The 46,478-nt window shown below is 38.0% G+C and carries 42 protein-coding genes, 1 pseudogene and 3 riboswitches; of the genes and pseudogenes, 20 read left to right on the forward strand and 23 right to left on the reverse strand.

Annotated elements, in window-relative coordinates; translation table 11 throughout:
* The 4 genes from WYK_RS00005 to WYK_RS00020 all read left to right on the forward strand — a co-directional run.
* Positions 1–803: YheC/YheD family protein (locus WYK_RS00005; RefSeq protein WP_040372231.1), on the forward strand; the 803-nt coding region annotated here is incomplete at its 5' end.
* Complete coding sequence (locus WYK_RS00010; protein WP_051387220.1) at positions 800–1,993, forward strand: YheC/YheD family endospore coat-associated protein; 1,194 nt, start codon at positions 800–802, stop codon at positions 1,991–1,993. The genes WYK_RS00005 and WYK_RS00010, both read left to right, overlap by 4 nt.
* 49 nt (positions 1,994–2,042) lie before the next feature.
* On the forward strand, positions 2,043–2,255 hold the full coding sequence (locus tag WYK_RS00015) for a YheE family protein (protein ID WP_040372232.1): 213 nt from the start codon (positions 2,043–2,045) through the stop codon (positions 2,253–2,255).
* Positions 2,256–2,313: 58 nt separating this feature from the next.
* Positions 2,314–2,499 carry a hypothetical protein gene (locus WYK_RS00020; RefSeq protein ID WP_040372233.1) on the forward strand — a complete coding sequence of 62 codons (186 nt, stop codon included), beginning with the start codon at positions 2,314–2,316 and terminating at the stop codon, positions 2,497–2,499.
* 89 nt (positions 2,500–2,588) lie between these two features.
* Here the strand turns inward: WYK_RS00020 and WYK_RS00025 are convergent, their stop codons facing one another.
* Entirely contained in the window at positions 2,589–3,779 is a 1,191-nt protein-coding gene (locus WYK_RS00025; RefSeq protein WP_235782400.1) for a M20 metallopeptidase family protein, read from the reverse strand.
* 144 nt (positions 3,780–3,923) lie between these two features.
* Between WYK_RS00025 and WYK_RS00030 the strand changes: the two genes are divergently transcribed.
* Together WYK_RS00030 and WYK_RS00035 are read left to right on the forward strand one after the other, a co-directional pair.
* Complete coding sequence (locus WYK_RS00030) at positions 3,924–4,796, forward strand: PucR family transcriptional regulator (protein WP_040372235.1); 873 nt, start codon at positions 3,924–3,926, stop codon at positions 4,794–4,796.
* A gap of 119 nt (positions 4,797–4,915) precedes the next feature.
* Positions 4,916–6,028, forward strand: coding sequence for an ABC transporter ATP-binding protein (locus tag WYK_RS00035; protein ID WP_040372236.1), 1,113 nt, complete (start codon positions 4,916–4,918; stop codon positions 6,026–6,028).
* Positions 6,029–6,091: 63 nt separating this feature from the next.
* On the opposite strand, the gene WYK_RS00040 is transcribed toward WYK_RS00035, so the two are convergent.
* Together WYK_RS00040 and fumC are read right to left on the reverse strand one after the other, a co-directional pair.
* Complete coding sequence (locus tag WYK_RS00040; protein ID WP_040372237.1) at positions 6,092–6,334, reverse strand: hypothetical protein; 243 nt, start codon at positions 6,332–6,334, stop codon at positions 6,092–6,094.
* A 54-nt stretch (positions 6,335–6,388) separates the two neighbouring features.
* The gene (fumC, locus tag WYK_RS00045) at positions 6,389–7,771 is read right to left on the reverse strand and encodes a class II fumarate hydratase (protein WP_040372238.1); all 1,383 of its coding nucleotides are present in this window, start codon (positions 7,769–7,771) and stop codon (positions 6,389–6,391) included.
* Between the two features lie 806 nt (positions 7,772–8,577).
* Positions 8,578–8,689: riboswitch (SAM riboswitch) on the forward strand.
* 136 nt (positions 8,690–8,825) lie between these two features.
* Here fumC and metC point away from each other — a divergent pair.
* The gene (metC, locus tag WYK_RS00050; protein WP_040372239.1) at positions 8,826–10,010 is read left to right on the forward strand and encodes a cystathionine beta-lyase; all 1,185 of its coding nucleotides are present in this window, start codon (positions 8,826–8,828) and stop codon (positions 10,008–10,010) included.
* A 189-nt stretch (positions 10,011–10,199) separates the two neighbouring features.
* On the opposite strand, the gene WYK_RS00055 is transcribed toward metC, so the two are convergent.
* The 5 genes from WYK_RS00055 to WYK_RS00075 form a co-directional block, all read right to left on the reverse strand.
* Positions 10,200–10,895, reverse strand: a complete 696-nt coding sequence (locus tag WYK_RS00055) for an ABC transporter ATP-binding protein (RefSeq protein ID WP_040372240.1) — start codon at positions 10,893–10,895, stop codon at positions 10,200–10,202.
* Positions 10,895–12,016 (reverse strand): ABC transporter permease, encoded by a 1,122-nt coding sequence (locus WYK_RS00060; RefSeq protein ID WP_040372241.1) that lies wholly within the window; start codon positions 12,014–12,016, stop codon positions 10,895–10,897. The genes WYK_RS00055 and WYK_RS00060 overlap by 1 nt, the downstream gene beginning before the upstream one ends.
* A 155-nt stretch (positions 12,017–12,171) precedes the next feature.
* Positions 12,172–12,747, reverse strand: a complete 576-nt coding sequence (locus tag WYK_RS00065; RefSeq protein ID WP_040372242.1) for a TetR/AcrR family transcriptional regulator — start codon at positions 12,745–12,747, stop codon at positions 12,172–12,174.
* Positions 12,748–12,994: 247 nt separating this feature from the next.
* Positions 12,995–15,013: an ABC transporter ATP-binding protein gene (locus WYK_RS00070; RefSeq protein ID WP_040372243.1), complete on the reverse strand. Its 2,019-nt coding sequence runs from the start codon at positions 15,011–15,013 to the stop codon at positions 12,995–12,997.
* On the reverse strand, positions 15,010–16,761 hold the full coding sequence (locus WYK_RS00075) for an ABC transporter ATP-binding protein (protein WP_040372244.1): 1,752 nt from the start codon (positions 16,759–16,761) through the stop codon (positions 15,010–15,012). The genes WYK_RS00070 and WYK_RS00075 overlap by 4 nt, the downstream gene beginning before the upstream one ends.
* A 530-nt stretch (positions 16,762–17,291) precedes the next feature.
* On the opposite strand from WYK_RS00075, the gene WYK_RS00080 reads away from it, so the two are divergent.
* Together WYK_RS00080 and WYK_RS00085 are read left to right on the forward strand one after the other, a co-directional pair.
* Complete coding sequence (locus WYK_RS00080; protein WP_040372245.1) at positions 17,292–17,645, forward strand: hypothetical protein; 354 nt, start codon at positions 17,292–17,294, stop codon at positions 17,643–17,645.
* 76 nt (positions 17,646–17,721) lie between these two features.
* Entirely contained in the window at positions 17,722–17,970 is a 249-nt protein-coding gene (locus WYK_RS00085; RefSeq protein ID WP_040372246.1) for a hypothetical protein, read from the forward strand.
* Here WYK_RS00085 and WYK_RS00090 read toward each other — a convergent pair.
* From WYK_RS00090 to WYK_RS00105, 4 genes are all read right to left on the reverse strand, one after another.
* A complete protein-coding gene (locus tag WYK_RS00090; RefSeq protein ID WP_040372247.1) occupies positions 17,961–18,710 on the reverse strand; it encodes an SDR family NAD(P)-dependent oxidoreductase in 750 nt (249 codons plus the stop codon). The genes WYK_RS00085 and WYK_RS00090 overlap by 10 nt on opposite strands.
* 37 nt (positions 18,711–18,747) lie before the next feature.
* Positions 18,748–19,284 (reverse strand): GNAT family N-acetyltransferase, encoded by a 537-nt coding sequence (locus WYK_RS00095; RefSeq protein ID WP_040372248.1) that lies wholly within the window; start codon positions 19,282–19,284, stop codon positions 18,748–18,750.
* A 127-nt stretch (positions 19,285–19,411) separates the two neighbouring features.
* Complete coding sequence (locus WYK_RS00100; RefSeq protein ID WP_040372249.1) at positions 19,412–19,951, reverse strand: glutathione peroxidase; 540 nt, start codon at positions 19,949–19,951, stop codon at positions 19,412–19,414.
* 108 nt (positions 19,952–20,059) lie between these two features.
* Positions 20,060–21,334 (reverse strand): MFS transporter, encoded by a 1,275-nt coding sequence (locus WYK_RS00105; RefSeq protein ID WP_040372250.1) that lies wholly within the window; start codon positions 21,332–21,334, stop codon positions 20,060–20,062.
* A 353-nt stretch (positions 21,335–21,687) separates the two neighbouring features.
* Between WYK_RS00105 and WYK_RS00110 the strand changes: the two genes are divergently transcribed.
* Positions 21,688–22,008, forward strand: coding sequence for a hypothetical protein (locus tag WYK_RS00110; protein ID WP_040372251.1), 321 nt, complete (start codon positions 21,688–21,690; stop codon positions 22,006–22,008).
* A gap of 208 nt (positions 22,009–22,216) precedes the next feature.
* Here the strand turns inward: WYK_RS00110 and WYK_RS00115 are convergent, their stop codons facing one another.
* From WYK_RS00115 to WYK_RS24710, 3 genes are all read right to left on the reverse strand, one after another.
* A complete protein-coding gene (locus WYK_RS00115; protein WP_040372252.1) occupies positions 22,217–24,007 on the reverse strand; it encodes a S9 family peptidase in 1,791 nt (596 codons plus the stop codon).
* Positions 24,008–24,205: 198 nt separating this feature from the next.
* Complete coding sequence (locus tag WYK_RS00120) at positions 24,206–26,233, reverse strand: transglycosylase domain-containing protein (RefSeq protein WP_081704690.1); 2,028 nt, start codon at positions 26,231–26,233, stop codon at positions 24,206–24,208.
* 158 nt (positions 26,234–26,391) lie between these two features.
* On the reverse strand, positions 26,392–26,553 hold the full coding sequence (locus WYK_RS24710) for a hypothetical protein (RefSeq protein WP_161629081.1): 162 nt from the start codon (positions 26,551–26,553) through the stop codon (positions 26,392–26,394).
* A 213-nt stretch (positions 26,554–26,766) separates the two neighbouring features.
* Between WYK_RS24710 and WYK_RS00125 the strand changes: the two genes are divergently transcribed.
* The gene (locus WYK_RS00125; protein ID WP_040372253.1) at positions 26,767–27,315 is read left to right on the forward strand and encodes a universal stress protein; all 549 of its coding nucleotides are present in this window, start codon (positions 26,767–26,769) and stop codon (positions 27,313–27,315) included.
* 21 nt (positions 27,316–27,336) lie between these two features.
* Here WYK_RS00125 and WYK_RS00130 read toward each other — a convergent pair whose 3' ends face one another.
* The gene (locus WYK_RS00130; protein WP_040372254.1) at positions 27,337–27,810 is read right to left on the reverse strand and encodes a helix-turn-helix transcriptional regulator; all 474 of its coding nucleotides are present in this window, start codon (positions 27,808–27,810) and stop codon (positions 27,337–27,339) included.
* Positions 27,811–27,875: 65 nt separating this feature from the next.
* Positions 27,876–28,454 carry an energy-coupled thiamine transporter ThiT gene (gene thiT / locus WYK_RS00135; RefSeq protein WP_040372255.1) on the reverse strand — a complete coding sequence of 193 codons (579 nt, stop codon included), beginning with the start codon at positions 28,452–28,454 and terminating at the stop codon, positions 27,876–27,878.
* Between the two features lie 103 nt (positions 28,455–28,557).
* A riboswitch (TPP riboswitch) is annotated at positions 28,558–28,659 on the reverse strand.
* Between the two features lie 216 nt (positions 28,660–28,875).
* Between thiT and WYK_RS00145 the strand changes: the two genes are divergently transcribed.
* The 3 genes from WYK_RS00145 to WYK_RS00155 all read left to right on the forward strand — a co-directional run bounded on the left by WYK_RS00145 (position 28,876) and on the right by WYK_RS00155 (position 32,745).
* The gene (locus WYK_RS00145; RefSeq protein ID WP_040372258.1) at positions 28,876–29,745 is read left to right on the forward strand and encodes a cation diffusion facilitator family transporter; all 870 of its coding nucleotides are present in this window, start codon (positions 28,876–28,878) and stop codon (positions 29,743–29,745) included.
* Positions 29,746–29,909: 164 nt separating this feature from the next.
* Positions 29,910–31,037: a histidine kinase N-terminal domain-containing protein gene (locus WYK_RS00150; RefSeq protein ID WP_040372259.1), complete on the forward strand. Its 1,128-nt coding sequence runs from the start codon at positions 29,910–29,912 to the stop codon at positions 31,035–31,037.
* A 373-nt stretch (positions 31,038–31,410) separates the two neighbouring features.
* On the forward strand, positions 31,411–32,745 hold the full coding sequence (locus WYK_RS00155; protein ID WP_040372261.1) for a hemolysin family protein: 1,335 nt from the start codon (positions 31,411–31,413) through the stop codon (positions 32,743–32,745).
* Between the two features lie 35 nt (positions 32,746–32,780).
* Here the strand turns inward: WYK_RS00155 and uptA are convergent, their stop codons facing one another.
* The 3 genes from uptA to WYK_RS00170 all read right to left on the reverse strand — a co-directional run bounded on the left by uptA (position 32,781) and on the right by WYK_RS00170 (position 34,612).
* The gene (gene uptA, locus WYK_RS00160) at positions 32,781–33,416 is read right to left on the reverse strand and encodes an undecaprenyl phosphate transporter UptA (protein ID WP_051387223.1); all 636 of its coding nucleotides are present in this window, start codon (positions 33,414–33,416) and stop codon (positions 32,781–32,783) included.
* 129 nt (positions 33,417–33,545) lie between these two features.
* Positions 33,546–33,731, reverse strand: coding sequence for an Lmo0850 family protein (locus WYK_RS00165; RefSeq protein WP_040372262.1), 186 nt, complete (start codon positions 33,729–33,731; stop codon positions 33,546–33,548).
* Positions 33,732–34,039: 308 nt separating this feature from the next.
* Entirely contained in the window at positions 34,040–34,612 is a 573-nt protein-coding gene (locus WYK_RS00170) for a YitT family protein (protein WP_040372263.1), read from the reverse strand.
* 419 nt (positions 34,613–35,031) lie between these two features.
* On the opposite strand from WYK_RS00170, the gene WYK_RS00175 reads away from it, so the two are divergent.
* Positions 35,032–36,381, forward strand: a complete 1,350-nt coding sequence (locus tag WYK_RS00175; RefSeq protein ID WP_040372264.1) for a hemolysin family protein — start codon at positions 35,032–35,034, stop codon at positions 36,379–36,381.
* A gap of 70 nt (positions 36,382–36,451) precedes the next feature.
* Here WYK_RS00175 and WYK_RS00180 read toward each other — a convergent pair whose 3' ends face one another.
* The gene (locus tag WYK_RS00180; RefSeq protein ID WP_040372265.1) at positions 36,452–37,441 is read right to left on the reverse strand and encodes a YeiH family protein; all 990 of its coding nucleotides are present in this window, start codon (positions 37,439–37,441) and stop codon (positions 36,452–36,454) included.
* Between the two features lie 148 nt (positions 37,442–37,589).
* Positions 37,590–39,281, reverse strand: coding sequence for a methyl-accepting chemotaxis protein (locus WYK_RS00185; protein WP_040372266.1), 1,692 nt, complete (start codon positions 39,279–39,281; stop codon positions 37,590–37,592).
* A gap of 196 nt (positions 39,282–39,477) precedes the next feature.
* Here WYK_RS00185 and WYK_RS00190 point away from each other — a divergent pair, with 196 nt between their 5' ends.
* The 3 genes from WYK_RS00190 to WYK_RS24715 all read left to right on the forward strand — a co-directional run bounded on the left by WYK_RS00190 (position 39,478) and on the right by WYK_RS24715 (position 41,571).
* Entirely contained in the window at positions 39,478–39,705 is a 228-nt protein-coding gene (locus tag WYK_RS00190; protein ID WP_051387224.1) for a hypothetical protein, read from the forward strand.
* Between the two features lie 182 nt (positions 39,706–39,887).
* A complete protein-coding gene (locus tag WYK_RS00195; RefSeq protein ID WP_040372267.1) occupies positions 39,888–41,339 on the forward strand; it encodes a SulP family inorganic anion transporter in 1,452 nt (483 codons plus the stop codon).
* Between the two features lie 85 nt (positions 41,340–41,424).
* Complete coding sequence (locus tag WYK_RS24715) at positions 41,425–41,571, forward strand: hypothetical protein (RefSeq protein ID WP_161629082.1); 147 nt, start codon at positions 41,425–41,427, stop codon at positions 41,569–41,571.
* Positions 41,572–41,611: 40 nt separating this feature from the next.
* On the opposite strand, the pseudogene WYK_RS00200 reads toward WYK_RS24715, so the two are convergent.
* Positions 41,612–42,541: pseudogene (locus WYK_RS00200) on the reverse strand (manganese-dependent inorganic pyrophosphatase); the annotation flags it as partial.
* Between the two features lie 316 nt (positions 42,542–42,857).
* Positions 42,858–43,038: riboswitch (cobalamin riboswitch) on the forward strand.
* A gap of 136 nt (positions 43,039–43,174) precedes the next feature.
* On the opposite strand from WYK_RS00200, the gene WYK_RS00205 reads away from it, so the two are divergent.
* Both WYK_RS00205 and WYK_RS00210 read left to right on the forward strand, forming a co-directional pair.
* Positions 43,175–45,451, forward strand: coding sequence for a ribonucleoside-diphosphate reductase subunit alpha (locus WYK_RS00205; protein WP_040372268.1), 2,277 nt, complete (start codon positions 43,175–43,177; stop codon positions 45,449–45,451).
* A 27-nt stretch (positions 45,452–45,478) separates the two neighbouring features.
* A partial coding sequence (locus tag WYK_RS00210) for a ribonucleotide-diphosphate reductase subunit beta (protein WP_040372270.1) occupies positions 45,479–46,478 on the forward strand: 1,000 nt, incomplete at its 3' end.

The following is a 46,478-nucleotide window of genomic DNA, read 5'->3' on the forward strand; positions in this document are numbered from 1 at the left end:
GGTATAATCCTGGTTTTTTTAATAAATGGGATGTATATGAGCGGCTTTCGGATGACCCAAGGGCCATCAACTTTTTGCCTGAGACTTATCCGTTTCAATCACTTTCCGTGATAGAAACGTTGTTATCAAAGTATCGCCAAGTCTATATTAAACCGATACATGGTTCTCTTGGCCTCGGTATCCACCAGGTATTATATGACAAACATGATCAAGTCTATTATTGTCGTTATAAAAATGAACAAAAAGAAAATAAATTAAAAAAGTTCCAGTCACTTGAAGCGATTTTTAGTCATGTGTTTAAAGAGAAACGTCTCCATAATATGATTGTTCAACAAGGTATTCCTTTAATACGCAGCGAAAAAAGGCATATTGACTTTCGGGTTCATACGAATAAAGACCAAGATGGAATCTGGCAGGTTACAGCAATGGCCGCTAAAATTGCTGGTGCTGGAAGTGTAACCACACATATCAAAAGCGGCGGAACCATAAAAACAATTGAAGAATTATTTGTCGATCCAGAAACTGTAAACGAAGTGAGAGAAAAACTCACAAATGCTGCCCTCATCTTAAGTGAATGCATGGAAGAACACCTTGATGGAATTATAGCCGAAATAGGCTTTGATTTAGGGATTGATAAAAAAGGAAAGGTCTGGATGTTCGAAGCCAATTCAAAGCCGGGCAGATCGATTTTTTCTCATCCAAAATTACGTGAATTTGAATTATTAACACGAAAACTCTCACTCGATTATGCCGTCTATCTTGCCGAGAAATCTATTACAAGTTCCGTCAGCAGCAACGGATGAAACTTTTTTACGATTCACTTGAAAAGGAATGGTACCATACAGATGGCATGGACATTTCTTTTGGAAAAAACAGCAAAAGTATCCCCGTCAAGTTTACGGCAGCTGATGAACCCATTTTTACTGCAGATGTTTTTCATTCGTTTATTCCTGCGATTGGGATCATGTCCTGTCGCAGCCCTAAAAACAAAGAGGTCATAAGCGGTAATGCAGCCTTGTTTCAAAGTCTTCATCGTTATTTAACACGGCATAACATTTTTTCTTTTATTTTTAGTGCAGAAGATGTATTGGAAGGAAATTGGAGAGGGCTGGTGTATTCCGAGAGTGAGCAAAAATGGCTTCGTATGGCTGTCCCCCTTCCCTCTCTCGTATATAATCGAATCCCTTTTCGAAAATTTGAAGAGTCGGATTCCTATCTACAATTAAAACAGCAATTCGCAGAACTTGATATTCCTATGTTTAATCCAGGATTTATCGATAAGTATGCACTCTATCTTTGCTTAAAGAAGGATCGTTTTTTATTAAACTTCCTTCCAGAGACATTCAGACTAACAAGCGAAGCACAGTTGTTGATTCTTTTACAAAAATACGAATCTTTATACCTTAAACCTTGTAAAGGGAATCGCGGCAGAGGAATTTCGCTTGTCACATTGAATAAAAACGAGAGCATTACAGTGATGAAGACAAACGGGACAAAGAAGTTCCCCCATTTGACTGCGTTTTGGCTGCATGAAGGCAACCGTTTATTAAAGAAGGATTACATTGCCCAGCGTGCCATTACGCCAAAGAAAATAAATGGTCACCGCTATGACTTTCGCATTCTCGCCCATTACTGGAAAGGAAATTATCATATTAGCGGAAAAGCCATTCGTATGGCACAGACCCAAGAAGTGACTACCCATATTCCAAAGGGAGGTATCCTATATCCTTATAAAAACCTGCAATCACAAGAACTCGATCTGCTTCTCAACCAAATTACCCAGCAATGCGGGATGGTCTTATCCAAAGAAAATGGATTTTACGGAGAATTCTCTATTGACTTAGGTCAAGATGAATCAGGCCAGCTGTTTATATATGAAATTAATGCAAAACCGATGCAGTTTGACGAAGAAGAGATTGAACGGACGCGGCTTAAAATGCTCAAAAATTTATTTATTACGATTGTTTTGGAGAAAAATAACAACAGAACTTAATAACTTTCCATTATACTGAAGGTATACCAAAATAATGGAGGTTATCTGCTTGCTTACCCACTTTCAATGGAAACCGCTTTATAGTGATGATTCATTACCTGGTTGGAGTATATCCTTTTACTTTAAAAAACACCTGTATCAAGCGATTTACCATAGCAACGGCAACATTGAATTTAATGGTACCCAGCCTGCTGAAGAAGATAAAGAAAACCTTTCTGCAATGATTCATGAACTAATGATTTATCATGTTTATGATAAATAAGTAATTGAGTGTATGAATCCCTCCCTTCTTACCAAAGTTATACAAAAGGAGGGATTTCATGAAACAAAAATATACTTTTCTGAAAGACACTGAATACGATGGAAAAAATATGGTCTACCTAGACATCGACCGCATTATTAATGAGGGAATGGCTGGTGGAACTGTCTTTACTGCCGGAGATACTCAGAACATAGAGGAAGCCCGTGATTTGCATGACGAGACACCGCCGAATGATAATCATTAGAGAAAGTGCTAAGACGAATTGAATCGTCTTAGCACTTTTTCATTCCAGCAGAACTAAAGTCTGGAATACCCCATTTACCGTGAATCAACTTAAGTAAGTGACTTGTTTTCTAACAACCGAATAGCCGTATGGACCATCCATTGGATTCCTATTTTAATGGCGTCTTCATCTACCATGAATTTAGGATGATGCCAACCATGCTCTATGCCTTTTTCTTTGTTTCCAGAACCAAGCCAAGCATAGCAGCCAGGAACAACTTTTTGATAGAGAGCAAAGTCATCTCCTCCCATTGTAGGTTCTGCAGCTAGTACATTCTCTGTACCAACAATGTCTGCAGCAGCTATCCGCGAAATGGCGGCTATAGCAGGATCGTTTACTACGGGCGGGATAAGCAGTTGGTAGTCAATCTCCACTTCACCGCCGAGTGCGTGAACCTGGTTAGTAACAAGCCGTACAAATGCATCACGAATTTTATAACGGACAGTGTCACTAGATGTTCTGACTGTCCCTGTCAGTACAGCCTTCTCAGGAATCACATTGTTCGTCTTTCCTGCTTGAAAGGTACCGATCGTCACAACTGCTGATTCTTTTGGTGATATGGTTCGGCTGACAAGTGTTTGTAGTTGAGTAACGACCGCACTGCCAATGATAATCGGATCAATAGTACGTTCGGGTATGCCCGCATGTCCACCCTTTCCCTTAATTGTAATGATAAAATCATCGATTCCAGCCATTAAGAATCCTTCTTTTATTCCAATTGTGCCTACTTCCTGATCTGGTGTATTGTGTAAACCGATGATGGCAGACACGCCATTTAGAAGCCCATCATCAATCATTGATTCTGCACCGCCCTCGAATTCTTCAGCAGGCTGGAAGAGAATCCGAACGTTTCCTGGAAGATCTTCCTGTAATTCTTGAAGGATGAGTGCTGCTCCGAGAGAAATGACTGTATGAACATCATGGCCGCACATGTGACTGATACCTGGTATCTTTGAACGAAATTCCAAATTTGATTCTTCTTCTATCGGCAGGGCATCAATATCTGCTCTAATTGCTATCGTTCGATTGGATTTCCCCTTAACCTCAGCAGCTGAACCAGTTTGTGAAGAAACCGGAATCCTGTTGATTCCATAATGATCTAACACCTGATTTATACTCTTTGTTGTTTCAAATTCCTTCGTGCTTAATTCAGGAAACATATGTAAGTGTCTCCTTAGAGCAAGCATTTCAGGGAAGTATTTATCACTAAGTTGTAGAATGTTTTCTTTTCTCGATCTCAAATCACTCATACTCCCAACATTACGTTATCGGTTTACGTTTCATTATTTTATTATAAAGTATCCTTATATAAACAGCCTTATATTTCTCTAGATAAATGACATGAGCTATAATTAAAGGAACCATAAAAAGAAGAAGGGTTGTCTATGCTGCTTGAAAAATTAAAACAAAAATATCCTGAATGTCTTGATTCAAGAGCTCAAACCCAGCTGCCTGAAAAGTACCTTTGGATTGAGTACAGCGGTGAGCATCTCGGCATTCTTCGTCAGGATCTATCGGCACAAGAAATCAGCCTGATTGAAGCACTTTTTTCTGATGAGACGCTGGATGACAAAAGTGAATGGGGAAATTTTTTACTCAGAAACAGCTCAAGTCTTCCCCTGACAAACTGGAAACATGTTCGATTTATTCACTTTCGAATTACACAAGCTGATTTTTCACGATCAGATTTTGAAGAAGCCTTCCTTGCGGTATCTCCTCTTGAGACAATCATTATTTGGGAGAATTCTGAGTCTGGCGTATTAATCGAAGGTATGAATAATGAAAATGCCGATAAAGCTGAGTTGACCCCCATTGTGCGGACACTAGAAAGTGATTTATATGTCCACATACATTTTTATCTTGGTTATTTTCACGAAGTTAATAATGGCTTAAGGCATCACTATCAAATGGAGAAAACATGTTTTACTGCTGCTGTCAGTCATTTTCCTGATACTGCGGTCAGCGACTTGCCGATGGTAATTCCTTATATTTTTCTAGATGGGCGTTTAACAGATAAGATTGATTGGTATACAGATGAACTGCTTGGAGAAATGAAAGATAACGATGAAGTAATACATACAGTTAAGACCTATATTGAAACGAGCTCAAACGCGAGTCTGACCGCAAAAAAACTATATATCCACCGCAATAGTCTACAATATCGAATTGATCGATTTATTGAAAAAACGGGACTGGATATTCGAACATTTCATCATGCCCTGCCTGCATATCTGCTCCTATTGAAACTAGGAAAGTAAAAGTTTAGAAGAATTGCCTGAAAAAAGGTGTCTGAATTTTGTGCAGATTGTACATATCGTTTTGAACACGCTTCCATTACACTAACAGTATAAGATACATATTTAAGGAGGACTCACTAATGGCTGAATTACAATTAGATCATATTTTTAAAGTTTACGATAATAAAGTAACAGCTGTAGATGATTTTAATCTAAAAATTGAAGATAAGGAATTTATCGTATTTGTTGGTCCATCCGGCTGCGGTAAATCAACTACTTTACGTATGATAGCGGGTCTTGAGGAAATCTCACAAGGTGATTTCTTTATCGATGGAAAACGCGTTAATGATGTCCCTCCTAAAGATCGTGATATCGCGATGGTATTCCAAAACTATGCATTATATCCGCATATGTCAGTCTATGATAATATGGCATTCGGTTTGAAATTAAGAAAAATGCCTAAAAAAGAAATTGAAGTCCGCGTTAACGAAGCTGCAAAGATTCTGGGTCTTGAAGCATACTTAGATCGGAAGCCAAAAGCTTTATCAGGCGGACAGCGTCAGCGTGTTGCGCTTGGTCGTGCAATCGTTCGTGATGCAAAAGTATTCTTAATGGATGAACCACTTTCCAATTTAGATGCAAAACTTCGGGTTCAAATGCGTGCCGAAATTGCAAAATTGCACAAACGTTTAAATACAACAACAATCTATGTAACGCATGATCAGACTGAGGCCATGACAATGGCAACTCGTCTAGTAGTTATGAAAGACGGAATTGTTCAACAGGTGGGAGCACCTAAAGACGTCTATGAAAAACCTGATAATGTATTTGTAGGCGGGTTTATTGGTTCACCAGCAATGAACTTCCTGCATGGAACTCTTTCTGATGGCATTATTAAAACAGGTGAACAAACCATTGCCGTCCCAGAAGGTAAAATGAAGATGCTTCGTGAGCAAGGTTATATCGGTAAAGAAATTATTCTTGGTATCCGTCCAGAAGACTTCCATGACGAGCCTTTATTTATTGAATCATCACCAGAAACGACAGTTACTGCTCATATTGATGTAGCCGAACTAATGGGTGCTGAATTTATGCTTTACTCGACCATCGCTGGGCAGGACTTTGTTGCTCGTGTAGATGCACGTACCATTTATCAAGCAGGTGAAAAAGTTAAATTAGCATTAGATATGAACAAAGCTCACTTCTTCGATAAAGAAACAGAAGTACGAATTCGTACTATGAAAGAACAATAATTTACAAAGGAAAGGCTGTCGAGATTCCACTCGACAGCCTTTTCTTCATCTTATAATGCTGGGTTATTCCTTCACAAGTATAATTTCATCATGTCCACAACTTGGGCATTTCATTAGATGCGGACATTGACCGTCAGCAAGACTACGCATAAACCCATCATTCTGTTTTAAGGTATCCGTATCCATATAAGCGCTGTATTCATCATCATAATCCATACTCTTTCCTTTATCGTCCATTTCAGTGCTGCATTCTGAACAAAGTACTTTAATCTTTCTTAATCCATTACATAACGGACAGAGTGCCATTGCAATTGCTCCTTAAAGGCTTGGCCCCCCCTGAGTACAGGGAAGCTTTGCTCATTATTTATTGACCATTGTTTGCGGGTCGACCCATTTATCAAATTGCTCTTCGGTAAGATAATTTAATTTCAAGGCTGCTGCTTTCAAGGTTGAGGCATCCTTAAATGCCAATTTCGCAATTTCAGCTGCTTTTTCATAACCAATATACGGATTTAACGCTGTCACCAGCATTAATGATTGATCAAGATTTTCCTTAATCTTTTCTTCATTTGCTTCAATTCCTTTAGCTGCGTGTTCGTTGAAGGAAATAATGCCTTCACTTAATAGCTTTACAGATTGCAGGAAATTATAGATAATAACTGGTTTAAATACATTCAATTCAAAATTACCTTGGCTTGCTGCTACTGATACAGCTGTATCGTTCCCAAAAACCTGAACAGCTATCATTGTTAATGCTTCACTTTGAGTTGGATTTACCTTTCCAGGCATAATGGAACTTCCCGGCTCATTTGCAGGTATAGAAATTTCACCAATTCCACTTCTAGGTCCGCTTGCCAGCCATCTAACATCATTTGCAATTTTCATTAAATCAGCTGCAAGTGCTTTTAATGCACCGTGTGCATAAACCAGTTCATCATGGCTTGTTAATGCATGGAATTTATTTTCTGCTGTTTCAAATGAATGACCTGTATCTGCAGCAATTTGCTTCGCTGCCAATGCTGGAAACTCAGCCTTCGTATTAATTCCGGTGCCTACTGCTGTTCCACCCAATGCTAAATCTAATATATAACGGCTGCTTTCTTCAACCATTCTTAAGTCCTTATCCAGCATGGCTTTCCATCCTGAAATTTCTTGGCCTAATGTTAATGGAGTCGCATCCTGAAGATGTGTACGACCAATTTTGACAATATCCCAGAATTCCTCTTCCTTCGCTGCGAAGGTCTTCCGGAGCTCTTTAATGGCCGGAATTAATTGGTCCGCAACTTCCATATAAGCGGCAATATGCATAGCAGTTGGGAACGTATCATTCGAACTTTGTGCTTTATTAACATCATCATTTGGATGAAGTCTCTCGTCACTACCATTTTCCTTCAACCATTCGTTCCCTTTATTTGCAATCACTTCATTAACATTCATATTACTCTGGGTACCGCTGCCTGTTTGCCAGACCACTAGTGGAAAATGTTCATCAAGAGTCCCTTCCATAATTTCAACACAGATTTGTACAATCGCTTTCATTTTTGCTTCTGATAGATCACCTAGCTCATAATTCACTTTTGCTGCAGCCTGCTTCACATAGGCAAAGGCACGAATTAGTTCAAGCGGCATCTTCTCATTACCAATTTTAAAGTTATTCCGGCTTCTTTCTGTTTGTGCACCCCAATATTTGTCGAACGGTACTTGAACTTCCCCCATTGTATCTTTCTCGATTCTATATTTCATCATTTCTCCTCCTGATTACAAGCTTTTTCTTATGCTCTCTTTTGTTTAAAGACAGTAATCTACCCTTTGTTTCTAATTAATCCCCAATATATAAAAACGCCTTCATTAGTATTGTACAAACTTTGAACTTTTAAAAGCAAGGAATACGGTGGGTAACTTTGGATATTGGTGCTAAAAATAGGCGAGAAAGCAAAAAAGACAGCCTCAGCTGCCTTCAGTTTGTAGACAAAAGAGATTCGGAAGTTTCATTCCGAACCTCTTTTGCATTTTTTGGACCAAATAGGCCTGCGGGAAGGTTTTTTACTTTTAAGTTTAGAAAGTCAGTTGATTGAAGTGTTGGCGTGAAGACTCCTGCGGGAACAGCGGGACAGGTGAGACCCCGCAGGAGCGTAAGCATTGATGCGGCTCACCGCCCGCCCGCGGAAAGCGAAGCGCCTGGAATGGAAATCAACATCTCGATTTTAAATCTCACCCGAGTTTGTCTACAGTCTGAAGACAGCCTAAGCTGCCTTTTCAATTGTTTATGAAGCTTTGTGGAAAATCGTGTAGCAAAAAAAGTACCCGAGTGTCATCACACTCGCAATTGCCAATGTTACACTTAATTCTTCCATCATCATTCCTCCGTCCTATATCCTCTTCTTACTATAAAAATACCATATAGTCAGAGTGTGTTGAACAGCTAAGTATTACTAATTTTTGACAGGAAGGTGACATAATCGTGAACTCAGATGCATTAATAATTTCTATAAGACGTTGACACAAATACTGTAATATAGTAAGATTCAAAAAAATAGAATACTCTGAATTTCTTATCCAGAGAGGTCGAGGGAATGGCCCTATGACACCTCAGCAACCATCAATGCAACCCATTGAAAAGGTGCTAACTCCAGCAAGCTTGTTTAGCTTGGCAGATAAGAAGATGACTTAACAAAAAAAGTCTTCTTCTTAGAGGACTTTTTTTGTTTGCCTCTTTTCGAGTCGATCATACTTTTTATCTGGGCGTTGTACAGGTGCCTAAACAGGATTTTTCCCAATATAAAAAGGAGGTTCGACCATGACAAAACAGTCTTTTAGTTTTGAAACACAATTACTTCACAATCGACATAAAATTGACCCTGAAACAGGAGCTGTTAATGTACCTATTCATCTTTCTTCTACCTTTCATCAGTTTGCGATTGATCAGTTTGGCAAGTACGACTATAGTCGCAGCGGGAATCCTACCCGTGAAGCATTAGAGGATATTATCGCTGACCTTGAAGAAGGAACAAATGGATTTGCCTTTGCCTCTGGCATGGCTGCCATTTCCACAGCCTTCCTTCTTTTGTCTGCGGGTGACCATGTTATTGTTTCTGAGGATGTTTATGGGGGAACGTATCGAATGGTTACGAGCGTCTTAACACGTTTTAATATCGAGCATACCTTTGTAGACATGACAAATATTGCCGCGGTTGAAGCAGCAATTCAATCCAATACAAAAGCCATTTATATTGAAACACCATCTAATCCACTGCTTAAAGTGACAGATATAAAAACACTCAGCGCACTTGCAAAGCAAATTGGAGCGCTAACCTACGTAGATAATACATTTTTAACTCCTGCCCTTCAAAAACCGTTAACGCTGGGAGCAGATATTGTCCTCCATAGTGCCACTAAGTTCTTATCCGGCCATAGTGATGCAATTGCTGGTCTTGCTGTCGTCAAAGATCCAAATCTTGCCGAGCAGCTTGGATTTTTACAAAATTCTTTTGGTGCTGTGCTTGGCGTTCAGGATGCATGGCTGGTTATGCGTGGTATTAAAACACTGCATGTTAGAATTCAGCAATCCGTGAAATCTGCTCAACAACTTGCGGAATGGCTGGAAGCACAGAACCTTGTCAAAACAGTTCATTACCCTGGCCTTGTCACCCATCGAGACTTTCAATTACAGCAAGAACAAGCCTCTGGAGCGGGTGCTGTCCTTTCCTTCGAACTTGTTGATGAAGAATTGCTTGCTGACTTTGTTCAAGCTGTAAAGCTGCCTGTATTCGCAGTCAGCTTAGGCGCAGTAGAATCGATTCTATCCTATCCCGCAAAAATGTCTCACGCCGCTATTCCAAAGGATGAGAGGGAAAAGCGTGGAATAACCAATTCTCTGCTACGGCTATCTGTTGGACTTGAAAACCCGGACGATTTAATCCAAGACTTTTCCCAAGCATTTGAAGCCTGTACGGCACAAATTAGTACAGGTGCATCAGTATAATTAAAAATACAGAACAAAACGCCAGTTTGATAGTGTTTGTTTTTATGCTTGCATACATCCTCGATCGTTTTACGATAAACAGCAGCGTACATTGCTTCTTGTCTTTCATCGGTTATATTCAATCAAAAAAACCCTTTAGCTTGAGGTGTAATTTATACACACTCTCTAAAGGGCATTCTATTTACCTATTTATACGCTGGCTTGGTGGTTTTCGACGTGTTTCAAAAGACCGTCTTCCATACGATAAATACGATCACAATAACCTAGCATACGTTCATCATGTGTAACCATGATTGCGGCTTTATCTCTTGCTTTTACTTCTTTTGAGATCAATTGTACAACTTCATGTGCACGGTTTGAATCAAGACTGGCCGTGGGTTCATCAGCCAAAATGATACTAGAGTTATTCATAAAGGCACGAGCAATTGCGGTACGTTGACGTTCTCCTCCTGATAATTGACTTGGGTAATTATTTAATTTAGCACCCAATCCTAATTCCGTTAATAATTCTCTAGCAAACGATTTGTCTGCAACACTAACGGAGCCTGTCATTCTTTTTACGACGAGCAGCTGATCAAGAACCGTTAAATACGGAATTAAATTTGATGTTTGTAAAATAAAGCCAATTTCTTTCAAACGAACGTTTGATAATTGTTTTTCTGACAAGCTTGCAATATCCGTTCCATTGATGATAACTTCACCTGTAGATGCGTGTAAAAGTGCACCTGCAATAGATAATAAGGTACTTTTACCAGAACCTGAAGGTCCAATAATAGCAACAAATTCTCCTTGTTCAATGGATAATGAGACGTTATCCATTGCTTTTACTTCTTCATTACCTTCTTTATATACTTTTGATACATTTTTCAATAGTAGTCCAGTCATTATTCTACCCTCCCAAGTGCAGTAAGCGGATCGATTTTTGTGATTTTACGGACTGAAAAAAGTGAGCTAAGAACACTTATGACCAAGAGTGCAGCTCCGAATATGATAACAAGGGTTACATCTAAATCGAATGGCATTCCATCAGGCATGACAGCAGCTGTTGCATACGTTAATGCAATACCAATTAACACACTAACTAACGATAAGATAAACACTTGCGATACGATTGCTTTAGCAATAAAGCCATTGCTTGCTCCAATTGCTTTCATTACACCAAACTGATTTGTTTTTTGTATCGTTAAGACATAGAAAAATACGGAAATAATAAAGGCAGAAATGACAATTAAGAATGCAAGCATCATATAGATTGTCCCCGTTTCTTCTTTATATCCAGGCATCCCATTAACTGCTTGACCCTTTGTCACTGTTTCAATACCATCTAGGTTTTTGTCTAATTCAGCAGCATCAATATCTGTTCCTTGCAGAACAAAAGCATTGACTACATCTTCTATTCCATTATTAGATCCAGGGGCAGCAAAATTATATAAACGCCAGTGATCTAAGGTTGTAAATAACACCGGTAAATGATTATACGTTTCATTTTCTACAAATCCAATAATTTGGAATTTCTCTGTAGATCCATCTAAAGTGAGCGTATCACCAATCGTGTATCCTTCCTCTTTCAAAGTATCATTTGCAAGAACACCTAATTGATTTTTTTCATCTAATGGTTTCCCTTCTATAAGTTTCGGCTCTAGGAATGTTCCTGGAGAGATTCCTAGAATGGCAACATCTGTTTTATCTTCCCCTTCCTCGCTGCCTTCTTTTAAGATAGCACCCATAGCAGAACCAAACGGAGCCATTTCCTCAACATTCGCTTGATCTTTTAAATCGGAACTAATTGACTCTGATAGCATGGACTTACTGAATGAAGAACTAGACCCTTCTTCAAATACGACATAATCAGCATCCATATTCTTAATGGTCGCTGCACTCAGTGTTGATAGACCGTTTCCTAAACCGGAAAGAATAAATACAAGCCAAGCCACTAATACAATGATAAAACCAATCATTGCGAAACGAAGTTTTCCGTACCTTAACTCTTTCAAAGCCAAAAACATATAAACACCCTCTTTTCATTATCAGTATTTAGCAACCCATCTAAAATCTATGATGGATAGCCAAAGTTACACTAGTGTATCTTTAGAAAAAAAAAAGCTCAAACAAAATAACACTAGTGTAACTTTATTATATATCTAAGTTACACTAGTGTCACTTATTTTGTTTCAAAGATTCCATAGCAGACTACGTCTTTTATTGATTGAATCCATTCATGTTCTGGTATCCCCCTATGATTTGGAATAGCAATACTTTGAAAGATACAGCCTAATATCACATCATTTGAAAGAGTTTCCCGGAGAAACTTATCTTTTTTCCCTTGTATCATAAGACCTTCTAAGTATCGATACATGTCCAAATGAAGTTTTCCCAACTGTTCCTTTTTCTCCATAATAATAGTTGAACTGCTTTCTTTGAATTGATGAACCATTCCTAGTATTTGATGAATATCCTTATACGTAAAAATAAGTGTAATTAGCTCATTTAATTGAGCAATAAAGGTCGCGGATTGGTCAATCTCTTGAAGATCAATCAGCATTTTTGTCATTTCATATACCATATAGTCAATAATAAGCTCTTCTTTATTAGTATAATATTTGTAAATGGCTGCCCTCGATACGTCTAATGACTCTGCTAAGAGACTAAATGTAAAGCCTTCATAACCGTAACGTAGTAAAAGCGAATTCGTAGCTTTAAATAACTCTTGAGTTGAGAACTTCCTTTCTCTTGTCATCTAACCACCTCTTTCATTACTTTCACCTAATCTGGATGACTAGTTTAATCCACTTTCCCTTAAGTTGCTTTATATGTACTATCTGTTATTAGGATGCAATAAAAAAACAGTCTGATTCGAAGTATATTATCTTTGTATTGTACAGTACAAGTTGGGTATGTTTCATCTTTTTCTTGAGATCTAATTTCTATTACTATTTTCACCATCCCAAAACAAAGAGCCCCTCTTCGGAAAGAGGGGCTCTTTGTTAGCCAGCCAGGCCTTTATTCTTACCTTTCTGTAGTTCATACATCTGGTGATATTTCCCTTTCGACGCGATTAATTCATCATGACTTCCCTTTTCAACAATTCTGCCTTTATCAAGAACGAGAATTTGATCTGCATTTTTAATGGTTGAAAGTCGGTGGGCAATGATAAAGGTCGTACGTCCTTGTTTCAATACATCCATACCTTGCTGGATAATGGCTTCTGTTTCAGTATCAATACTCGCTGTTGCTTCATCAAGAATCAATATCGCGGGATCAAAAGCTAAGGCTCTTGCAAAGGATATGAGCTGACGCTGTCCAGACGACAGCGTGCTTCCTTTTTCAACAACTGGTTCATCTAGTCCGAGAGGTAAATGATTCAGTACTGTGTCGCCCCCTACCTCTCTTAATGCCTTTTCAATTTTTTCTTTAGAAATGTTCTCATTACCTAGATTGATATTCGAGGCAATCGTACCTGTAAATAAATAGGGATCCTGAAGAACAATTCCCATATGCTCGCGCAGTGTTTGATGAGGTATTTCTGTAATATCACGCCCATCTATTGTAACCGTTCCTTTACTAGGGTCATAAAAACGAAACAGCAGATTCATAATCGAGCTCTTTCCTGATCCAGTATGACCAACCAGTGCCACCGTTTCTCCTTGCTTCGCTGTAAAAGAAATGTTTTTCAAGACATACTCATCTTCCTTATAGGCAAAGGAAACGTCCTTAAATTCAACATCACCCTGATAACGATTAATTTTCCCATCACTTACCCTTATTCCCGGCTCATCTAAAAGACTGAAAGCTCGTTCACCCGCCACGAGTGCCTGTTCTAGATTTGCAAACTGATTAACAATCCCTTGGACAGGTTGAAGCAGCCGATTTATAAGGTTAACGATTGCATAGAGCATACCGAGAGAAACAGCTGAAGAAGCAGTTAATGACTGTCCTCCAAAATACCAAATGAAGGCTACCAGTGCTATATTTCTTAATACACTAACCATATTATGACCTGTCAGTGAATTCAGATTCAGCATCTTATTTTGATACGTAAAATGCTCATGATTCATTTTTTCAAAAGACTTTTCCGTGTCTTTTTCACGACTAAAAGCCTGAATAATACTCATTCCAGATATAGATTCATTAATCATTCCATTAATATCACTAATTCTTGCGCGAATAATTTGATTATACTTTGAAGCAAATTTCCGGTAGACATATGTCCACACTACTAATATTGGAATAACCAATAAAGCAATCAGCGCAATAACTGGTTCTAAAATATAAAGAGCAATAAATACACCAATAATATTAATTGTCCCTGAAAAGAAATTTGCTAGTACTGTAACATATAATTCACGTATTGCCTCTGTATCGTTCGTAATACGTGCAACCACTTTTCCAGCTGGTAAGTTATCAAAATAGCGAATCGGCAATCTTGAGATGTGAGTGAAAATATCATTCCTCATCCGTTGGATAATTCGATTTGCTGCTTTTTGCAGGTAATAGCTTTGTCCGTACTGAAAAATTGAGGATAGAATAACCAAGCCTAGATAAAAGGCCAAAAGCAGGGCTATCCGCGAAATTTCTGGCTGATAAAAGGCCATTAATTCTCGTTTAGAGAGAACTTGTGCCTCATACTCTCTTGTTTCATTATTCTTAGTCACACTAAGTGTTGAATCAGTAAGCGTTCTTTTTCCTTCAAACGGAACCAACTCCTCAACAAAGACAAACTTTGTACCCGTTTGAAGGATCCTTACTTCCTGTCCTTTTTGTTCATTGTCAGCAAAGTAACTTCCTCGCTTATACCACGTATCCTGGTAAGAAACGGCATCTTTGCTTTTAGCTGTTTCATACCACGGTGACTCAATTCCTAAAACGTGAGAATCAATCACCTTTTTAGCTACAAACGGTCCAGCTAGATCTGCTGCAACCGATATGGATAACATGATAAGCGCAGCAATAATTATTTTTTTATACAAACAGGCATATTGATAGAGCTTTTTGACTATTTTCATGCACTTACCTCCGCTCCATCTTCCACTTGCTGTCGTTCATATTGTTCCCAATACCAGCCCTGCAGCTTGAGTAGATCTTCATGCGTTCCTTCTTCAATGATCTTCCCTTGATCGAGGACAATAATCCACTCCGCGTGCTGAACGCTTGAAAGTCGATGTGTCGTAATAATGGTCGTTTTTCCTGCTCTTTCCTTTTGGATATTGGTTATAATGGTCGTTTCTGTCTTGGCATCAACCGCTGAAAGTGAATCATCAAGAATCAGTATTTCCGGGTCTTTAATGAGCGCACGTGCGATTGATATCCGCTGCTTCTGGCCGCCAGATAGCGCCACACCCTTTTCTCCCACCATCGTTTCCAGACGCTCTGGGAGCATCTCTAAATCCTTTTCAAAATCAGCTAAACGGATTGCCTCGGCCAGTTCAGCCTCTGTCGCATCCATTTTCCCGAATAAGATGTTATCCTTTACTGATTTTGAAAATAAAAAATGATCTTGTGGGACGTAACCAATCCAGTTTCGAACATCTTCTATTAAATGTTTTTCAAGGGGGATATCTCCGATAGACAATATTCCCTTTCCTAACGGATATTCACGTAATAGCTGCTTCACAAAAGTAGTCTTCCCGCTACCTGTTTTACCGACGATTCCAAGCGTATCTCCACGGTTAACGGCGACTGAAATGTTATCTAAATTAGTTACTTTAGACGATGGATAGGTAAAGTCTACTGAGTCAAAAATAATTTCCTCTGGATGACCCACCGCTTCAGTATTATCTTCATTTTTCACATCTTGTTTCGCAGACATAGTGGTTTGAACACGGTCTAAGGATGCATTTCCTCTTTGCAGCACATTAATCAGTTCACCCATGGCTATCATCGGCCAGATCAACATACCGAGATAAACATTAAAGGAAACCAAACTCCCTAAGGTAATGGATTGCTGAAAGACCATGTAGGCTCCATAACCCAGTCCAATTAAATAACTAATTCCAACCAAAATAGAAATGGTCGGATCAAATAACGAGTCGATTTTAGCGACTTCTAGATTTTTTTTATAAACATCTTCAGTCATATCGTCAAAGCGCTGCTCATCTTCACGTTCTTGTACATAAGCCCGAATGACTCGGACTCCTGCAACAGATTCAAGCACTTTATCATTTAGATCACCGAACGCATTTTGTGCATCGGTAAATCTTTGGTGAATTTTATTACCAAAAACCTGAATCATCACAGCCATAATAGGCAAGGGCAGCACTGCAGCAAAGGTAAGCGTCCAACTAATGGTTGATCCCATCACGAGCAGAATAGTTGCTGTAAATAGAACAGAATCCGCTAACGTCAAGATTCCAAAACCGGCAGTTATTGAAATCGCCTTTAAATCATTTGTCGCCCTTGCCATTAAGTCACCAGTACGATTTCGTTCATAAAAGGTTGGTGTCATTTTTAACAAATGGCCCATAAATCCACTTCTTAGCTTGCGTTCAACTAAAAAGGCTCCACCAAATAACAAGTAACTCCATATATAACTAAAAAGATAACTAGCCGTCCCTACTAATGCTAAATAGAGGATGTATCGCCCAATCCCATTCGAAGTCAACGTACCTTGGTTAATATCATCTATGGCCATTCCGACAAGCTTTGGCGGAATAATCTCCATCACATTCACTAAGCATAAAAATAATATTGCAATACTGTACCGCTTCCACTGTTCTTTGAAAAACCAGGATAGCTTTTTGAATATCGAAAACATGCATTCTCCTCCTTTGTCTCAATGATGTACTAGCCGCTTTCTGGATCTCCTGTGTTCAACAGCATGATCTTTGTCCTTTTAATCATCTCTCATTCCTCCTGTGTATTGTTTATCTATGGAACAGATGCTCTTAGCATCGTACTCCCCTCAAAAAACAAAAAAAGCCTTCGCAGCACACGAAAGCTTTTTAGAATGCACAAAAATGCAAACAGATAAAAAGCGCATGCCGCGGTATGCAGCCTGCGCTTATGTGAACATAACTAAATTCTGTCTAAGACAGATATAAAGCAGGATTCAGGCAGGCTATATTATGAAGATAAATGACATTTGGATTACTCCTCTTCATGTAAGTCATAATCATCGCCTCCCTTCTTTTAATGGTTAAAGTTTCCTTTTATAATAGTAATCCGACTAAAGAATTTTGTCAATTACAAATTTTTATATTTTTCAAATAGTTTAACTCATATTTCCTTTATCGCATATGTATTCTTCATTTTGGCCAGACTGTTTGCTAAAAAGGCAGTGATAGAATGCGTACAATTATATTATTGAACAGGCAGCCAGGCGTTCAAAATTATCATTTATTAATACAAAAAATAGTGTTAGACAAGTTTCTTAATGAACAACCGCACACCATTGTCCAATTAAACGATGTTCAAGTAGAAAAATTTTATACGATTCCTCATGCTTTATTATATGATCTACAGAAAGTAAAGCACGAACCGCTTGACTGTTTACTTATTTATTCGGTCGAAAGTATCCAACGATTCGTTTCCATCTATCCTGAAAAGTGGCTGATGATCTGTACGTATTTTCGTGATATCATAACGGTTACCGGCCCTCAATTTCATACTGCAACAAAAGCTTGGAGGCATAGTCTTTAAGCTTTTTTTGACATGGTTGATTATTCAACCTTCGCAATGGGTAAATACAGATAAAAAAGTATAAGCAGGTGCAGCTATGAATTTATTACATTGGTCCTATATGAAACGCCATCAAGTGAAGGCTTTATATGACACCTTTCCAAACTCACCCGTCATCTTCAGAAAAATTAAAAGCTACTATTTTATTTATTACGTAGAATGGTCCCCGCTCGATCAGCCAGTACATACCCCCGATCTCGAAGCAATGGAACTGCTTCTCAACCGAGAGTTTAATCACGAGGATAATTATCTCGGTCGAAAGAATGAACTGACTGACTATTCTTGATAAATCATTTTTCGAGTCATTCCTCCGTCGACAATTAGATTTATCCCTGTTACAAAGTCATTTTCCTCTGCCGTCAGATACAAACAAGCCCGAGCAATATCCTGAGGACGTCCGACTCGTCTTGAAAAATGCTGAAGATGGTCTTCTGTCCTTAACCGTGCATAGTCACCTGTTTCAATCCAGCCTGGAGAAATAGCGTTCACCGTAATTCGTTCTTGGCTGAGTGAAGCGGCTAGCGCATGCGTCAATGCAACAATACCGCCTTTACTGGCAGCATACGCTTCAGAGTTAGGTTCCGACATTATCGCTCGTGTTGAAGCAAGATTAATAATGGCACCTCCTGTCTCATTTTTCTTCATATATTTTGATACTTCTTTCGAACAGAGAAAGACACTACGTAAATTTGTATTTAGTAGATCATCCCACTCTTCTAATTCTAATTCATGAAGAGGTTTAAATTTTGCTTTCCCAGCATTATTAATTAAAATATCTATCGATCCAAATGACTGAGCAGCTTTCTCCATCAGATGTTGAATGTCCGTTTCCTCTCTAACATCTGTTTTAATAAATATGGCCGACCAGCCTTTTTCTTGTAAACCAGCTGCTGCATCAGCTCCCGCTGCCTCATCTAGATCAGCCAGTACAACCGATGCCCCTTTCTCTGCAAAACCAGCAGCCACTCCTCGGCCAATTCCATTAGATGCACCCGTTACAATAACCGTTTTATTTGAGTAATCCATATTTTGTACTCCTTTCAATAGTTAGCCCAGTTCATACTTATTCTCTAGAATGCTTCAAAAGAGAAAACATAGTAACATCATAGAAATGTCCATCTTGAAGCATGTAATCCTTTAAGATGCCTTCCGCTGCAAATCCGATACTCTTCAACAGCTGACTTGATGCCTTATTTTCCAAATAAACGATGGCACCAATACGATTTAAATCCATCTCACTAAACCCATAGGACATTACACATTGTATTGCTTCCGTTGCATATCCCTTCCGCCAATTACTAGGGTGAAGATCATAGCCGATTTCAGCACGTTTATTTTTCGGCACCCAATTATTAAATCCAATTGTACCTAGTAGTTCATTGTCTTCTTTTTTGACAATTCCCCATCGTATTCCCTGTTTCTTTTGATAACTTTTAGTAAAGTTCGTTATAAGCTGTTTTGCTTGATCCACATTTTCCATCGGTTCCATTCCATAAAAACGAGTTACATCCGAATTAGAAAAGATTGAAAAAATGCTCTTTATATCTTCATTCCCTATTTCTCTTAGAATCAATCGACTAGTCTCAAGCTTCGGAAACATTTACTTTCCCCCTGTATTTTTTATCTCTATTTTATCTATTCGATTTAACTACTTCTATTCCTTTAAAATCGTAAAAAAGCAGCCAGCTAATCTGGAGGGCTGCCAGCTAAATCTATTTATTCTTCCTTTATAGTAATTTCTCGATATCAGCTTCCATATCAAAGGGCTCATCCGCTGGTTCAAACCGTTTAACGATTTGCCCTTCCTTATTAATTAAGAATTTAGTGAAGTTCCATTTAATAGAGTCGCCTCCCAATAGTTCAGGGTGCTCTGATTCTATCATCGCTTTCAGCAGTCTGCTGACTGAATTATTCTTAAAGCCTTGGAATGGTGCTGCTTTTATTAAGTATTGGAATAGCGGGTGTGCCTGCTCTCCGCGAACATCAACCTTCCCAAATAACGGAAATGAAACACCATAATTAATCTGACAGAATGTTTGTATATCCTCATTATTATCAGTTTCTTGGCCGAATTGATTACATGGAAAACCTAAAATAACTAATCCCTTATCTTGATAGCGTTCGTATAATTTTTGCAAATCTTCGTATTGTGGGGTAAATCCGCACTTGCTTGCTGTATTCACAATAATAATTGTTTTACCTTTATATTGTTCAAGTGATATTTCCTGTCCATTCATTTTTTGTGCAGAATAATTAAAGATACTCATCCTATATCCTCCAAGAAATCCGTGTGACTAAGTAAAAAGTCCTATTTAATCATATACATATTTACTATAATTAGCCACCTTAGAACTCTCTCATCCAATTAAAAATAATTATAAAACAACGACTTCTTTCTTCTTTGCTGCATGTTCCTGATTGATAATCTTAGGTAAAATCGTCATATAGAAGAAACCCACAAGTACAAGACAACTCCCTACGATCAAATACAACATTTCAATCGTTACAAAGCTAGGATAAAAAACAGCAATAAGGAATAGTGTCAGCGATTGTGAGAACATCATTACCGGATTAATACATCCCTGAACCCTGCCCATCATCTTCGGATCCACAATGCTTGGAAGCCACCCACCTAACGAGACGTTGACCAATGGCAGGGATAAGGCTACAATCCCTAACCCGCACATATATAGAAAGGTTGAATTAACCAGGGCTCCAAAGATAGTTGCTGTACCAGAAATCAACAGACCAATAATGAGCATATGATGCAGCTCTACCTTTTTTGCTAATACGGAAGCAATAATACTTCCTATTAAAACACCCAGTCCGAAAATAATACCTAAAATAACCGCGTATTTTTCATAATCTAACGGTTCGAGCTTATATTTTAAAATAAACACCTGCATGACCGAAAAACCGCCGTTTACAATTCCAAAAAGGACAAACCCAGAGATTAACGTAAGCAGCAGTTTATTGCGAATTAGATAGAGAAACCCTGACGAGAAATCCTTTATAACTAAGGAAAGATTCAAATCTTTAAGTGTATGTCGGCCATTTGGAAGTCGTATTTCTTCAGTAAATTGGGTCGATTTAATTAAAAAGCCGCTAATAATAAAACAAACCATATCAATGGCAATCGCCCCTTCAATACCAAATGTCCAATAACAGAACACACCCATTCCGCTTCCAAATAACATAAATAAACTAGAGACCATTTGATTTAACCCAGCAGCTGTGGTGTAGTCGTCACTAGATAATACCCCTTGTACAAGAGCAGCCTCCGCGGGAAAGAAAAAGTTACGAATGGCGCTTCGAACAAATAGCAGCCCAAAGATCAACGGCATAATGTCAATTGTTAATAGCAAAAGAAAAATCAGTGAGAGCCCCGCACATATCCAATCGCAGTAAAGGGCAATCTTCCTTCGGTCCAGTCTGTCGGCAAACACTCCCACCAAAAAGAAAACGGCGAGCGTCGGTAAAGAGAACATTAATTCCGTAACCGTTGCATACGCTGGCTGATTTGAAAAACGATCAAGCAGATAGAAGGTGAAAGCGGTGAGTCCAATTGTGCCTCCCATTTGTGATGTAAAGGTAGCAAAAAACAATTTTGTGTAATTTGAATTACGAAAAATCCCGATAATATTGGTCATTTAATTCCCTCATTCTGTTTTTCTTTTAATACTACCTAGGAATCTTTCGATAAAAAACCGCCTTCTGGACATTTTTTATTCAGACTTTAGGCGGACGGAAGTTCATACTTTGTACACTAACAGACACACTTCTCCATCATCCAGTTGTGTTTTTTAGTACCTGCCCTCTTATATTCCATATTTATATGTATATCAAAATAATATTTACCAGGATCAAAAAATAGGTTTCAAATAGAATTGGACGGGTAAATATCTATCATAAGCAAGCATAACAAATAAAATGACTATTCAACTTACACCTCGATGAGATCATACAATTAACTGGTATATTACTTAAAAAGGAGTATAGAACTATGAATCAAACAATTTCATCTAAACTTACCTTCGATAAGAAATTAAGCATGCAGCAAATTATGGATCTGTTTGAAATTTCCAAAAATTATGAAGGCAGCATTTACTTTGTATGTAAGAACAGAGTTGTTGAACCAGAACGGTTATCAAAACTCGTTTCCTTTATGCTTACCCTGGAGGACTGTTCTGATTTAAAAATTATGATTGAAGGTCCTGAAGTTCAGGCCATTATGCAGAAAATCAATGAATGCTGTGCTGGATCTTACGTTTCTGAAGACAAGATGGACTTTGTTGTACATTCTAATCATAAAATTAAACTCTAATGAGTAAACTTACTATTACTCCACGAAAGTGATGTGAAAAAAACATGAGAACAATCTTAATGATCATTGGCGCTATTGTCGTAATCGGTATTATTGCTAACTTTATCTTTTAATTAACCTGGACTGCCTTATGGCAGTCCTTTTTCATGTTACATTCTCTTTGATATACTCATATAATTTCTCAATGCATGTTCCAGACACCCGTTAATCAATTAATATGCGAATTAAAGAACTCTAGGATTTTCTTGTAGACATATATTTCATTTTCCTTTTTCGTAAATCCATGTCCCTCATCTTCTAGAACTACATATTCCACTTTCCGCCCTTTTTCCTTCAATGCAGCCACAATTTGATCTGATTCCTGTTGAACAACACGCGGATCATTCGCGCCTTGGATCACTAACATGGGCTTTGTCATCCCGTCTATATAGGTTATTGGCGAATCTGCAGTTAATCTTTCCTTATCTCTCACTGGATTCCCTACCCATTGCTCTGCAAATGACGCCCAAAATTCCGGAAAAGAATCAATAAATGAAAATAAATTACTCGGACCAAAGATATCAACTACCGCTTTAAAGTATTCTGGATGGCGGCCGTGTAAAAGCAAAGCCATATATCCTCCATAGCTGCCGCCTAAAAGCAGTATCTTATCACTATCTGCATATCCCTTCTTAATTAACCAATCAATACCCGTAATATTATCTAAACGGGGGCCATGACCCCAATCTCCCTCAACCATTTTCATAAAGTTTAAACCGTAGTTCGACGAGCCTCTAAAGTTAGGTGCAAAAATAGAGTACCCTTGATTCACAAGAAATTGGAAAATCCCGCGAAATGATTTACGTTCACTTGATTGGGGACCTCCATGCGGCCATAAAATCATATGACCATTCGAATTTCCTTCCTTTGCTTTGAATAAAAGGGACTCAATTTCTAAACCATCAAATGTCGGATAACGCAGCACTTGGGGTTCCACCAATTCTTCTTCTCGAACACCTGGTACTCTATAGTCTGTTAACGCCATCCAGGAACCTCCAGCTTCCATTGAAACAAAAAGATTAGCCGGCTTCGCAGCACTTTTGCCTAGCATATATACATGACCGTTTGGCATAATTATCATTTTCACAATAATATCAACAGGTTTTTCAATCTTTTCATTTTTCCCATTCGTAATTGTATATCGATAAAGCCTGTCTTCTACACCATAAGAACCTACAATATACAGTGCATGCTCTTTTTTTGAATAATAAATGTTTGTAAAATCCTCTTTATCCAATTGAAGAACTTTTGTAAATTCCTTTGACTGAAGATCAAACTTTGCTAAGTAGCTAAGGTCATCATCATAGTTTGTTAAGAAATAAATCTCTTCTTCAGAAACATAGACTAAATCGGTTACTGTGTGATGCGTATCCGTTGGTGGTGTAAGTAAAATGTGCTCACCATCAATTTGAACATGCGCTAAGCAATATGTATTACCAAACTGCGTGCTATAAACAAATGATTTTTCTTCAGGGCTGACCGCAGAGATAAAAACAGGTGCACCACTACCTTCTATGAGGAGCTTTTCCTTGCCACTCTCTATGTCATAAACATGACTATTTAAATATTTTGCATTACTAATTGTGGTTGAGTAATACAGTTTTCTGCCATCATCAGTCAAATGTCCGAAAAAATGACGTTCTCCCTCTGCATACCGAATTGGAACTAAGCTTCCGCCCTCTGGTTTAATCGCATAAATTTGACTGTTTTCATCACCATCTTTATCAAAACCGACTAAAAGGAATTCACCTGTTTTGGAATAAGTAATAAAATCTGAGATTTGATTATGAAACGTTAACGGATATGGAAACCTCTTCTCAAAATCCATTCCCCACAAATTAAAATGGCCATTAAAATTTGTACAGAATACAATCTGTTTTTCATCAGGACTAACCGCAAAATCAACAAGAGTTAAATTTTGCAAAAAGTGTGTAATATCCGACTTTTCAAACTGAAGCATACTTACTCCTCTTTTCTTAAAAATTTTCTCTGATAGGCTTTAACGGAAACCTATCTCAATATTCTATCTTTTTATTATATAAGATAATTAATAAAAATGGGGTTATATTCCATAACTAAACATCTCTTATTCGCAACTCCGCAAAAAAAAACATCTTCCGATTCAACAATGAATCAGAAGATGCCCACCTTAACCTTTTTAATTGCCGCCGTTATTAAATAGTTTATTACGCCATTTGTTCCAGCCCTTTTTAAATTCTTCTTTCTTATCTTCCCAAAAGTTTTTTTGGTTCTCTTCTTCAGCTTTTCTTTCTTGTTCTTCAATTAAGGGACCAATATCATCTGCTTCAAACGATTTTGATTCTTGGTACTGTAATGATTGAGCCATAATTTTTTGAAAAATTTTGGTAGCCCCTTCACTACTATAGGTCGTTAAGTAATGATCTTTATCTGTTTTATCATACCCAACCCAAACAGCTCCAACTAGTGATGGTGTATAACCTACAAACCACTGATCTTTAACTCCTGATATGCCCTCTATCGGAACCTGTGTGGATCCAGTTTTCCCAGCAATCTCATGGCCTTCGACTGCGGCGTTTACACCTGTCCCATACTTGACCACACCCAAGAGCATTGAATTCATTTTCGCTACTACTTCTTTTGTGGCAACCTTTTTCGATTGTTCTTTCCACACAGCGATTTCTTTTCCATTGGGATCTTCAATTTTCACAATAGCATGAGACTCGTTCCGTACACCATTATTAGCAAACACCGTATACGCTTCTGCCATATCCTGAGGAGATACTCCCTTACTCATCCCTCCTAATGCGATAGATAGGTTACGATCATCCTTTTCTAAGGGAAGCCCAAAGTCCTTTAAGGAATCAACACCTTTTTGGATACCGATTTCGTTAAGAAGCCACACAGTCGGGACATTTAATGATTCCATGACCGCTTCATACATAGGAACTGTTCCCTTATACTGTCCATTTAAATTTTCCGGATTATAATTACCAAAAGCCATTTTTTCATCGACCAAAGGATCTGTTAATTCATACCCCTCTTTCAGTGCAGGCACATAAACAGCCAACGGCTTAATGGATGATCCCGGTGATGTAATCAACTGAGTAGCCCTGTTATAGCCAAGAAATTGGTGTGTACCCCTGCCGCCGATTAATGCTTTTATCCCTCCGGTTTTTGGGTCGATTAAGATGGTTCCACTTTGGACAAGGTCCGGGCTTGTACCAGTTGGAAAATTTGAATCTTCCTTATAAATTGCCTCGGCAATACTTTGAACTTCTTGATCCAATGTAGTATAGATTTTATAGCCGCCGGTCAGCAATTCATCCAAATCAATCTTATACATTTTAGAAGCCTCTGCTAAAACATGATCGACATAATATGGATATTTTCCTTTAAGCGGATCTACTTGATCAACCGAAGCAAGAGTAATTGGTTCTTTCTTCGCTTGTTCAGCGTCCTCAGCACTTATTAATTTCAGATCATCCATTCGGCTAAGGACTAGATTTCGTCGATTAATCGCACCTTCATAGTTTTTATAGGGATCTAGTTTACTTGGAAGATTTATGACGCCTGCAAGCATCGCTCCTTCCGAGATGGTTAATTGCTCTACATCTTTTCCAAAATACATTTGGGATGCTTTATTAATTCCCCAAGCTCCATGTCCGAAGTAAACCTGATTAAGATACATTTCAAGGATTTCTTCTTTCTTATATTCATGTTCAACTTCTTTCGCAAGAAAGTATTCTTGTATTTTTCGTTTATAGGTTCTGTCAGATTCAAGTAATGAAATTTTTATGAACTGCTGTGTTAGCGTACTGCCCCCTTCAACAATTCCACCCGCCTTCAGGTTATTAACCATCGCACGCGTTATCCCCTTATAGTCAATACCATGATGTTCGTAAAAACGGCGGTCTTCAATTGCTATCACAGCATTTTTTACATGTTCAGGTACTTTTTCTATCGATACTCCCTCCGACTTGTTTGCAGTCACAGTACTCGCCAATTCTTTATTTTGGTCATAAATTTTAGTAGAATGACCAATCTGATTCTTAAGTTGACTGATATCAGTATCTGGTAATACAGAATATATAAAGCCAGCTGCTGCTAGTGTAATAATTGACAGTAATAAGATACCAACCTGAACAAAACCAATTAATCTGGCCCTTTTCCGTTTTTTTGTTCTTAACCGTCGATACCCTTCCATAACAATCCCTCCAACAATCAAAAAATCTTCGTATGGTAAAACCTATTTGGTTAAAAACTTTTATCTCTCTTTATTATGTCACTAGTTTAATGATTTCCCAATAAACATACACTAATCCTAAAAAAATAGCAGTCGAAGTAAATCGACTGCTTGAACCTTTACCGATCATTAGAATGTTTAATGGATAAAGACATTTCTTTATATAAGGTTTGCAAATACATATAGACAATTTGTTTTGTTTTATCATCGGTGCCTAATACTTCTAGATGGGTTAAGCAGCGTTTGATTGTAGGGTGTATTTTCGGAATATTACATTGCATCTTACCACCTCTTTCTAGACAGCATATTATTATAATATACCAACTGTTCCCATTTTTATAGATGACCATCGTCTTATTTGGTGCATTTTGTCATATTACCTATAATTAACTATGGATATATTTTGTAAAAGAGGGTATAACAAAATAAACCGTTATCCCTTCATCTAGAGTCGTGAACCATTTAGATTAAAACTTTTGAGGAGATGAAGAAACATGGAAGTAGAATTTAACCATATCATCGCAGCTTATGATGGAACACCAAGCGGAAAAAGAGCAATCGAGTACGGCATAAAGCTGCATAAAACATATTTAGGCTCTCATCTGACCATTGTACATGTTTTTAATGAAAAGGTTGAACAGCGAACAGTAGGAAAATCTATGTCTGAAATTAATGAAGGATATTATATTGATCCTTCTCAAAATCAACCTGTGCTTGCAATGGAACCTGGTTTTGCACAGGCGGATGATACACATACAGTCGTAAAAAACAGTGTGACCATGGCTGAAAGCACAGTAAGAAGACTACTAAGCGAACACCAAATACAAGGTCGCTTCGAAGTATTAGAAGGAAATACAGGAGACAGCATCTGTAGTTATGCTCAAAGAACAGATGCCAGTCTTATTATTGTAGGAGAAAGTGAGAAAAGCGGATTGAAGAAGTTTTTCTTAGGCAGTACCAGCAGTGCTGTTATTAAAGATTCTCCATGTCCAGTTTTAATTGCGAAAATGAATAGACCTCATGACATTTCTAATAAGGAATAAACACAAACAAGGCCGATTCTCCTAAAGAGAACGGCCTTGTTTGTCGGTGGAAATTAATTCTTGAAAGCGATTCTTAGCTTCCAATTCATCTAAACTACTGTAGATTCTGTAATGCTCATCATCGAGAATACGGTAATGCAGACTAATATTATTTTTTTGTAAGATGTAACCTGACATGACGGACACTTCTGTCCACCATACCTTGCCGCCCAACGTCTTTTCTTTACGTTGTGTAACGCCAGAGCGGACCGTGGTATCAATCGTCTCTAGCGGGTCACCGCCTAATGCCATTTGAAGAAGAGTATGTTCACGAAACAAAGCACATATGGCAATGACAACCGTCCAGCTGGCAGAAACTCGTTGTTTTTCAATCTGTACAAGTGTTTTTTTAGATAACCCAAGCATTTCGGCCATCTTTTCTTGTGAATAACCAAGATCTAAACGAATGGATTTGATTATACCTGAAATACGGGCAACAATTTCTTCTCGATTCATACGTCACCTTTCAGCATTTTAGTGCCATCTTACACTCCTTTAATAAAAAAAGACAGAAAACCGTTTCAATATGCTTTTTTCAGAAGTACGTTTGAAGCCGAAGAATACAACATGGCTACTACTACTCCTGAAAGAAGAAAACTTGCCAGCATATATGTGCCGTTGTAGACCAGGGAAAATGTAACAACTGGTGTACCGGCAGGGGCGGATGATCCAAAAAAGAAAATTCCAGATATAACATGACAAATATACCTCAAGAAGCTCCCTGTAAACATTCCTGCTATTCCGTAGAACAACCCCATTTTTTTGTTGCCATTCTTATAATAAGTACTTACGCGACTCATAAAAACACCTGAAATCCCCACTACAGTAAAGGCTAGAAAATAATCAATAAACCCCTGAATAGGATGGGCAATCCAAGCTGTTCCACTGACAACTTGTAAAAGGCCGAGTAAGAATCCAGTGGAAAGCCCGCCTTTTATCCCCCAGCGATAAGCCATGAGAAAAATCGGCACCATTGCAATAGATACTGATCCACCCTGCGGCCAAATTCTTGAAAAAATAAACCCTGATACTAAATCAAGTAATAATGCCAGTGAAGAGAAAACAGCTACCTCAACTAAAAATAATGTCTTATGATTCATTTTCCTTCCCCCTTCTTCTTTGCGGGAAGCGTTCATGAGTATCTGCCATTGTTTTTTGCACGCAAAAAAGCAATGACAGAGGGTTATGGATCAACCTGCATTGCTTTATCCAAAACCACATCCCTACGTTAGCATTAACTAACAGGTTCATAGGGTAAGAACTCATTCGCTCACTCTCAGCCATCCGGCTCCCCTTGTGGATATATTCAATTATCCTTACACAAAATATACTATTAATTTCAATAACATACAAGTTATTAAATTCTAGACTTTTCGACAGATTTGCTTAAGGCAACAAATTTATATCAAGGAAATACAGCTGAAAAACCCCAATTTAAATTGCTCCAGACGACTCTTTTTCTATAGACACACACACATTTACTTTGGTATCTTTAACAGGCAATTGTGGGAGGTAAAATATATGTACCAAGACAAATGCTCTATTACCGCTGAAAAAGGAGCATATGTAAGTATAGCTGCCTATTTGTTCCTTTCTGTATTAAAGCTGAGCATCGGCTATTTCGGTCATTCTCAGGGTTTATGGGCAGATGGCTTAAATAATACAACTGATATTCTTGCCTCACTAGCCGTCCTAATCGGGTTAAAGATCTCAAAACGCCCGCCTGACGAGGACCATGCTTATGGACATATGCGTGCAGAAACCATCGCATCCTTAGTATCAGCATTTATTATGGCTTCTGTTGGGGTTCAAGTAATCGTTACCGGTATTCAAACCTTTTTTTCAGGTCATCATGAAACACCAAGTATATTGACTTCATATACCGCTCTGTTTTCGGCCATCTTCATGTACGGAATATACCGTTATAATTTAAATATAAGTAAGAAGATTAACAGTGCTTCTATTAATGCCGTTGCTCAGGATAATAAATCTGATGCATTAGTAAGTCTTGGTGCATTGGTTGGAATCATCGGCACACAAATTGGAATTAACTGGCTTGACTCCATCGCTGCTTTACTCGTTGGAATCATTATTTGTAAAACCGCCTGGGATATTTTTCGTGATTCAACCTATTCGCTGACTGATGGGTTTGATGAACAACTTCTTCAAACAATCGGAGAAACCATTAGTAAAACTCCTGGCGTAAAAGAAATGAGCGAAATTAAAGCACGCATGCATGGTAATCAAATTCTAGTCGAATCTACGATTCATGTTGATTCAACCTTAAGTATCCTCGAAGGTCATCACATCACTGAGAAAATTGAAGAAAACTTGAGCAGGCAACATAATATTAAACAAGCAATTATTCACGTCGAACCATTTACTAAGTAACTAGCTGGTCATTTTTCGAGTGACCATTCTTGATTTGTAACCTCACTAAACTTAAGCTAGTATTCTTTTTACAAGCTAAATCACTATTGAGTGTCTAAAAAAGGACTTTTATCTCTATTTATCGAATGTAGATAAACGAATCATTTTTTAAAGTTATGGAGGGTATGATGAATTACTTTGAAGAAGCTCTTGAAGTCCTTATTTCCGAAAAGTCCTCCATCGCAGCTGAATGGTCTAAAACCATTACTAATACAGTAAAGAATCCATTTAAAGATGGTAATCACGAAAAAGGAATGCTGCTTTTCGACCTAATAATCCAAGCTTTGACTGAGAAAAAAACAGAAATGATTGATTCTCAAATTAAAAATTACGCCCACATTGTTGCTTCTGATAGAATGCAGGCAGAGGTCAATATAGCTGAATTTATAAAAAGTGTTTCATTAGGAAGAACAATTTTATTTAATCGGTTACTTCCATTAAATCCAACAATTGCTGAAAGTCATGAATTCCTGTTAATCATTAATGATTGTTTTGACCAATTCATTTACCATACTGTTGAGCATTACTCAGAACTTAAATCAAAAATGAATGAAAACCACTATTACTTTATTAGTTCTACTCATAAAGATAGGTTAACCCTGCTTGGGCAGATGACATCATCTTTTGTTCATGAATTTAGAAATCCACTTACATCAATAATGGGATTTATTCAGCTTTTGCAAGATGAAAAACCAAAAATAAAATATTTAGATATTATCGCCAAGGAATTAACTCAGCTCAATTTACGAATAACCCAGTTTTTGAATATTTCTAAAAGGGATACATACGATTTAACTATTGAATTATTTTCCATTGAACAATTGACCAATGAGGTTATTGAATTTTTATATCCAAGTATTCTAGGAGCAAATTCATCCATTACCTCCTCATTTACAGAAACTTTTTTTCTAAAAGGTTCGAGGGAAGAGTTTCGTCAAGTATTGTTAAATATTATTTTAAATGCTTTAGATATCTTATCATCTGTTTCCAATCCAACAATTACGATCAATACCGAGAAAAGCAAATCGAATATGCTTAAACTAACGATTTCAAATAATGGTCCAAAAATAGACGACAGTATCTTTCCTCACCTATTTGAGCCCTTCTTTACAACGAAAAAAAGGGGGACTGGACTAGGTTTATTTGTCTGTAAGGAAATCATCGAAAAACATGGGGGTACGCTAACCTGTGATTCTTCCGACCAACTCACCACATTTATTATTGAGGTACCTTACGTATCGAATCAAGAATAAAAGTCAATCTGTTACTTTTAAAGCTTACATACTAGACCTTGATGGATAATTTTATCATCTTAGAGAATATGGGGAGACTAAGCCTGCTCGAAAATTTTGACTGAATGACCTATTGTTCTTTATACTTAAAGGATAGAGGGTGATTCATTGAGCGTATGGGCATGGGCAGATTAATTAGATAGATAAACTCTGTACTAACATGTCTACCATTATTTATGTATATACTAATCAAGAAAATTTAATCAAAAAACAATAACTATTAATCAGTTCTAGGAGGTGACCGGGACGATTTCCGCAGTTTGCATTTATAGAACTTGAACATTTAATTCAAACGATTCAAGTTCTGTATACTGTAGAATCCGCCCCAACATGGTTGGACATATTTAATTTAATCTTAGTTTTCATTTTAATTGCTTTAACTGCTTTTTTCGTAGCATGCGAATTTTCGATTATTCGTGTGCGTGGTTCAAAGATTGATCAGCTTATTGAAGAAGGACATCCAAGAGCCGAAGCTGCACGCCAAGTAACAGGGAATCTTGACGAATATTTATCTGCTACCCAGCTGGGAATTACGATTACTGCACTAGGTCTTGGGTGGATTGGTGAACCCACAATGAAAAGTATTTTGGCACCAGTCTTAGAGAAGCTTCATATTTCAGCAGATGTTTCAGGAATTTTAATATTTTTAATTGCCTTTTCTGTTATTACTTTTTTAAATGTAGTTGTGGGTGAGCTAGCTCCGAAAACAATCGCGATCCAAAGAGCAGAGCAAGTCAGTTTGCTAATATCTAAGCCATTAATTATGTTTCATAAGATTGCCTTTCCATTTATTTGGTTACTAAATCACTCAGCACGTCTTGTCACAGGTTTATTTGGATTAAAACCTGCTTCGGAAGGAGAGATTGCACATTCCGAGGAGGAGCTTAGAATGATTCTTTCTGAAAGCTATAAGAGCGGGGAAATTAATCAAGCTGAATACAAATATGTGAATAATATTTTTGAATTTGACGACCGAATTGCCAAGGAAATTATGGTTCCGCGTACTGAAATCATTACACTTTATAACGATGGTACCATCCAAGAGTTTATTGACATTGTGAAGGAAGAGAAATTCACTCGTTATCCGATTGTAGATGGAGATAAAGACCATATTATTGGGATGATTAATATTAAGGAAGTTTTTTCTGATTTTGTTAAGAAAAGAAAAAGCCCTTCAACGAGTTTAAAACCATACACTCGCCCTGTTATTCGTGTTATGGAAAATATCCCTATTCATGATTTACTTGTAAAAATGCAAAAAGAACGTATTCATATGGCCGTATTGATGGACGAATACGGCGGCACTTCAGGATTAGTAACGGTTGATGATATCCTTGAAGAAATCGTTGGCGAAATCCGTGATGAATTCGATATAGACGAGGTACCTTCTATTAGAAAGATTAAAGACGGACATTATATGTTTGATGCCAAGGTTCTCGTCAAAGAAGTTAATGATCTTCTGGGTATTCACCTTAACGAAGAAGACGTTGATACAATCGGCGGATGGATTCTAACAGAAAATTATGATGTACATGAGAATGATATTATTGAAAAAGATGGCTTCTGTTTCAAGGTCATAGAAATGGAAGATCACTCAATAAAGTGTATTGAAGTAACAAAAAATCTCGAACGACTACGGTTAGAGAATGAAATTAATATAGAGAATTAACAAAAGGCTTGCAGGTTCTCTGCAAGCTTTTTTTATCATTTATTTTGTTTGTTTCGAAAGAATTCTTTTCTTGTGACAACCACGATTGGCTCATTGGTATTTCGGTTCCACCAAAAATACACAACCGCTAATATGATTAATAAAGAAAGTCCGCCTATATAGGGTGCTGAGGCTTCTTTTACTAAAAGCCACTGATCTCCTAGGGTTTTACCCAGCCATAAAAAAAGGATTGTCCATGGAAGGATGGCTAATACAGTATAAACAATGAATCGTATAGGTGACATCTTTGCAATCCCAGCTGGTATAGAGATAGCATGCCTCACAATGGGAATGAATCTCGCAATAAATACGACCCCTGCTCCGTACTTTTTGAACCATCTCTCGGCTGCGTCCATTTGATGTTCATTGATTAAAATATATTTTCCATACTTCAGCAAAAATGGACGTCCTCCATAAGAACCAGCCCAATAAAGAAATAATTGTGCCACGGTCCCCCCAATCGTTCCCGCTAAAACGGCACCGCCAAAGCCCATTTTTCCTTGGCTGATTAGATACCCCCCATATCCCAAAACTAGTTCACTAGGAATGATTTCAATCATTAAACCGAACATAATTCCGAAATACCCCAAATCAGAAAAAAAAGCCAAGCATTTCATTATGATGTCTGACATATATGTCCCCTTACCTGGTTATTTAGTTTATTCTATGAGGAAAAGAGGCATTCTAGTACAGGCTTTTGCTCGTTATGCAGGTTTTAAACAAATAAAAAAGCATACCCTGATTAGCGGCACGCTCATGACTTATAATTCGCTCATTTTTCGTTTATCTGGTTTTATACAGGCTAATTGTTGGGAAAAAAATGAAGTTTGAGACATCAGGACTTCCGGATCATCGCGAAAAACAGTTGAGAATATTTCATGGCGTGATTTTGTCTTTTCAACTTGTATTCCCATATTCTTGAATTTATTGATTAATTCATTACCCAACTACGTCACCCCTTCAGATTACTTGTTATTTTTTACTTTCCCTTAATAAAGTCAAGTAAAACCTCTTTTTCTCACTACACAGTCTGTTACTTGACATTTTTTTAGGAATGGAATACTCGTCATTTGATTATTTAGAACCGCTAATAATTACTTAACATAGTGAAAAATCTGTAAAACTCTTTAAGGTCCTCACTAAGTTCCTCTCTTCATAATATATTGCCTGTATAACCAACAAAAAGATGACAGTACAAAAAGAATTGGGTCCCTTTCTTTTCTGCACCGGCCATCTTTTCCTAAAACATAGTTAACTAAACTGTCTCTTTAACCGTAATAGATGTCAATATAGCAACAAACAGAATGGTCAAACCTGAATACAAAAATGTCGTCATACCTACAATACCAATTCCAGAAAAGATGATGCATACATCTATGCCAAAGATAATCAGACCAGGATTTATCGCTAGTTTATTTGCAATGATCTTTGCCAGTAAATCCGTCCCTCCTGTAGTCGTCTCGTACCGGAGCATTAAGCCAATACCCAAGCCGATAAATGTTCCGCCTAATATGGCGTTAATGTATACAGGTATGTCCCAACTGATTTGAAAACCAGAAAGCCAATCAACACACAAGGAAGAGATCAATAGCCCATGAAGACTCTGAATGAATAATTTCCTCTGATAATACCACGCATATATATAGAGAGGAATGCTCATAAAGATCATACTCAGCCCAGTTGGGAAGTCGAAATAGTAATGAATCAACAGGCCAATTCCAATCATACCGCCGTCGAGCAAATGGAAAGGACTGAGAAAGAAATTAACACCAATTCCAAGGAGTAAACTTCCTACCAGAATTGCTCCTGCCTTTTCTAATAGATGCATTGTATATCCCCCTTCCCTGCTTATCACATTAAATATATGATGGTTGTCCTATTATAGTCGTACATGATTAGCAAATAAATATATTCTGAATATTCTATTTAATAAGACGTATTAATGGTAAAAACCACTAAAAACCGTTAATATTGAAGGCGTAACCACCATATAGATGAAATACTACCTTTTTACGCTGCTTTAGGTCATTTGACGGTTTTAATAAGTTTTTCTATAATTAAGTTATTTAAATAGAAGCAGAGGTGATTGATGGGATGATGCTAACGAATAATTGTTAGAACAAGCTTGCATAGGCAAACTAGTTTTGCAATTTCCCGTCGGACTTACCCTGATACACTTATATTATTTTTTAATATCTTAGGAGGTGGGCTCCTTATTTGCCTTGATAGGCGAATTAAGGAAACTATTTGGACATAATAAACTTGGTTTTTGTAGCCATTTTAATTGCTTTGACGGCATTTTTTGTAGCTTCAGAGTTTGCAATTGTTAAGGTGAGAAGTTCAAGAATTGACCAGTTAATCGAAGAAGGGAAACAGAATTCTCTTAAAGCAAAGCGAATTGTATCCAATTTGGATGAATATTTGTCAGCCTGTCAGCTAGGCATTACCATTACTGCACTAGCTCTTGGTTGGATTGGCGAGTCAACAGTGGAAAAAATCATTGGACCCCTTCTAACCGGTATAAATATTCCCGATAATGTTTCCCATATTCTTTCTTTTGCAGTCGCCTTTATCTTTATCACCTTTCTTCATGTTGTTGTGGGAGAATTGGCACCAAAAACGCTGGCCATTCAAAAAGCTGAAGAAATTACGCTGCTTGTATCCAGACCGCTGATCTTTTTTAATAAGATTATGTATCCCTTTACTTGGGTATTAAATGGCTCAGCAAGGCTTCTTATTCGTACTTTTGGTTTACAGCCTGTTTCAGAAAATGAAATTGCCCACAGTGAGGAAGAATTGCGAATTATTCTATCTGACAGCTACAAAAGTGGTGAAATCAACCAATCAGAGTTTAAATATGTAAATAAGATTTTTGAATTTGATGATCGAATTGCTAAAGAAATTATGGTTCCTAGGACTGAGATTGTCACATTTTCCAAGGATGATACGATTGAAGATTTCTTTACCATTATGACTGAGGAAAAATTCACTAGATACCCTGTTATTGACGGCGACAAGGATCATGTGATTGGAATGGTTAATGTGAAAGAATTTTTCACAGAAATGATTACAAACAAAAATCAGTCAACAAAAACCATCGAACCATATATCAGACCAATTATTCGTGTTATTGATAGTATCCCTATTCATAACTTGCTTTTAAAAATGCAAAAAGAACGTATTCATATCGCCATCTTGATGGATGAATACGGTGGAACCTCTGGCATGGTTACAGTTGAAGATATCTTAGAAGAGATTGTTGGAGACATACGTGACGAATTCGACTTGGATGAGATACCAGATGTACGAAAACTCAAGGATGACCATTATATCGTTGATGCTAAACTACTAATCTCCGAAGTAAATGATTTATTGGGACTTGAGATTATGTCTGAAGATATTGATACGATTGGCGGTTGGATGCTGACTGTAAATTACGAGGCTAAACAAGGGGATATCTTAACACAAGGACCTTTTAGTTTTAAAATTAAAGAGATGGAAGAACACCATATCCGCTACATCGAGATATACAAGCATGTTCAGCCCGTTTCAGAAATCAAACAATTCCCCATTCAACAAACTGAAATTGTTTCATAACCAAACACCCCTGCTCACATCGAGCAGGGGTGTTTTATTTTAAACTGCTAAACTTATGAATGTCACTGAATTAAAAGAGCAGCAGGATAAGAATAACTGCCGCAGCCAATTGACAGCTGGCTAGAAGCACCGTATATAAACCAGCTTTTGCCCCCTGCGCAATTAAATCAGCAAATTTCACTCTCAGTCCAATTCCTGCAAGGGCAGTAATTTCTAAGAAGTTCCCCGTTTTCTTCATACTCAGTTCAAGCAATTCCGGCAGGGCTAAACATGTATTTATCGTACATAGAATAAAAAAGCCTTTAATATACCAAGGAATAGTGTACCATTTGGTTCTCTGCACTGAGGGTTGTTTCTTCCCGCGTAAAGAGACTAATAAGGAAATAACGCCTGCTAAGAGCAGAATACGAACGATCTTAAATATAGAGGCCTGATCCTTTACCTCCTCACTAACCATACTTCCACTGGCAACCACTTGACCAACAGATTGGAGTACACCTCCAATTAAGGCTGATGAAGGGAGTATCCTATCACTATAAAGAAGTCCTACAAGCCATGGAAGGACTAACATCAAAATAGTTCCTGTGAGATTCACCATCGTTATGGCTAACCCCTTTTGTTTTTCATCTGCGCCTATAGCCGGTGCTACAGCCGCGATGGCTGATGAACCGCATACTGCATTTCCACCAGCCATCAACATCCGAAAATCTTCTGGTAGCCCCATCCTTTTTCCCATCCACAGAGCAGCAGTTACTGTACTCATCATGATTAACAGGATAAACAAAGCTCCATTCCATCCAATTGCAGCAATTGCTTGGAAGCTGACTGTGGCACCCAGAAGAATAATCGCTGTATATAATAAAGTGGATTCTGAAAATTTCGTTCCTGCGTCTAGCCGAGAATATTTGCTTACTCCTAAATTCCCTAGAATAATCCCAGATAAGATGGCAATGGATCCAGCTCCGAGATTAGGAAACCATTCCCCTGCAAATAAAGACCCTGTTCCAATTATCATGCAAACCAATAACCCCGGTCCTATCTTCCTTAATTGATTGCCCATATACCCCATCCCAAAGTAAAAAATTTCATATCTATCATACTTTTATTCTCTCCCTCCAGCAAGCTGCAGCTTAGTATCTACAGCTAAAACAATTAAAGTTATTGCTCAAAAAAAACCCTGCATCGATAAATCGATGCAAAGGGCTTTATCATACATTGAACTTCCTGACTAATGCCTGAAGATCTTCAGAAAGATGTGAAAGTGACTCTGATGATGACGCGATTTCTTCCATCGCTGCAAGCTGTTGTTCCGTTGCTGCTGAACTTTCTTGGCTGGCCGCCATACTTTCTATTGAAAAATGTTTAACTTGAAGGACAGCTTGTACAATATGCGCACTGCTGACAGCTAATTGTTCAACTGCTGTAGAAACATCTTGGACTTTTTCTGATACATTTCCAACCGATCCCGTAATTTGTATAAATGCCTCATTAACATCTTGTGTTTGAAGCATTCCCGATGCTGTCTTTTTATTCCCAGCAGCCATTAATTCCACTGCTTTACTCGTTTCATCCTGAATCACACCAATCATGGACGAAATCTGTTCAGCCGATTTTTTTGATTCCTCGGCGAGTTTTCGTACTTCATCAGCTACTACGGCAAAACCTTTTCCATGTTCTCCTGCTCTTGCCGCTTCTATTGCCGCATTTAAGGCGAGTAAATTGGTTTGATCAGCAATACTCGTAATCATTCCAACAATCTTACTAATTTCATCAGATCGATGTCCAAGCGATTCAATCATATAAGAGGCATCTTTGACAGATTCATGTATCGCCTCCATTTGCTGAACGACATTTTCGACTTTTTCCATCCCTGCCTTACTTACAAGGCTTGCTGTATCTGCTGCTTTTTCCATTTTGTCACCGCTTGAAGAGATGGCTTGGATTCCCGCCGTCATTTCTTCAATAGACTCTGAAATATGATCGAGTTCAAAGGCTTGTTTATCAATTAAAACCGCATTGCCTTCAGTCAATCTCGCTACCTGTTTGGCAGCCAGATTGCTTTGCTCTGCGCTGGCTGAAAGCTCTTCACTACTCGATGCAACCTGTTCAGAGGATTCATGAACTAATTTAACTACGCTGCGTAAATCATGTACCATTTTATTCATTGACGATACCAGTGTCCCAATTTCATCACGATTTTTTACTTTAATTGTTTGAATCGTTAAATCTCCATTAGCCACTTCCTCTATTGCTGCGGAGGTTTTGCGGATGGGCAGCGAAATGTGCCTGCCCAATGTGATCGCAAACCCTATTCCAATGAACACGCCTGCCAGATCAACAATCAAAACAATCAGCTGGATTCTATTTGTCTTATGATTTTCCACTTTTTTAATTTCAATCATTTGCTTTTCCTGGTAATCTTTATACATGACCATTTTTTCTGTAAATGTTCTTCCAATCCCAGCCTCCGTTGCTTTCAAGATCGTCATATACTCTTCCTCACTGCCGGACTGTTTATAATGCAGCTGCCTGTCTGCTGCTTGCTGAAAGGCTTTCTCAGCATCACTAATATCATTCAACAGCTTCTTACCAGTTTCAGTTTTTTCTCTACTGAGTACTTTCTTAACTAACGCTTTCATTTCTACAGTACTTTGTTTATAGTTTTCTAAATATTTTTCGTCACCCGTCAGCAAAAAACCACGAACATGATTCGTTTCATCCTGCATAAGCGCTTTCATATTATTTATCTCAATTAACTTTTGAACATCATTTTCTAGAATCTCTTGATATGCGTCATTAACCCGGCCAATTTCCCAGTTAGTAACCAATGTAGTGACGCCTAAAATAATAAGAACAATCGTAAATGCTCCGACCAATTTTTGTCTGATTGAAAGTTTCATAAGTTTCCCTCTCTATTCTTATACGGTTTTTATACCTTATATACTGTAATACCTCTACCTTTTATTATCGGTAAGCGTTACCATTTTTTAAAGAAAAACCCAAAATTCGTTTGTTGTTTACATGCTTTTAAATGTTTCTTTAGTAATAAAAATGGGAATATAATCATTAGGTACTATATTAGAGGAGGGGTTCTTTATGGATGAAGTTCGTGATCATAATAAAACGGGTCTTGATAAAGATAAAATTTTAGAAGAGCGGAACGACAAATCTAAAGCCTTTCAAAAGAATTGGGAAGATCAAAAAATACGTGATCAGGTGGTAATGCCCATCGATGATCTCCCACTAGAAGATATCGAAATGGAAAAAAAAGAAGAACGAAATAAACATGAAACAAAAAATGATTCTTCAAGTGAAAGAATCTAACCATATGTATTTAAAAGCCTGAAGGCCTGTTTCTTCAGGCTTTTTTTGATGTATGCATTATCATTTAACCATTTTTGTAAATTAAGCCGCATGTATTTCTGAACCATGGTATAATCTAGTTCGTTATTCAACACCAATATTAATAAAGTCTCGGTACTTTTTATAGAAAAGGGAGAACTATTTTGACTATCCAATCAATTAAACAAGAATGGTTTGGCAATATCCGTGGTGATATATTATCAGGAATTGTCGTGGCACTCGCACTCATTCCAGAAGCGATTGCTTTTTCAATTATTGCCGGGGTTGACCCAATGGTCGGTCTTTATGCATCCTTTTGTATCGCTGTGGTCATATCGTTTGTAGGCGGAAGACCCGGAATGATTTCTGCTGCTACTGCGGCAATGGCACTTGTTATGGTGGACCTTGTAAAAGATTATGGTCTGCAGTATTTACTTGCTGCAACTATTCTGACAGGAATTCTGCAAATTATATTCGGTGTCTGTAAGATCGGTAAACTTATGAAGTTTATCCCTCGTCCAGTCATGACTGGGTTTGTAAATTCATTAGCCATTTTAATTTTCACTGCTCAATTAACTCATTTTGTTGGAGAAACTTGGATTATGTACGTAATGACTGCAGGGGCTCTCGCCATCATTTACTTGTTTCCACGATTCACTAAAGTCATTCCCTCTGCACTCGTAGCAATAATCGTTATTACCATTATTGCTATAGCCACAGGTGCAGGTGTTCGGACAGTCGGTGATATGGGCGAGCTGACACAAGCATTGCCTTTATTTATGCTTCCGGACATTCCATTAACGTTCGAAACACTGTCCATTATCTTTCCATATTCACTTGCTCTATCCTTTGTAGGCTTGCTTGAATCCCTTTTAACTGCTCAAATTGTGGACGACTTGACAGATACTAAAAGCAATAAAAATAAAGAAGCACGCGGACAGGGAATATCTAATATTATCGCGGGCTGCTTTGGTGGTATGGCAGGATGTGCCATGATCGGACAGTCAGGAATCAATATTAAATCAGGAGGCCGCGGAAGATTATCGACTTTTGTTGCAGGGGTCTTTTTATTGATATTAATTGTCCTTTTAAATGACGTCCTCATTAAAATTCCTATGGCCGCACTTGTGGCCGTTATGATTATGGTTTCAATTGGAACCTTTGACTGGTCATCATTAAAAAGGCTTCATTTAACACCTAAGAGTGATACCTTTATTATGCTAGTCACCGTATTTACGGTTGTCTATACACATGATCTTTCCAAGGGTGTTTTCGCCGGTGTCATTTTAAGCATGATCTTTTTCTCAGTAAAACTATCTCGTGTTCATATCGAAAAAATGGAAACATCAACAGACGTAACCTATCAAGTGATGGGACAGCTTTTCTTTGCATCTGTAAGTGATTTTGTTAATAAATTGACCGCTCAAGAATCGGTTAAGACCATTATCATTGATTTTACTCATTCCCGCTTGTGGGATGATTCTGCGGTCGGTGCTGTTGATAAAGTTGTTTTAAAATACCGAGAGCAAGGGAAAACCGTTCACCTCATTGGACTCGACAGAGCAAGCAGTGAGTTAGTTGAACGCCTCGCTGTTTTTAATAAAAAAACTGCCTAAAGTAAGTAATTACTAACGGTATAATCAATGGAACCATGGCACATACTAATTCCCTCTACAGAAAAATGTAAAGGAGGATTAATACTTGCAAAAGGAAAATGATTATACAGCTGCCAGCCTATCTGAGGATTTAGTTAATGAAGTAAAAAGTTTTGAGGATAAGCTCGGTAAGCAGGTTAATAAAGATGTTATTGTGATTGCCTATGAAAAAGAAAGAAATGAAACAAACTAAAAAACAAACGTATCGCTAATAACGATACGTTCTTTTTTTTTAATTTAGATAAGATATCTGTTAAAACCGGGACAATTTGTTTTTTACGTGATACGACCCCTTTTAATACAGCAACATTATTAAAGAGTTCAGTATTATAGGCCTTTTCTACAGCGTCTGTCTTGCTGCCAAGTGCCAGCACTACGGAGTCATTAATCAGAATATCTGTAACAACGAATACGAATAAATCCAAGTTACGCTCGGCAATAACTGCTGAGATCGCGGCTTCTAATTCAGTCTGCATAGCCATTACTTCATTTGTATCAACAGCATTTACTTGTGCAATGACAACTTTCGCATCACCCATTGCAAATTCCTTTGCATCAAGGGTAATCAGCTGATCAATTGTCTTTCCGCTTAAATCAGCTCCAGCCTTAAGCATCTCTAAACCGTAACTTTCAGCATCTACACCAGCGATTTCTGCCAGTTCAAATGCAGCGGCTGTATCTTGTTCAGTACAAGTTGGTGATTTAAATAGCAAGGAATCTGAGATGATTGCTGATAGCATTAATCCAGCAACTTCCTTTGGAATTTCAAGACTGTTTTCTTTATAAATTTTATTCAATATAGTAGCCGTACAACCAACAGGTTCTGCACGATAATATAAAGGGTCACTTGTTTCAAAGTTAGCAATACGATGATGGTCGATTACTTCAAGAATTCGAACTTGATCAATATCATCTGCACTTTGCTGACGTTCGTTATGGTCAACAAGAATAACAGCATCTGCTTCGACAGCAACCTTTTCAACTAAACGAGGTGCGTCAAATTTAAATGTATCGAGCGCAAATTGTGTTTCTCCATTTACTTCTCCAAGACGAACAGGCTCTGCGTCCATCCCTAATTGTTTTTTCAAGTCAGCATAAGCAATTGCTGAACAAATCGTATCTGTATCTGGATTTTTATGTCCGAAAACGAGTACTTTTTCCACGTGAATGCTCCTTCAATTAAAAATATAGTTTACTTTTTATAAAGTGTTACGTTTATTTTATCACATTTTTTCATTGTTTCATTCCAGAAATTATTCTAAGTACATTATGAGGAGTATCCCATTCATTTCGTTCTTACCCATAATGACCTTAACGATTATAACAAGTTCAAACGGAGTTTAGCAATCGATTCTATCCTGTTAAGAAATAAATTCCGCAGGTCAAATGAAAATGGTTGTTTTTTTCCCAGAGATAGCTTACGATTATAGTAGCTTAAATCACAAGATATAGATTGATTTTTAAAAAACATAACTATATATAGAAAACGCTAGATTAGGTGCCGGAAACGGCTGAAAAGGGAAACCGGTGTAACCCCGGTACTGTCCCCGCAACTGTAAGTGTGACGAAATGAGATTACCACTGTATCAAATTAGATATGGGAAGGGCTCAGAGTAGGGAGATCACGAGTCAGGAGACCTGCCTAAACTTGCTTTAGTTTCTTGTTCTTCGGGGGTTGAGATGATGAAACGATGGTGTAATGCCTTCTTTCATGTATCCTATTACACTTATCGTTTAATCCGCTCACAATCCTTGAGCGGATTTTTTTATGTTTAAAAAATAGGAGGATTCATTTTATGATTCAAACAAAAGACCTGACCAAAAGTAATAGCTCGGAGCAATTCACTATATTGTCTAAGGAATTTGAAGGACGTCTAGACATGAAATCATTCGAAACTAGGTTTCAAAAATGGCTGGACAGGCAGTCTGATTCTAGTGAAGCAAAAGTATCAAGAAAGTTGATACAAATGGCCCTCGAAAAAGTCGATATCGACGCACCCGATTGGACGTTCGCGGCCGCAGCTGAGCTGCTTCATTCCATGTACAGAGAGTCTCGTGCTAACCGCGGTGAAAAGATTTCCTATGGTTCCTTTTACGGATTGCTTCAGCAGCTTTCCACCCCTCAATTGGGTCAACGCTACTCTGTATATAAGCCAGAATTGTTAGCTTCGTACACTAAAGAAGAAATTGAAGAACTTGAATCAACCATTGACCCTGAAAAAGATAAATTGTTCTCTTATATTGGTCTATATTTACTCAATGACCGTTATCTGGCTCGTCCAGAGAAAGACGCTGTTTACGAACTTCCTCAGGAACGGTTTATGATCATTGCGATGGAAATTATGCGCAATGAACCGTCTATGCGTATTCAGCTTGTCAAAGAAGCCTATTGGGCCATGTCAAATCTCTATATGACCGTAGCCACTCCCACTCTTTCAAATGCAGGAAAATCGCATGGTCAATTGAGTTCTTGTTTCATAGATGCCATTGATGATTCGATTGACGGCATTTATATGGCAAACTATGATGCAGCAAGAGTGTCTAAATTCGGCGGTGGAGTCGGGTTATATGCAGGTAAAATACGTGCCCTGGGTTCAGATATCCGCGGGTTTGCTGGGAACAGCTCAGGTACTACACCTTGGATCCGTTTATTTAATCAAACAGCTGTCAGTGTTGATCAGCTCGGACAACGCAAAGGTGCAATTGCGATTTATCTTGATGTCTGGCATAAGGATATTTTAAGCTTCCTTGATTTAAAAACACAAAATGGTGATGACCGCTTGAAAGCTCATGATATCTTCACTGGTGTCTGTATCCCGGATTTATTTATGGAAGCTGTTCGTGACCGTTCTGAGTGGTATCTCTTTGATCCGCATACCGTAAAAGAAACACTGGGGTTCTCGCTTGAAGATCATTTTGATGAAGTGAAAGGCCAAGGAAGCTTCCGCAAACAGTATGCAATAGCAGTTCAAGCTGCCGAAGATGGAACATTACCGCACTTTTCTTTTGAGAAGATTCCTGCCATTACAATCATGAAGAATATCATGATTTCACAATTAGAAGAAGGCGTACCGTATATGTTCTACCGAGATGAAGTGAATCGGATGAACCCTAATAAACATAAAGGGATGATATACTGCTCCAACTTATGTACAGAAATTGCGCAGAATTTAAGTCCGACAACCATTTCACAAGAGTACACAACCGAAGATGGAGATGTGGTCATCGTAAGAAAAAGCGGAGATTTCGTTGTTTGTAACCTCTCTTCAGTTAACTTACCACGTGCAGTTGGTGACGATGTTCTTGAGCGTCTCATCCCGATTCAGGTAAGAATGCTCGATAATGTCATTGATGTTAATAGCCTGCCTGTCAAGCAGGCGGAAATATCCAATAAACGTTACAGAGCCATCGGTTTAGGGACATTCGGCTGGCATCATCTGTTAGCAAATAAAAACATCTACTGGGAATCCGACGAGGCCATACAATTAGCAGATTCCTTATATGAACAAATTGCCTATTTAACCATTCAAGCGTCTAATCAGCTGGCACAAGAAAAAGAAAGTTATCCTTATTTCGAAGGCTCAGACTGGCATACAGGCGAATATTTCTCTCTTAGAACGTATGAGGACGATAAATGGCTTCAGCTAAAAAACGATGTCAAACAACATGGCCTTCGTAACGGTTATCTAATGGCTATCGCACCTAACTCGTCGACTGCTAAAATAGGAAACTCGACAGACGGCATTGATCCATTATATGAAATTGAATTTTATGAGGAAAAGAAGAACTTTAAATTCAAAGTTACGGCACCAGGATTAACTCCCAATACTTATGAGTATTACAAAAAGACTCGTTTTCATTTAGATCAAAAAGAAAGCATAAAACAAAACGCAGCCCGCCAGCGTCATATTGACCAAGCCATTAGCTTTAATCTCTATGTTCACAACACAATTAAGGCAAAAGAACTGCTCGATATCCATCTGACAGCCTGGAACAGCGGTATGAAGTCCACCTATTACGTTCGGTCTACATCATCAGAATTCAGCAGTGCCTGTGAAAGCTGCAGCAGCTAAGACAGATAAAGAAAAGGAGTGGTTCCAATGAATGAACACATCAAAAAAATCAGAATGCTTGAGCCTACACATCCAACTCGAGCAACAGGGGTCTTTAAAGGGGAAGCATCTGGCTTTCTTCTCTGGAATGATATCCAATATGAGAAGTTTTATGATACGTATACACAATTGATCAATAACTTCTGGAAGCCTTCCAGTGTGAATATGATACAAGACAAAAAACAGTGGTTGGATTTGGATGAGGATATTCAAGATGTTTTTCTCGATATACTAACGATGATTGCAGGCATGGACAGTTTACAAACACCTACACTCATTGAAATTATGCGTTTTATTAAGGACCCTGCTGCCAAAGCCATTCTTGCTAATATGGCCCAGCAAGAGTCGATTCATAATGAATCCTACTCTTACATCTTGGCTTCTTTGCTTCCAATCGGTCAGCAAAGACAGTTATTTGATCGGATTAAACAGCATCCTCAAGTAATAAGAAGAAACCAGCCAATCGTGGATGCCTACCAGACGTATGTTGACGAACCAACACCTCAGCATTTATTTGAAGCGTTAATCCACTCTACCAATCTCGAAGGTATCTATTTCTATTCAGCATTTGCCTTTTATTACAACTTAGGAAGACAAAATCTGATGACAGGCTCCGCTACTATGATTTCATATATTCATCGAGATGAAATGGTTCACTTTGACTTTGTTGGCATGCTTGTTCAAATATTAATGTATGAGTATCCTGAACTAAATAATAAAGAGAACAAGCAATTTATCTATTATACTCTTGAAAACGCAGTAAACCTTGAAAAGGAATGGTCTGAATATATGCTTGAGGATATTCAAGATAAAGCAGATTTGGACTTGGAGGAATTTAATGAATACATTGAGTATATTGCCAATAAACGGCTCAGGATGCTCGGCCTCGATAATTTATATCAAGAATACAGTGAAAATCCAATGCCTTGGATCAAAACGTTTGACGATGAATCAATCAGTATGACGAAAACCGATTTTTTTGAACAGA

The sequence above is a fragment of the Peribacillus psychrosaccharolyticus ATCC 23296 genome, from assembly GCF_000305495.1.
GTDB classification, from domain to species: Bacteria; Bacillota; Bacilli; order Bacillales; family DSM-1321; genus Peribacillus; species Peribacillus psychrosaccharolyticus.

Coding starts and splice junctions, on each gene's coding strand:
- WYK_RS00125 (WP_040372253.1), top strand. CDS start 26,767: ATGGAAGTAGAATTTAACCATATCATCGCAGCTTATGATGGAACACCA.
- WYK_RS00110 (WP_040372251.1), top strand. CDS start 21,688: ATGAATCAAACAATTTCATCTAAACTTACCTTCGATAAGAAATTAAGC.
- WYK_RS00055 (WP_040372240.1), bottom strand. CDS start 10,895: ATGACTGGACTACTATTGAAAAATGTATCAAAAGTATATAAAGAAGGT.
- WYK_RS00130 (WP_040372254.1), bottom strand. CDS start 27,810: ATGAATCGAGAAGAAATTGTTGCCCGTATTTCAGGTATAATCAAATCC.
- WYK_RS00085 (WP_040372246.1), top strand. CDS start 17,722: ATGAATTTATTACATTGGTCCTATATGAAACGCCATCAAGTGAAGGCT.
- WYK_RS00205 (WP_040372268.1), top strand. CDS start 43,175: ATGATTCAAACAAAAGACCTGACCAAAAGTAATAGCTCGGAGCAATTC.
- WYK_RS00020 (WP_040372233.1), top strand. CDS start 2,314: ATGAAACAAAAATATACTTTTCTGAAAGACACTGAATACGATGGAAAA.
- WYK_RS00120 (WP_081704690.1), bottom strand. CDS start 26,233: ATGGAAGGGTATCGACGGTTAAGAACAAAAAAACGGAAAAGGGCCAGA.
- WYK_RS00105 (WP_040372250.1), bottom strand. CDS start 21,334: ATGACCAATATTATCGGGATTTTTCGTAATTCAAATTACACAAAATTG.
- WYK_RS00185 (WP_040372266.1), bottom strand. CDS start 39,281: ATGAAACTTTCAATCAGACAAAAATTGGTCGGAGCATTTACGATTGTT.
- WYK_RS00060 (WP_040372241.1), bottom strand. CDS start 12,016: ATGTTTTTGGCTTTGAAAGAGTTAAGGTACGGAAAACTTCGTTTCGCA.
- WYK_RS00145 (WP_040372258.1), top strand. CDS start 28,876: ATGTACCAAGACAAATGCTCTATTACCGCTGAAAAAGGAGCATATGTA.
- WYK_RS00030 (WP_040372235.1), top strand. CDS start 3,924: ATGCTGCTTGAAAAATTAAAACAAAAATATCCTGAATGTCTTGATTCA.
- WYK_RS00115 (WP_040372252.1), bottom strand. CDS start 24,007: ATGCTTCAGTTTGAAAAGTCGGATATTACACACTTTTTGCAAAATTTA.
- WYK_RS00190 (WP_051387224.1), top strand. CDS start 39,478: ATGGATGAAGTTCGTGATCATAATAAAACGGGTCTTGATAAAGATAAA.
- WYK_RS24710 (WP_161629081.1), bottom strand. CDS start 26,553: ATGCAATGTAATATTCCGAAAATACACCCTACAATCAAACGCTGCTTA.
- thiT (WP_040372255.1), bottom strand. CDS start 28,454: ATGAATCATAAGACATTATTTTTAGTTGAGGTAGCTGTTTTCTCTTCA.
- WYK_RS00035 (WP_040372236.1), top strand. CDS start 4,916: ATGGCTGAATTACAATTAGATCATATTTTTAAAGTTTACGATAATAAA.
- WYK_RS00075 (WP_040372244.1), bottom strand. CDS start 16,761: ATGTTTTCGATATTCAAAAAGCTATCCTGGTTTTTCAAAGAACAGTGG.
- WYK_RS00180 (WP_040372265.1), bottom strand. CDS start 37,441: ATGGGCAATCAATTAAGGAAGATAGGACCGGGGTTATTGGTTTGCATG.
- WYK_RS00065 (WP_040372242.1), bottom strand. CDS start 12,747: ATGACAAGAGAAAGGAAGTTCTCAACTCAAGAGTTATTTAAAGCTACG.
- WYK_RS00010 (WP_051387220.1), top strand. CDS start 800: ATGAAACTTTTTTACGATTCACTTGAAAAGGAATGGTACCATACAGAT.
- WYK_RS00040 (WP_040372237.1), bottom strand. CDS start 6,334: ATGGCACTCTGTCCGTTATGTAATGGATTAAGAAAGATTAAAGTACTT.
- WYK_RS00070 (WP_040372243.1), bottom strand. CDS start 15,013: ATGAAAATAGTCAAAAAGCTCTATCAATATGCCTGTTTGTATAAAAAA.
- WYK_RS00170 (WP_040372263.1), bottom strand. CDS start 34,612: ATGCATCTATTAGAAAAGGCAGGAGCAATTCTGGTAGGAAGTTTACTC.
- uptA (WP_051387223.1), bottom strand. CDS start 33,416: ATGTCAGACATCATAATGAAATGCTTGGCTTTTTTTTCTGATTTGGGG.
- WYK_RS00080 (WP_040372245.1), top strand. CDS start 17,292: ATGCGTACAATTATATTATTGAACAGGCAGCCAGGCGTTCAAAATTAT.
- WYK_RS00100 (WP_040372249.1), bottom strand. CDS start 19,951: ATGAGTATCTTTAATTATTCTGCACAAAAAATGAATGGACAGGAAATA.
- fumC (WP_040372238.1), bottom strand. CDS start 7,771: ATGAAATATAGAATCGAGAAAGATACAATGGGGGAAGTTCAAGTACCG.
- WYK_RS00095 (WP_040372248.1), bottom strand. CDS start 19,284: ATGTTTCCGAAGCTTGAGACTAGTCGATTGATTCTAAGAGAAATAGGG.
- WYK_RS00150 (WP_040372259.1), top strand. CDS start 29,910: ATGATGAATTACTTTGAAGAAGCTCTTGAAGTCCTTATTTCCGAAAAG.
- metC (WP_040372239.1), top strand. CDS start 8,826: ATGACAAAACAGTCTTTTAGTTTTGAAACACAATTACTTCACAATCGA.
- WYK_RS00090 (WP_040372247.1), bottom strand. CDS start 18,710: ATGGATTACTCAAATAAAACGGTTATTGTAACGGGTGCATCTAATGGA.